49 protein-coding genes, 1 tRNA gene and 1 riboswitch are annotated in these 50,451 nt (G+C 58.0%); of the genes, 17 read left to right on the forward strand and 33 right to left on the reverse strand.

The annotated features are described in order from the left end of the window. Together ACVWZ1_RS09020 and ACVWZ1_RS09025 are read left to right on the forward strand one after the other, a co-directional pair. A partial coding sequence (locus ACVWZ1_RS09020) for a zinc ribbon domain-containing protein (RefSeq protein ID WP_457503185.1) occupies window positions 1–291 on the forward strand: 291 nt, incomplete at its 5' end. Between the two features lie 188 nt (window positions 292–479). Then, window positions 480–1,310, forward strand: coding sequence for a DUF1350 family protein (locus tag ACVWZ1_RS09025; RefSeq protein WP_457503186.1), 831 nt, complete (start codon window positions 480–482; stop codon window positions 1,308–1,310). A gap of 315 nt (window positions 1,311–1,625) precedes the next feature. On the opposite strand, the gene ACVWZ1_RS09030 is transcribed toward ACVWZ1_RS09025, so the two are convergent. Next, a complete protein-coding gene (locus tag ACVWZ1_RS09030) occupies window positions 1,626–1,874 on the reverse strand; it encodes a hypothetical protein (RefSeq protein ID WP_011433446.1) in 249 nt (82 codons plus the stop codon). An 82-nt stretch (window positions 1,875–1,956) separates the two neighbouring features. Between ACVWZ1_RS09030 and ACVWZ1_RS09035 the strand changes: the two genes are divergently transcribed. Then, a complete protein-coding gene (locus tag ACVWZ1_RS09035; RefSeq protein ID WP_457466987.1) occupies window positions 1,957–2,337 on the forward strand; it encodes an Npun_F0494 family protein in 381 nt (126 codons plus the stop codon). Between the two features lie 49 nt (window positions 2,338–2,386). Then, window positions 2,387–2,626, forward strand: coding sequence for a hypothetical protein (locus ACVWZ1_RS09040; RefSeq protein ID WP_457385564.1), 240 nt, complete (start codon window positions 2,387–2,389; stop codon window positions 2,624–2,626). A gap of 114 nt (window positions 2,627–2,740) precedes the next feature. Here the strand turns inward: ACVWZ1_RS09040 and ACVWZ1_RS09045 are convergent, their stop codons facing one another. The 4 genes from ACVWZ1_RS09045 to ACVWZ1_RS09060 form a co-directional block, all read right to left on the reverse strand. Further along, window positions 2,741–3,772: a hypothetical protein gene (locus ACVWZ1_RS09045; RefSeq protein ID WP_457466986.1), complete on the reverse strand. Its 1,032-nt coding sequence runs from the start codon at window positions 3,770–3,772 to the stop codon at window positions 2,741–2,743. Window positions 3,773–4,129: 357 nt separating this feature from the next. After that, window positions 4,130–5,242, reverse strand: a complete 1,113-nt coding sequence (ribD, locus tag ACVWZ1_RS09050) for a bifunctional diaminohydroxyphosphoribosylaminopyrimidine deaminase/5-amino-6-(5-phosphoribosylamino)uracil reductase RibD (RefSeq protein ID WP_457466985.1) — start codon at window positions 5,240–5,242, stop codon at window positions 4,130–4,132. 26 nt (window positions 5,243–5,268) lie between these two features. After that, window positions 5,269–5,463 carry a hypothetical protein gene (locus ACVWZ1_RS09055; protein ID WP_457466984.1) on the reverse strand — a complete coding sequence of 65 codons (195 nt, stop codon included), beginning with the start codon at window positions 5,461–5,463 and terminating at the stop codon, window positions 5,269–5,271. Between the two features lie 139 nt (window positions 5,464–5,602). Further along, a complete protein-coding gene (locus ACVWZ1_RS09060; RefSeq protein ID WP_457466983.1) occupies window positions 5,603–5,806 on the reverse strand; it encodes a hypothetical protein in 204 nt (67 codons plus the stop codon). 288 nt (window positions 5,807–6,094) lie between these two features. Between ACVWZ1_RS09060 and ppc the strand changes: the two genes are divergently transcribed. Next, a complete protein-coding gene (gene ppc, locus ACVWZ1_RS09065; protein WP_457503187.1) occupies window positions 6,095–9,031 on the forward strand; it encodes a phosphoenolpyruvate carboxylase in 2,937 nt (978 codons plus the stop codon). Between the two features lie 81 nt (window positions 9,032–9,112). Here ppc and ACVWZ1_RS09070 read toward each other — a convergent pair whose 3' ends face one another. After that, on the reverse strand, window positions 9,113–9,916 hold the full coding sequence (locus ACVWZ1_RS09070) for a Ycf66 family protein (protein ID WP_414408159.1): 804 nt from the start codon (window positions 9,914–9,916) through the stop codon (window positions 9,113–9,115). Between the two features lie 181 nt (window positions 9,917–10,097). Between ACVWZ1_RS09070 and ACVWZ1_RS09075 the strand changes: the two genes are divergently transcribed. Further along, a complete protein-coding gene (locus tag ACVWZ1_RS09075; protein ID WP_457503188.1) occupies window positions 10,098–10,499 on the forward strand; it encodes a hypothetical protein in 402 nt (133 codons plus the stop codon). A gap of 340 nt (window positions 10,500–10,839) precedes the next feature. On the opposite strand, the gene aroH is transcribed toward ACVWZ1_RS09075, so the two are convergent. The 7 genes from aroH to ACVWZ1_RS09110 all read right to left on the reverse strand — a co-directional run bounded on the left by aroH (window position 10,840) and on the right by ACVWZ1_RS09110 (window position 15,650). Then, complete coding sequence (gene aroH / locus ACVWZ1_RS09080) at window positions 10,840–11,214, reverse strand: chorismate mutase (protein ID WP_414408158.1); 375 nt, start codon at window positions 11,212–11,214, stop codon at window positions 10,840–10,842. Between the two features lie 103 nt (window positions 11,215–11,317). After that, on the reverse strand, window positions 11,318–12,004 hold the full coding sequence (locus ACVWZ1_RS09085) for a V4R domain-containing protein (RefSeq protein ID WP_414417973.1): 687 nt from the start codon (window positions 12,002–12,004) through the stop codon (window positions 11,318–11,320). Between the two features lie 54 nt (window positions 12,005–12,058). Next, window positions 12,059–13,384, reverse strand: coding sequence for an RNA-guided endonuclease InsQ/TnpB family protein (locus tag ACVWZ1_RS09090; RefSeq protein ID WP_457503189.1), 1,326 nt, complete (start codon window positions 13,382–13,384; stop codon window positions 12,059–12,061). Between the two features lie 195 nt (window positions 13,385–13,579). Beyond that, entirely contained in the window at window positions 13,580–14,038 is a 459-nt protein-coding gene (locus tag ACVWZ1_RS09095; RefSeq protein WP_414417972.1) for a globin family protein, read from the reverse strand. 36 nt (window positions 14,039–14,074) lie between these two features. Beyond that, window positions 14,075–14,326 carry a hypothetical protein gene (locus ACVWZ1_RS09100; RefSeq protein WP_457482443.1) on the reverse strand — a complete coding sequence of 84 codons (252 nt, stop codon included), beginning with the start codon at window positions 14,324–14,326 and terminating at the stop codon, window positions 14,075–14,077. Further along, entirely contained in the window at window positions 14,323–15,006 is a 684-nt protein-coding gene (locus ACVWZ1_RS09105; RefSeq protein ID WP_414356148.1) for a V4R domain-containing protein, read from the reverse strand. The genes ACVWZ1_RS09100 and ACVWZ1_RS09105 overlap by 4 nt, the downstream gene beginning before the upstream one ends. Window positions 15,007–15,329: 323 nt before the next feature. Then, window positions 15,330–15,650 (reverse strand): Hfq-related RNA-binding protein, encoded by a 321-nt coding sequence (locus ACVWZ1_RS09110; RefSeq protein WP_457503191.1) that lies wholly within the window; start codon window positions 15,648–15,650, stop codon window positions 15,330–15,332. 304 nt (window positions 15,651–15,954) lie between these two features. Between ACVWZ1_RS09110 and gvpA the strand changes: the two genes are divergently transcribed. From gvpA to msrP, 6 genes are all read left to right on the forward strand, one after another. Continuing rightward, complete coding sequence (gene gvpA / locus ACVWZ1_RS09115; RefSeq protein WP_011429717.1) at window positions 15,955–16,173, forward strand: gas vesicle structural protein GvpA; 219 nt, start codon at window positions 15,955–15,957, stop codon at window positions 16,171–16,173. A 275-nt stretch (window positions 16,174–16,448) separates the two neighbouring features. Continuing rightward, window positions 16,449–17,480, forward strand: coding sequence for a gas vesicle protein GvpC (gene gvpC / locus ACVWZ1_RS09120; protein ID WP_457503192.1), 1,032 nt, complete (start codon window positions 16,449–16,451; stop codon window positions 17,478–17,480). Window positions 17,481–17,559: 79 nt separating this feature from the next. Then, window positions 17,560–18,444, forward strand: a complete 885-nt coding sequence (gene gvpN, locus ACVWZ1_RS09125; protein ID WP_011433426.1) for a gas vesicle protein GvpN — start codon at window positions 17,560–17,562, stop codon at window positions 18,442–18,444. Window positions 18,445–18,485: 41 nt separating this feature from the next. After that, entirely contained in the window at window positions 18,486–18,821 is a 336-nt protein-coding gene (locus ACVWZ1_RS09130; protein ID WP_011433425.1) for a gas vesicle protein, read from the forward strand. Between the two features lie 72 nt (window positions 18,822–18,893). Continuing rightward, window positions 18,894–19,313, forward strand: a complete 420-nt coding sequence (locus ACVWZ1_RS09135) for an LptA/OstA family protein (protein WP_011433424.1) — start codon at window positions 18,894–18,896, stop codon at window positions 19,311–19,313. 304 nt (window positions 19,314–19,617) lie between these two features. Then, window positions 19,618–20,574, forward strand: coding sequence for a protein-methionine-sulfoxide reductase catalytic subunit MsrP (msrP, locus tag ACVWZ1_RS09140; protein WP_457503194.1), 957 nt, complete (start codon window positions 19,618–19,620; stop codon window positions 20,572–20,574). A gap of 17 nt (window positions 20,575–20,591) precedes the next feature. Here the strand turns inward: msrP and ACVWZ1_RS09145 are convergent. From ACVWZ1_RS09145 to ACVWZ1_RS09175, 7 genes are all read right to left on the reverse strand, one after another. After that, window positions 20,592–20,665: transfer RNA gene (locus ACVWZ1_RS09145), tRNA-Arg, on the reverse strand. 12 nt (window positions 20,666–20,677) lie between these two features. Next, on the reverse strand, window positions 20,678–21,319 hold the full coding sequence (locus ACVWZ1_RS09150; protein ID WP_457503195.1) for a ribonuclease HII: 642 nt from the start codon (window positions 21,317–21,319) through the stop codon (window positions 20,678–20,680). Window positions 21,320–21,354: 35 nt separating this feature from the next. Then, entirely contained in the window at window positions 21,355–23,535 is a 2,181-nt protein-coding gene (locus tag ACVWZ1_RS09155; RefSeq protein ID WP_457503196.1) for an Rne/Rng family ribonuclease, read from the reverse strand. A 738-nt stretch (window positions 23,536–24,273) separates the two neighbouring features. Further along, window positions 24,274–26,937 (reverse strand): TIGR03960 family B12-binding radical SAM protein, encoded by a 2,664-nt coding sequence (locus tag ACVWZ1_RS09160; RefSeq protein ID WP_457503206.1) that lies wholly within the window; start codon window positions 26,935–26,937, stop codon window positions 24,274–24,276. A gap of 150 nt (window positions 26,938–27,087) precedes the next feature. After that, on the reverse strand, window positions 27,088–28,239 hold the full coding sequence (locus ACVWZ1_RS09165) for an aminotransferase class V-fold PLP-dependent enzyme (RefSeq protein ID WP_457503207.1): 1,152 nt from the start codon (window positions 28,237–28,239) through the stop codon (window positions 27,088–27,090). Between the two features lie 261 nt (window positions 28,240–28,500). Continuing rightward, window positions 28,501–30,126 (reverse strand): peptide chain release factor 3, encoded by a 1,626-nt coding sequence (locus ACVWZ1_RS09170; protein WP_457503197.1) that lies wholly within the window; start codon window positions 30,124–30,126, stop codon window positions 28,501–28,503. A 294-nt stretch (window positions 30,127–30,420) separates the two neighbouring features. Continuing rightward, window positions 30,421–30,801 carry a hypothetical protein gene (locus ACVWZ1_RS09175; protein ID WP_457466970.1) on the reverse strand — a complete coding sequence of 127 codons (381 nt, stop codon included), beginning with the start codon at window positions 30,799–30,801 and terminating at the stop codon, window positions 30,421–30,423. Window positions 30,802–30,901: 100 nt separating this feature from the next. On the opposite strand from ACVWZ1_RS09175, the gene ACVWZ1_RS09180 reads away from it, so the two are divergent. Then, window positions 30,902–32,095 carry an RNA-guided endonuclease InsQ/TnpB family protein gene (locus tag ACVWZ1_RS09180; protein WP_457503199.1) on the forward strand — a complete coding sequence of 398 codons (1,194 nt, stop codon included), beginning with the start codon at window positions 30,902–30,904 and terminating at the stop codon, window positions 32,093–32,095. An 18-nt stretch (window positions 32,096–32,113) separates the two neighbouring features. Here ACVWZ1_RS09180 and ACVWZ1_RS09185 read toward each other — a convergent pair whose 3' ends face one another. The 8 genes from ACVWZ1_RS09185 to ACVWZ1_RS09220 all read right to left on the reverse strand — a co-directional run bounded on the left by ACVWZ1_RS09185 (window position 32,114) and on the right by ACVWZ1_RS09220 (window position 40,121). Next, the gene (locus ACVWZ1_RS09185) at window positions 32,114–33,298 is read right to left on the reverse strand and encodes a pyridoxal phosphate-dependent aminotransferase (protein WP_414399639.1); all 1,185 of its coding nucleotides are present in this window, start codon (window positions 33,296–33,298) and stop codon (window positions 32,114–32,116) included. Between the two features lie 57 nt (window positions 33,299–33,355). Then, complete coding sequence (locus tag ACVWZ1_RS09190; RefSeq protein ID WP_457444498.1) at window positions 33,356–33,958, reverse strand: hypothetical protein; 603 nt, start codon at window positions 33,956–33,958, stop codon at window positions 33,356–33,358. 61 nt (window positions 33,959–34,019) lie between these two features. Then, entirely contained in the window at window positions 34,020–34,931 is a 912-nt protein-coding gene (locus ACVWZ1_RS09195) for a cell division protein FtsX (RefSeq protein WP_457388007.1), read from the reverse strand. Between the two features lie 93 nt (window positions 34,932–35,024). Continuing rightward, window positions 35,025–35,699 (reverse strand): ABC transporter ATP-binding protein, encoded by a 675-nt coding sequence (locus tag ACVWZ1_RS09200; protein WP_457503200.1) that lies wholly within the window; start codon window positions 35,697–35,699, stop codon window positions 35,025–35,027. Continuing rightward, window positions 35,686–36,615 (reverse strand): ABC transporter ATP-binding protein, encoded by a 930-nt coding sequence (locus ACVWZ1_RS09205; protein WP_011433477.1) that lies wholly within the window; start codon window positions 36,613–36,615, stop codon window positions 35,686–35,688. Before ACVWZ1_RS09205 ends, ACVWZ1_RS09200 begins: the two co-directional genes overlap by 14 nt. Window positions 36,616–36,619: 4 nt before the next feature. Further along, the gene (locus ACVWZ1_RS09210; RefSeq protein ID WP_011429071.1) at window positions 36,620–37,513 is read right to left on the reverse strand and encodes an ABC transporter permease; all 894 of its coding nucleotides are present in this window, start codon (window positions 37,511–37,513) and stop codon (window positions 36,620–36,622) included. Continuing rightward, window positions 37,510–38,511 (reverse strand): ABC transporter permease, encoded by a 1,002-nt coding sequence (locus ACVWZ1_RS09215; protein ID WP_457491086.1) that lies wholly within the window; start codon window positions 38,509–38,511, stop codon window positions 37,510–37,512. The genes ACVWZ1_RS09210 and ACVWZ1_RS09215 overlap by 4 nt, the downstream gene beginning before the upstream one ends. Further along, complete coding sequence (locus tag ACVWZ1_RS09220) at window positions 38,496–40,121, reverse strand: ABC transporter substrate-binding protein (RefSeq protein WP_457491085.1); 1,626 nt, start codon at window positions 40,119–40,121, stop codon at window positions 38,496–38,498. The genes ACVWZ1_RS09215 and ACVWZ1_RS09220 overlap by 16 nt, the downstream gene beginning before the upstream one ends. Window positions 40,122–40,365: 244 nt before the next feature. After that, window positions 40,366–40,570, forward strand: a riboswitch (cobalamin riboswitch). A gap of 458 nt (window positions 40,571–41,028) precedes the next feature. On the opposite strand from ACVWZ1_RS09220, the gene metE reads away from it, so the two are divergent. Next, window positions 41,029–43,293, forward strand: a complete 2,265-nt coding sequence (gene metE / locus ACVWZ1_RS09225) for a 5-methyltetrahydropteroyltriglutamate--homocysteine S-methyltransferase (RefSeq protein WP_011433481.1) — start codon at window positions 41,029–41,031, stop codon at window positions 43,291–43,293. 176 nt (window positions 43,294–43,469) lie between these two features. On the opposite strand, the gene ACVWZ1_RS09230 is transcribed toward metE, so the two are convergent. Both ACVWZ1_RS09230 and ACVWZ1_RS09235 read right to left on the reverse strand, forming a co-directional pair. Further along, window positions 43,470–44,156, reverse strand: coding sequence for a cell division ATP-binding protein FtsE (locus ACVWZ1_RS09230; protein ID WP_011433482.1), 687 nt, complete (start codon window positions 44,154–44,156; stop codon window positions 43,470–43,472). A 193-nt stretch (window positions 44,157–44,349) separates the two neighbouring features. After that, a complete protein-coding gene (locus ACVWZ1_RS09235; RefSeq protein ID WP_457503202.1) occupies window positions 44,350–45,099 on the reverse strand; it encodes a WecB/TagA/CpsF family glycosyltransferase in 750 nt (249 codons plus the stop codon). A 204-nt stretch (window positions 45,100–45,303) separates the two neighbouring features. Between ACVWZ1_RS09235 and ACVWZ1_RS09240 the strand changes: the two genes are divergently transcribed. The 3 genes from ACVWZ1_RS09240 (at window position 45,304) to ACVWZ1_RS09250 (ending at window position 47,063) form a co-directional block, all read left to right on the forward strand. After that, on the forward strand, window positions 45,304–45,969 hold the full coding sequence (locus ACVWZ1_RS09240) for a DUF4439 domain-containing protein (RefSeq protein WP_414408141.1): 666 nt from the start codon (window positions 45,304–45,306) through the stop codon (window positions 45,967–45,969). 170 nt (window positions 45,970–46,139) lie between these two features. Then, the gene (locus tag ACVWZ1_RS09245) at window positions 46,140–46,526 is read left to right on the forward strand and encodes a copper-binding protein (RefSeq protein WP_457466964.1); all 387 of its coding nucleotides are present in this window, start codon (window positions 46,140–46,142) and stop codon (window positions 46,524–46,526) included. 9 nt (window positions 46,527–46,535) lie between these two features. Further along, on the forward strand, window positions 46,536–47,063 hold the full coding sequence (locus ACVWZ1_RS09250; RefSeq protein WP_457466963.1) for a hypothetical protein: 528 nt from the start codon (window positions 46,536–46,538) through the stop codon (window positions 47,061–47,063). A 2-nt stretch (window positions 47,064–47,065) separates the two neighbouring features. On the opposite strand, the gene ACVWZ1_RS09255 is transcribed toward ACVWZ1_RS09250, so the two are convergent. The 3 genes from ACVWZ1_RS09255 to ACVWZ1_RS09265 all read right to left on the reverse strand — a co-directional run bounded on the left by ACVWZ1_RS09255 (window position 47,066) and on the right by ACVWZ1_RS09265 (window position 50,058). After that, the gene (locus ACVWZ1_RS09255; RefSeq protein WP_457503204.1) at window positions 47,066–47,308 is read right to left on the reverse strand and encodes an RNA-binding S4 domain-containing protein; all 243 of its coding nucleotides are present in this window, start codon (window positions 47,306–47,308) and stop codon (window positions 47,066–47,068) included. Beyond that, window positions 47,308–48,705 carry an NAD-dependent succinate-semialdehyde dehydrogenase gene (locus ACVWZ1_RS09260; protein ID WP_457466961.1) on the reverse strand — a complete coding sequence of 466 codons (1,398 nt, stop codon included), beginning with the start codon at window positions 48,703–48,705 and terminating at the stop codon, window positions 47,308–47,310. Before ACVWZ1_RS09260 ends, ACVWZ1_RS09255 begins: the two co-directional genes overlap by 1 nt. A 126-nt stretch (window positions 48,706–48,831) precedes the next feature. After that, window positions 48,832–50,058 carry a serine hydrolase gene (locus tag ACVWZ1_RS09265; protein ID WP_457503205.1) on the reverse strand — a complete coding sequence of 409 codons (1,227 nt, stop codon included), beginning with the start codon at window positions 50,056–50,058 and terminating at the stop codon, window positions 48,832–48,834. Window positions 50,059–50,451 lie beyond the last annotated feature (393 nt).

Genomic DNA, 50,451 nt, shown 5'->3' on the forward strand with positions numbered 1-50,451 from the left:
CGGTTCAAGCAGTTCCTGAAATTTCAAGCCAAAAAGAAAAACGTGGTCGTCGTGGAAGTATCGGAAGCGTACACCAGCAAAACCTGTACCAAGTGTGGGCACATCCACACCAAGTTGGGTGGCGCAAAGGTGTTTAGATGCCCAAAGTGCAACCATAGGCTACCACGAGACTGGCAAGGCGCTCTGGGTGTAATGCTCAGGGCTTTGCGGGATACCGCCTTTCTGTTCAGTAATGGACAGAATGCTATCGCTGCACCGTTGAGCAGTAATGGTCAGCAGTGTTCAGCGTAAATGTATCAGTTTTGCCTGCTGCATCAGAAGTTAACTGGGGATCCCCATGTCTGGGCAAGATGTCCATTAGGATGAGTTCCAGGGGCTGGCCAGCGCGGGGAACCGGCGTAAAGTGGGCAAAGTGGGATCTGCCGAGCGCTGGGTTATGGGGAAAGCTTCAACAAACTCGCAGGCGAGGTTGCAACACCATGGCACCAACTTGGCAAACCGATGGGCATACTTGGTTCCTTCTGCCCCCTCAACCCCGCGCCGTCGTTCACTTTCTGGGTGGAGCTTTTGTGGGAGCTGCCCCGCAAGTGTTCTACAGCCGCCTGCTGGAAGAACTGGCCCGTATGGGCATGGCCGTTGTTGCCACCCCCTACACCACCGATATCGATCACGCCCAACTGGCACTCAACGCAGCCCAATCTTTGCACAGAAGCCTGCAAAGCAAGGGTTTGCTGGAGTTGCCCCTGTTTGGTTTGGGTCATAGCCTGGGCTGTAAGTTGCAGATCCTCTCTTGTCTAGCCGTTCCTTCTCTGGGATCCCAGCGGCGAGGCAATATTTTCCTGGCCTACAGCAATGCCGGGCTAGATCGGGCTTTGCCATTGCTGCGGCTGTTGGCTCAAGCTTGGCCTCAACAACAGCTTGCCGATCTGTGGTGGATGTGGATGGGATCCTCCTCGCCACCTGTGAATCTGTGGTTAGAGTTCGAGCCTTCCCCAGCAGAAACCAACCGCTTAATTGAGGAGCAGTATCCGGTTAGACACAACCTGCTTGTGGAATTTCGACAGGATGATATTGACGACATTCCTCTGCTCTACCAACAGCTTTGCCGCAAGTATCAAGCCTATACCGAGTGGCAGCATCTCGAGGGGGATCACCTCACTCCACTGGGTTTTAGCTATCCTTTCCAAGTCGGGGAGGAGTTCAGCCCCATCGATGCTTTTGGACAGTTGATCTACCAGAACCTACTGGCCCCCAACCACCAAATGATCCGAAGCATCCGAGCCTGGCTGGCAACCCAATTGGCCCATTGATATTCTTCCCACGGCTCAAGTCAACGGATTTTTTCACAGCTTGCAGGATTTCTCCCGCTCACTGTTGGCAAGCGGGCGGCAGGTCTTGCTACTCCATCCTTGCGGATGCAGGAGGATGCCATAACCCCAGATACTTTGGTCTTCCATTTCAAACTAGATTGAAACACTCCCTAAGCGTTCTCCGCTGCCGCCCTACCCCCAGCAAGAGAGGGGAGCTAGATGGAAATGTTTCATTCCGGCTTAAAACGACTATAAAAGCTGCGTCACAACCTCGCTAGCGGAGCTACTGCATTGATGTAGCTCATGACCGCCCATTTACTGATCAAGCCAGCTCAAATCGGAGAGCAGATCTTGAGAGTAGGAAGAGGGGGACTGCGCTTGCAGATGAAACAACATCTGAAGGGTATCGCTCATCAGAAAGTAACAGGTCAAGACGCCGCCGGCAGCCACAGCCACCAGTGTCCCTGCCAACATGCGCGAGAACTCCTGACTCTGAAAAGCCTGCTCCATCAAGCGCAGCGCCCAGAATCCCAGGAGGACAACAATGGCAAGGATGATCAACATATCGTAATTTATTGTAACAAGCCTGCTGCTCAACGGCCATTGACAGAATTGAATAAGAACATAAGGACTCCCCTTGTCCCTCATGCTCCATGACTCTGAGTCAGTGTACAGAAGGGCTTGGCGTGCCTGGATTTGCAGCCCTTTTCGGTTGCCCTTGCTGCAGGCCATGAGCGCGGAAGGGATCCCGCCGGCAAAGATTGCAGGTTGGGCGGGCGTTCAAGCGGGCTACACCCGGCGTCCTTTATCGGAAATGCGGGCGGATCAGGAGCTGATGTGGCTGATTCAGGTGGGGCTGTTGCGGCGGGAAGTGGATGGGCAGGGGATCACGGATCGGTATCGTCTGGCACCTCTGGGTCGGCAGTTGCTGCAAGATCTGGAGAGGGATGAAGCTTTTGCCGGGATCTCGGCAAGCTGGGCAGACCACCTGCAGAATAGGCTGACCCGCTGGCGGCTGCTTCCCTGAGGATCCCCTACACTGGATCCAACGTTCAACGCTGCTCTTGAGGTGGGACATGGTACGGCCAAGGTTTATGCGTGCGCCCGGATCCCTGGCACTCCAACGTCCACTCCAAACCTCTCTGCAGCGGCGCAGCCAAGCGATTAACCGGCGCAGCAAATCTATCTACCGCAAAACCCGCTCCCTCTACCGACGCAACTTGCCCCTTTACCTGCGTAATTTGCTTTTGCAATACCGCACCAGCCTTATCTACAACCTCAAAGCCAGGCCTGTCAGCAGAACCCGTCGAGGATAGCAAGCCCTCCTCTCGATCCCAGCACAGCGGTCTTCACCCCGTCGGAGTTGGTGATGGAGATTGTCCACCCCCAAGCCTGTGTAACCCCGTAGGAGGGGTACTTCTTGCAGGAGACTACCGGATCGTGAAGCGGCCAATTCCTACCTTCTCGCCGTTGACATGAATCTCGACGCGGTAGCGCCCGGTGTAGGGTTGGCTGAAGCTCAGAAAGCCTCGCACGGTATCGGCCAAGGGATCCCAGGGAACATCGAGCTTGCGGATTAGTTGCTCGCCCCCAGCTTCTCCGCCCTCGTAGTACCAGAGCATCTCCACCTTGGCGTTGGCAGGAAGGTTGCCCACCGGCAAGATGGCCCAGATCAAGGTGTCAGTGGTCTTGAACTCGGTTGTGGCCTCGCCAGGGCTGCCGTCCCCCCGACCTCGGTACAGGCCGATTGTCCTTAGCCCCGCCTCTTTGGGGGTTCCTTGGCTGTAGGCACGGGCATCCGCCTGCGCTTCCTGACCTAGGCGATCCAGCTCGGCCAGCAAATCTTCCTGCTGCCTCAGGGCATCGGTTGCTTCCTGCAGCCACCGGGCGATCTGCCGCTCTGCGGTTGGGGCTTCCGAAACCGGGGAAGAAGGCTGTGCAATCGCCCCGCTGAGGTTGCGAATGGGAAAACCCTGAGCTGTCCCCACCTCGCTGCCCAGTAAGTTCAGCCAGCGGCTTCGCACTTCGGACGTCATCTCTGGCTTTGCGGCATAGGCAATGCGCACACTGCCGCTTGGGCCTCGGGTGATCCGGCCAATCTCATGTTCCTCAACTCCACTCACCGTTCCACGACAGCCAGCACTGCGAAACTCGTAGAGCACATCTTCTTCGCTCTCCCGATGGAACTCCCAAGTCGTTTGGAGACAGTTGGCCAGGAGGTTGTCCCGCATGTGGTTGGCAAGAAAGCGCGGCGATCCCTCGACATGAACGTCCATGACGGAGAGCATCTCTCTCCAAGAGGCCAAGCTCTCTCCGGGCCGTGTGAGAAGGGTTAGAGTAACCCCTTCTAGGACTTGATGATCGGCGAAAACCCACTCCCCTGGATCCCCCTCGATGACGACGTTTCCCGATGGGCTGAGGAAAGCGGATGCAAACAGCAGGCTGGCAAAAAGATTCAACACAATGCCCTTCCTTATCCTGGGATTTGTACTTGAAAATGAGATAGGACGACTTTCAAGCCGCTCACTGGGCAAGCAAAGAAGGGCTGGACAAAGAGGCTAGAGTCTTCGTCGTTGCCGTTTGCAAGGCTCACCTCAGGAAAATCTCGATAGATCCCTACAGCTTGATTTTGCTGACCTTACCAAAACGTCAATTGACCCCCCCAAAACATTGACCAGCCTAGCACAATTGAGCTCAATTCTGAACCCCACTTTGCAGAAATGCCGTGTTTTTCTGATGAGTATATCCATTTACATTGAACAGATATCAGCCTGTTCGTTCAGAAACCTGAAGCTCCCTGTATGGCAATCGAAAGCTGGTCACTTTAGTAGGTTACTGTGGCCAACTGAAGAGGAGATCTTTCCGATGATCAACCAGTTATCCCCCAAGGTCTCCAGCCGGGGCTCCACCAGTTGCCAGCTCTGGTTTACATCAGGGATCCCCTCGCCTGCTACCGGGGTTGGCGCATCGGCTCCCCCCAGGATCTTGGGAGCGATAAAGGCGGCTACTTTCTGGATCGCCCCATCTTTGAGGGCTGCCCAGGCCAGCGTACCCCCGCATTCCCAGAGGGCGCTCAGACACCCCCGCTGAAAGAGCACTTGTGCCACCCGCGAGGGGGTTACCTGGGGCAGATGCAGCAGTTCTACCCCCTGCTCGGCCAGGGATCCCCAGAGGGGATGGATCTTTGGGGCTTCCGTGATCACCAATGTCGGCGCTTCTTCCACCTGCCACAGATGGGCAGAAGGGGGCAGGTTCAGAGAACGGCTGAGAACAACCCGCAACGGCTGGGATCCCTGCAACTCCGCCAGACGACAGGTGAGGCGCGGATTATCCTGCCAAACGGTTCGGGATCCCACAATCACCGCATCGTGCCAGGCCCGCTGTTGGTGAACCCATTGCCGCGCCAGAGGGTTGCTGATCCAGCGGCTGTGGCCGGTGGCGGCGGCGCTCTTGCCATCCAGGGTCATGGCGTATTTCAGCAGGCCGAAACACTGTTGCCGCACAATGGCGAAGGCAAACCCCTCGTTCAGCTCCTGGCACTCCCGCTCCAGCACTCCCACCGTCACGTCGATCCCCGCCTCCTGCAGGCGTCGGATCCCTTTGCCGGCCACCAAGGGATTGGGATCCTGCATCCCCACCACAACCCGCCGGATCCCGGCGGCCAGGATGGCCTCGGTACAAGGGGGAGTGCGCCCATAGTGGTTGCAGGGCTCCAGGTTGACGTAGAGCGTTGCGCCTCTGGCCAGGGATCCCGCCTGTTGCAGAGCCAACACCTCGGCATGAGGCTGCCCTGCCCCCGGATGAATGCCTTCTCCCACCACCCGATCCTCCTGCACGATCACGCAGCCCACCCGTGGATTGGGAGAGGGACGCTGAGGTGTGGAACGGGCCAGGGATAGACACCGTTCCATCCACTGCTGATCCGAAATCATAAAATGGGCATCCGCTCCAGAGCGGCTCAAGCCGGTGACAAGGCTGCCAACTTGCGGTTGAAAGCTGCAATTGCCTTGGATTCTAGCTCTGCCACCTGCAATGCGTAGTCGCGGGCGCGGGCCTTTTGTTCGTTGCTGACAATCTCTTCCGGACGCAGGCGATCCAACAAATCTGAGGGATCCAACACCCCATCCATCGGGAAGCGGCCCAGATGAATCATGATCGGCAGGCATATTCTTCGCCAAGAATCAGAGCGGAAGTGAGCGTGGGTGATTCCCTCTCTCCCAGCTTGAGGGTGGGGCGAGCCTTGAGGCCAACCACCACCTGGCGATGGGCCTCGATCACTGCTCTGGCCCGATCTAAATCTTGATTTTTTGGATCCACGGCCAGCCTGAGGCGATGGGCGATGAAATCCGCAGTGGCGATGTAGAGCAGAGAAGGATCAAAGCATAAACCCGCGTCTGGGCAGTTGACGCCACCGTTGCACAAAACGCCGGGAAGGTGATCCCCGCCTCCACCACCGTGGTCACCCCTGAGCGGATCCCCGCCTCATCCGCAGGCAAACAAAAATCCCCCACCGACGTGAAAACCCAGTTGCCCGATCTCGTCCAATCCCTGGTCGGGATCCAGCAGATGTGCGTTGATAAACAGGGTGGCAGCCACCAGAACTCCTTCCCGCAAAGCGTTAGACCGGCACTCTCGGAAAGTAAAACACTTTTTTCTTGCAATTTGTAGGTTCAACTACAAAATCCGCCATCGGGAAGACTGCGATCTGAGCGTGATACCGGCTACATCTGCCGTTTCGACAAACAGGCTCTAATATTGGGATGGTTGTTCTAGGAGCTGCCTTCATGACCTCTTCCCCCCACCTGACCGCTGCAGAGTGGGCAGCGGGTTCTGCCAACGGGCTGAAGGAGGCCTCCCTGCTTGGGGAACGGGATCCCTTGGCCCATTCCCTCCAAGTCCACGAAACCTTCAACCGCAGGAACAACCTGTTAAACCGTCGCCTGCAACTGGTGGAAGAACTCTGGGAATCGGTGATCCTGCAGGAGTGCGGTCAGTCTCTGGTGGATCTGTTGCAGCGACTGCGTTCCATGTGTTCCCCAGAAGGACAAGCCCTGGAGTACCCGATCCCAGAGGTACTACAAATTATCGAGTACCTCAGCCTCGACGCCACCATCCAAACGGCACGGGCCTTTGCCCTCTTCTTCCAGTTGATCAACATTGTTGAACAGCACTACGAACGGGCAGAAGACTCGGACATGCGCATGGTGGATAGCCAACAACGTACCGTGCGAGAAAACGAAAAATTTGAACGGCTGTTCCCTTACCTGCGGGCTCAAGGGGTGCCGCCGGGCCTACTGCGCAGATTGCTGGAGCAGTTGCACATTCGCATGGTTTTTACCGCCCACCCCACCGAGATCGTCCGCCACACCATTCGCGAGAAGCAACGGGCCTTCTCTCGCTTGCTCAGCCAACTGGATTGGGCAGAACAAACCCAGCCTTTGCAGGCCCAGATGATAAAAGAACAGATGGCGGAAGAAGTTTTGCTTTGGTGGCGCACCGACGAGTTGCATCAGTCCAAGCCGACTGTTTTGAACGAAGTCGATTACACTTTGCACTATTTTGAAGAGGTGTTGTTTCAGGCCATCCCCCTGCTGCACGAGTACCTCAGCCGCAGCCTGAAAAAAGCTTTTCCTAGCGTCGAGCCACCGCCGGCAGGATTTTGCAACTTCGGCTCGTGGGTAGGCGGGGATCGGGATGGCAACCCTTCCGTCACCGCCGATGTCACCTGGCAAACGGCTCGCTATCAGCGCAACCTCATCCTGGGCAAGTACATCGAATCGGTGAAGGCTCTCACCAAAACCCTGAGCATTTCCCTGCATTGGGGGGATGTGGACAGCCAACTGCTGGATGCCCTTGAGCAGGATCACCGCCTCATGCCCGAGGTTTACGAATCGTTTTCGCTGCAATATCGCCAGGAGCCTTACCGCCTCAAGCTCAGCTACATTCAGCGGCGGCTGGAGTTGACGCGGGAGCGCAACCGCAACTTGGCCGACTCCGCTTGTTTGCCCACCCCTCCCCCTGTGGACAACGCCTATGCCAACGCGGAAGAATTCCTGGCCGACTTGCAGCTTATCCAGAAAAGCTTGAAAAACAGCGGCCTTTCCTGCCGTCAGTTGGATCATCTCATTCAACAGGTACAGGTGTTTGGCTTTCACCTGGCCCATCTGGATATCCGCCAAGACAGCAGCTACCACGAAGCCGCTCTCACGGAGATTTTCGAGTACTTGCGCATTTTGCCGCGTCCCTACAACGAGATGACGGAAGAGGAAAAAACCGCCTTTCTCCTGCAGGAGCTACAAACACGTCGGCCTCTGATACCGCTGGAGATCGCCTTTTCCGATAAGACAGCAGAGCTGATCGCCACCTTTCGCACCCTGCGCCGCATGCAGCAGGAATTCGGCTTGGCCATTTGCCAAACCTATGTAATCAGCATGAGCCGCCAGTTGAGCGACCTGTTGGAGGTGCTGCTGATGGCCAAGGAGGTGGGTCTCTACGATCCCATCAGTGGTCGCGGATCCCTGGCGGTGGTGCCGCTGTTTGAGACCGTCGAAGACCTGAAGCGGGCCCCGGAAGTTTTGCGGCAGTTGCTGGAGATCCCTTTCTATCGCCAGTACTTGGCTCAGCAGGGGAATCTACAGGAGGTGATGCTGGGCTACTCCGATAGCAACAAAGATTCCGGCTTTTTGAGCAGCAACTGGGAGATTTACAAGGCTCAACAACGCCTGCAGACGGTGGCCGAATCCTACGGGGTGAAGCTGCAGATCTTCCATGGCCGGGGCGGTTCGGTGGGCCGTGGAGGGGGCCCGGCTTACGAGGCCATCTTGGCTCAGCCAGGGCGCAGTGTGGGGGGCCGCATCAAAATTACCGAACAGGGAGAGGTGTTGGCCTCCAAGTATTCCCTCCAGGATCTGGCCATTTTTAACCTGGAAACCGTCACCAGCGCCGTGATCCAGGCCAGCCTGCTGCGCACCTACCCCAACGATCTGCACGAGTGGTCGCGCCTGATGGAATCCTTGGCGGAGCGCTCCCGGCAGGTGTACCGTAACCTGGTCTACGAGCAGGAGGGCTTTGTGGAGTTTTTCCACGAGGTCACCCCCATTGAAGAGATCAGCCAACTGCAGATCAGCTCCCGTCCCGCCCGCCGCAGCGGTAGCCAAAAAGACATCGGATCCCTGCGGGCCATTCCCTGGGTATTCAGTTGGACGCAAAGCCGCTTTCTCCTGCCGGCCTGGTATGGGGTTGGCACCGCCCTACAGGAATACGTGGCCAAGGGCGAGCACAACCTCAACCACCTGCAGCACCTGTATCGCGAATGGCCTTTCTTCCGCATGGTGATCTCCAAAGTGGAGATGACCTTGGCCAAGGTGGATTTGCAAATAGCGCGTCACTACGTGCGGGAGATGAGCTCTCCAGAACGTCTAGAGCGGGCGATGGAGCTGTTTGAGTGTATTGCCCAAGAAATGCACCGCACCCGCACAATAGTGCTGCAGATTACGGGTCACAGCGAACTGTTGGAGAACGACCCTTATTTGAAGCGCTCGGTGCAGTTGCGCAACCGCTCTATTGTGCCCCTCGGCTTTATCCAAGTCTCCCTCCTCAAGCGCCTGCGAGAGCATCAGGGATCCCGTACCGGGAGAACGCGCTACAACCGAGCTGAACTTCTGCGTGGGGCTCTGCTCACCATCAACGGCATTGCCGCCGGGATGCGCAACACGGGCTGAGGGATCCAACCGGATTCACCACACCTCCCAAGCAAGGCTGGCGCTGTCCCTATTGAGTTTCAGAGCAGTGTCGAGAGCTTATCAGAACAGATCGTCATCGTACTCTTCTGGCTCCACTTCTACTGGCTCTACTTCGACAACGCGGCGGGAAGGACGGCGGGGAGGTTCATCCGCGTAGCTTTCCCCTTGGTCTTGGGGCAGCCGTGGGGGACGGCGGCGGGTAGCTGTACCTGTGCTGCGCTCTTCCTGCACATCCACATCCTCTGGATACTCTCCGGCAGGGCGACGGGGGCGACGGGCCTCTGGCGGCGGAGCCGGCTCATCGTAGTCGGTGTCCTGACGCGGGCGGGATCCTGGTTCCTCGTAATACTCATCCCCTTCGGGTCGGCGGCGTGGACGCACACGGGTATCGCCGGTCAGTTGGGGCCTGGGGCGACGGCTAGGATCTTCACCACTGCGCCCAGGAATGGAGCGACTGTAAGAGGATGTATCGCGGATACGGGATCCCTCGGCTCGAGTGGAAACCGTGCGTCCTTGGGCATAGCCATCCGGGGGATAGGTGCGGCTGAAGCCTTGCCGCCGAACGGTCGGACGAGCCCCGCCCACCTGCCGTGCTTTTTCGCTTAAGAGAATCCGCAAACGGAAGGTTTCGATGGCAAACCAGCCGGCCATCACCGCCAACAGCACCTGGGCAAAGAACAGCAACGGAATGAGCCGCTGACCTTCCAAGAGCAAGCAGACGGAATAGATCAGGCCCATCGTGGCAAAAATCACGTCATACTCAGCGGAGGCCTCTCGCTTGATGAACCGAACCGCGAAGATGGCTCCACTGGCAATCGCCACCAGCGCTGCCATCAAGAAGTAGGGGCTTTGGGTGAGAAACATGCCAGGGATCCCTAAACGATGAAGACGGGAGAGCGTTGAGCCTTATCCATTCCACAGCCGATCCTAGCATTGATCCTCCTGGTGGCACGGACAACAAAACCCAGGTTTGGGTGTAGGGACGGGATCCCTCTTCAATAAAAGGGATCGGTGCTAAAATCGGCAGCATCTTCCTGCATGTTCCATGCTGTATCTGGCACGGGTACACAAAAAAAGTCTCTTCGGCCAGGGGGAGCTGCAGCTCTTGGCCCGGCAGGCCGAGGACGGGGTTTGGATGCCGCTGCGCCAGCCAGAAGGGGTCACCTGCAAAGAGGCTGGCCCTTACAACATTGGGGTGTTGCTGCTGGTTGAGCTTTCAGAAGAGCGGCAGGTACAGCGGGTGGAAGAGGCAGCCATGAAGCTGGTGGAGATGTTGCACAACCTATCCCGAACCCACAGTCTGGTGGATCTGTCGGAGATTGAAAGCTGGCGGCAATCCTTGACTCGGCAAAGCCAGGAGCTGAGCCGTCGCGAAGCAGAGGTAGCCGCTCGCCAAGAGCAACTGCAACAGTGGGAAAACCGTCTGCGAGAAAAACTATCCTCCTGAGTTCTCAAACTATAGTCGTTTCGGGTTAGGGTGAGACGCCTGGGCTATCTCGCCCCTTACAGTCAACATTGGGTCATGGGTTTAGTGTCCTGGTTTGAATCGAAATGACCATACTCTTGGGCTAAGTGCATCTGTGAGTGAATCCAGATCAAGGCGGCTGGGATCGCCAAATCCGTAGTTATAAGACCTGAATCAACTTGGGTTGAGACATTCTCTTCCCCCAAAATAAGCAGGGAAAAACCAGAATCGATTGCGCTCCCTATTGCCCAAGGCGATAGGTTGTCCCGTTGCTATTCGATTGCTGTGGCTACGCTGCCGTATTGGTGCTGTACGACCTCAATCAAACTGCGCTGAGATCCGGCCTTAGCTCGCGGGCACCTCGCAGATAAACATGCTGCATATCAGCTTGGGCAAGGGGAGTATTCAACTGGATCAAAACACGAATACAACGGGGTAAGTCGCTGCTCACCTCCATCTGTTGTACATCCAACAGAGGCACCGACTCCCAGCCAGGGCGACGACGGGCAAATTGGGCAGGAAAAGCTGCATTTAAATCAGGAGTAACAGAAAAAATAACGCTGACCAACTCAGCCGGATCGAAGGCGTTGCGGTGCTCTAGCGTATCCAACAGCTCAGTCACCGCCGCGCCAATGGCCTCGGCACTGTTTGTAGGTACGGTGATGGCTCCCCGAATTGCTCTGACTCGCCACCCCAATGGCCACACCCTCGTGCGCTTGAGCTCGCCTCGCTTCCAGAAAATTATACAGACTCATCTCTACTGGGATCCCATCCCTCTGGAGGAAACCGGCTCCTGTCACCTATCTGGGTTGCAGGAGCTTTTCCAGGATCTGCTCATGGTTGAGGCCAGAGTCCACCCAGGCTTCTCCTTCTTTGAGGCGGGCGGCAGCGGTCACGACAAACAAATTGCTCTCTGCTCCCAAAGCCTCGCTGGCAGTTTGCACGCAGAGCAAATCCTGGCCGGTTAGCTGGCTAAACCAGGTGGCCAACAGCCCTGCCTCCAAAAAGCCCATCGGACGCTTGAAATGGGGAGGGGTGACAGCAGCGAAGGGAGAATTGCGAATCGACACCACCAGGACTCCCTGATCTTTGTAAGTCCAGTCGATCTCGATCAATCCCCAGCCATGAGCTTTCCAGGCTTGTCTCAGACTTTGCAGAAAGGTGCCCATCTCTAGCTCGGCCAAAGGCTTCTGGTAGTAGTCGGAGAGTTCTTGGGCAAAACGGCGGAAAAACTCCTTGCCCCACATCCGACCACAGTTGCGCAACACCAAACGAGCAGCCTGGCCAGTCTCGTATTCCAGGCCCGTGTAGATGCCCCGCAGCAATGCCTCTGGAAGGGCCAAGAGACGCTCACCGTGGCGACTTTCCAGCAAGCCGGATTCCAAATCGCTTCGCAGATAGGCGCTGGGTGCATAGTAGTTGGCCAAAACGGGCGTGTAGGGATCAAAGGTGACTGAGCCATTGGAGATAGAGCTAGTGCCGTTCATAAGGGATCCCCTGGTTATCAAATCCGATCAGGAAAGTCGTTATTGGGCTATGAACTACCCCACCGCATAGGCGGATGGGGTTTCTGATGCCCCATTCGCTTGACGGCAGGATTTTAGTCTCTTCCTCTGCCCCAGTTGCTTCATAGCCCCGCAGGACTTTGAAGTAGTGCTGAGACATCCAAGACTCACGAGGCTAGTTCCTAACCCCGGTTGCCGATTAGTGGCAACGTTGTACATCACCATCACCGAGCCCCGATCCCTCGGTACCTCAAACCCACAACCAGAGCAGACATGATAGCGGTTGCTCAAGTCCGCCCACTCCTTGTGGACTGCCCCGCACTTGGGACAGCGTTGCGAGGGCTTGATGGCTTGCGTAGGAAGCACGAGAACTAAACCACCCTTCTGCTCGATTTTGTAGGTAATCATTCGGTTGAGGGTACCAAACCCCACCGACAGAATGGACTTGTTTAGCCCTGCCTTGCGCTTCCCACCCTTGCGGGTCATCCCTTTGACATGCAACTTCTCCGTTACGCCGACGTCATAACGACGAGCTATCTCTGACGTAACTTTGTGTTGCCAGTCTCTTCTCTGACGAGCAGCCTTTGCTTGCAGTTGCGCTTCCCGCCGGTGAATTTTCTTCCATCTCCTGGAAGCCTTTACGCCCTTTTTAGGGGCACGCTTTCTGCGCTTCAGTCTGGCGACTCTGCGAATCTTCTCCTCACTCCGCTGGGTAAAGCGGGGATTAGTAATCTCCCGAAACTCCGCCCCGTCAAACAACGTCAGGGCGGTCTCTGTACCCAAGTCATAGGCAACGATGGACTCATATCGCAAATCCGACTGCGACCCAAACTTAGGCTCTGGTATGGCAACCTCAACCGTAAACGAAGCGAACCACTGCCGCCGGGACGGCTTGTAGACGATAGTCAGCGTTGTTGGCACGCCCCAATGCTTGGCTTGACCGCGCATTTTCAGGGTAATGCCCAAGTCATTGAGTGTGACCGTGCCATGCTTCCCCGTGCTGTTGACCTTCCACCCCGACCGAGCAGGATACGTCCAGCCCGAATACCGGCGAATGGACTTGAACCTCGGCTTCCTACTCAGTCCTCGAAAGAACCGTTGGTAAGCATCATCCACCCGCTTGACGGTAGCTTGCAGAGCTTGGGAGTTCAGTTGGGCAAACTCCCCCCACACCTGCTTGAATTCGGGGAGTAGGTTCTGCTGTTCCAGGTAGGTCACCGTTCGGCGGTGGAGCTTGTACTCGGTTTCCCGATGGGCAATGCAAGCATTGTAAAGATAACAATGCAGACGACGGGCCTCGAGCAAAGCTTTTTCCTGTGCTTTGCTGGGATACAGTCGAAAGGTCTGCCTTCTGGTTGCCATGTGCGTTATCCTACCCCCACCTGTCCTAGTTCTGAGTGCTCCACAAATCCAGTGGCGCTATCCATCCCCACCCTACAGAGGGTGGAGAATTCCGCGCGTTTTGTTAACTGCAACGACACCTAAGTTTCGGGCTAGCTGAGATAGAGCGCTTTGGCGATATAATAAACAAAAGCAAAAACTCAATCTGAAACAGCACTAAAACAGTAAGGCCACCTGTACCTGGGTGATCAAAGGGCGGATAAACTCCAACTCTCCAGGAGCCAAATGGTCTCTCAGCTCTTGCTGGAAAATCCGATAGGCAACCTCATAAACCCTCTGCAGTCCGTACAGGCGCACCTCTTCCTCCATCCACTCGAGCAGCCGCTCTTTCAGGAGGTTTTCGTCCTGCAGCAGCATGGCCATAGCGCTGTGACGCAGCAACAACAACAGGTGCCGCCGACACAGATCCAACACTTGGGGGGAAAGGTCGGGCATCTCTTTTTGCAGGGCATTCAGGGTTTGGCTCACCACCTGGCTCTCCCGTTCCCGCAAAACTCGGTACACATGTTGTCGTTTTGGCCAGCCGAGAACATAGGCCTTCAGATGCTCCAGCTCCTCTGGCTTGAGGTAGCGGGCTTCCGACTCGATCAGCATCTGCTCCAAGGGGCTTACCATCTCGCTTCTCCCGGAGGTCGGTGGGTGCTAGGAGATTCAAAACAGGCTGAACAGATCCGCCAAGGTGATCTGCTCTTCTTCCGGCTCGGGTTCCGGTGCTGCCGACAGGGATCCCAGAGAATGCGCGGCCAAACTCAGGGGATCCCCGGCCCAGGGGATGGAGCCAAAATGCTCCCGCACTTGCAGAAAAGGCATCGGCAGAGTGCGCCTCTGTAGGGGGCGGTTATCCCAATTTAGACGGGCAAAAAAGCTTTGCACCGAATCTTCTAAAGCAATCTTCCAGGTCATGCCTTGGCTACTCCCTGGCCTGAACGCAATTTTTGGGCAATTTCGCTGGCACTGGCCCCTTCGTTTAGCCAGAAGGCAGCCGCATCGATGCGATCTTTGCTGCCGAGCAAAAACTTGCAGTAGCTTTCTCCCATGGAGTAGCACTGGATCTCGATGCAGTTGAGTTGCCGTTCCACCATGGTGCTAAAAAAGCCGGCAAATAATCCGGCGTAAAGATGACAGACAGGTTTGCCCACATCCCCCAGGGTGCGGGCCACGGCGGAGTCAAAGAGGTTGATGAAAATAAACCCTTGCCGCCGACTCTCGGTTTCTACCTCCCAGCGCCCCCATCCTTGCGAGGTCAGAGGCCACCACCAGGTTTCCAAGAGAAACATGAGATTACTCTGCTTGGGCTGGCGCCGATATTCCTCCTCAAACCAGCGGGAAAAATGGAGGGCATCGTTGCGTCCCCACTCTCGGCCAATGGTGTACATCAGAGAAGCCGAGGCATCTCCCACTTCTTCCTCCAGGCCCTGCTGTAAACCCAGGATAAAGTCTTCGCTCACCAAGACATTGCGGGCGCCCGTCCAGTCCACAAGGGATCCCTGGGAGAGGTCAAAGCGAAAAAAGTCTTCGCGGCTGTAGTGGTTATGCCGTTGGGCGGCAGGCTGAAGAGGTATCTCAATGGGGGCAGTCGTCATGGTTGGGTGAGGAGAGATCAGATTTTTTAACACTCCTTATCATACCCTTCTTAATTGGCATTTTTACCAAAAAACTGGGTCTAAAGCCTCGTCCTCAAGGCCTACGGCCCGCTGACGCAGTTGCAACAGCGTTGCGGAGCAATGGGGGACGGCTTTGGGATAGACTCAGGGCGACGGCAGGGTAGTCAACCGCTCCAAAAACCCAGCAGGAGTGGGTCAACTGGAGAAAACTGCCCTCAGAGGGAGACAGAAAAGCCCTGAGTTGTTGTAAAGATTTATTCAAAAATTGGGAAGAAGAGCTGTACAGGGATCCGGAGCAGTACTTAAGACTGAGGCCTGACCTTGATGAAAGCAATGGCAGACCGCCACAGCAGCGACTCCTGCCCCTCGGCATCGGCTAAACAGAGGCAATCGGGATCCTGCCAGCGCAACTGGCCGACGAAGACATCTCCGGTATTGAGTTTGACCTCGAGGGTTTCCCGATCCTTGATGACCTTCTGCAGGCGACGCACGCTCGGGATCCCGGTGTTGAAATCGGTCACGACAGCCCTATCAGCCAGCGAGAAACGGTATGTCAGCAAGCCCACTGCCCCCAGTATAGGGGATCCCTGCCGCTTCCCACTGCCCCTCCACCACACTTCCACAACTTGGGCTCAAAACTCGCCCTCATCTTTGCCCATTTTTTCTGCTGGCGAGTACTATGTAGGGGGGATGGCGCTTAGAAAAGCGGTAAACCTTTCGAGTTCGCCGTCTTTTTTAAGCGAATCTACGGGTGTTCTCCCCGAAAAAAGCCAGCACAATAGGGCTAGGGTGATAGAGGGTGCGGCTGTCGCCCTAGGGAAGGTGAATCCTCAGCTGGGATCCCTTCTACATGCCATTTTGCCGCCGAGTTGTCTGTCCTTTTCAACCCTCATCAGTATCAGCAGTATCAGTGCAGGAGAGATCGTTATGGCAGTAGAGAAAGTGAACTCCTCGTCCAGCTTGGCCGAAGTGATCGATCGCATCTTGGACAAAGGTATCGTGGTCGATGCCTGGGTGCGGGTTTCTTTGGTTGGGATCGAGCTGTTGGCCATTGAAGCCCGCGTCGTTGTGGCTTCCGTGGAAACCTACCTGAAATACGCTGAGGCTGTGGGTCTGACGGCTACTGCTGCTGCCCCTGCCGTCTAAATCTGGCCCAATCACTCAATCCCCTTGCCTTCAATACCGTGATGGTTTGACGGGTCATGGGTCTTGGGCGGGGGTCTGGAGCTGGCCGCTGTGAAGGCTCTCGGAAAGCGAGGCAGGGATCCACCGCCGGTCTCTGCCTTGCTTCTGCGGGTTTTGTTCGAGGATTGAGTCTTGCAGCCGCACTGAGCTACAGGTTGGCAGTGCCATCGAGTTGGGAACAGGCAGAGAAGCTGTATCCACCCAAGCATTGAAAACGACGTGAGGGATTGGAGATCATGAGTTTGCAGGAACAATGGGCCATAGCTCGCAGCCGGCGGGTGACTCAAAACCGAAGTTTGTTAAGCCGATCCCGGCAGCAGCGCCTAGAGCAGCACCAAGCCCTGATGGTTGAGCTGGGGCAGCGCCGCCAGCAACGACAAGAAGCAATACGGCACCAGACGGAGCAAACCCGCAGCCAATTGCAGAAACTGAGGCAGGAGCGGGCTGTGAGGCGATCCCTGGACGAATGCTCCCGTTCGGAAGCGGCGGCTCAGCGGGCCAAGTCGGTGGCAGAGAGTCTGGCTCGCCTGGAGCAGGAACGAGCTGCTCAATTGGAAGTCAGCCGGCAGCAATTGCAGGCTTTCCGGGCTAACTTGACTGCGGCTGTGGAGCATTTGCTGAGCACCTATACGCAGGCTCGGCAGGCGATGGCCGACAAAACTCAGCAAGCGCGGCAGTCTTTTTGTGCCGATTTGCGGCAGTGGGTACAGGCTCTCCGGCAAATGGCTCGACAGGAGCTGGCTCAGATGGCTCAGGAACAGCAAGCCCAGGCCCAGGCCCTGCGGGGATCCCTGGCCACTTTCCGGGCGGAGTTGCATAAGCAGGTGTGGGGCAATGGGATCCCTGTCCTCGCCCTAGAACCTGAGGTCTCCATTTCCGGTGAAGGTTCTGGCAGTTCCGTTGAGATTGCCGGTGAGGCGCCAATATCTGCCTCTGACTCAACGCCCATAGCCGAAGACCAAGCCCCGGTGGAGCCGCCTGCTCCCGTCTCTGTTGCCCAGCCCCAGCCCTCGGAGGGTTTAATAACGCCTGAACCCCCTGAAGTTCCGCCTACTGTTGAGAAACAGGTGGATCCCATCCTTGACTATGTCAACAAGTATGTGAGTGATCTACAAGCGCAGGATCCCAACTTGACCCTGCTGCAGGTAATTGGGGATCGGGAACGGGTGCGGGATTTGTTGGCCCGCGGCGCGGTGGATCTGGGGTTGGATCCCTCGGAAATCTTGGCTACGCTGCGGCGCATGGTGTCGGGGACGGTCGCAGTTTAGTTGTGCCGAGCGCAGGAAGAACATCCGGGCTATAGTCAAGGCAAAGGAGTCTAGGGCAGCAAAGAGGTTGAGTATCTCCATGGCCACGGTTCTGCAGGCGCGTCCCCGCCAGTTCGTGAACACCCCCTACATTGAGCGGATTACCCGCCGCGCTTTGCGCTATTTGCAATCGGGCTTTGCGGTGCACTTGCGGGGGCCTTCGGGTACAGGCAAAACCACTTTGGCGATGCATCTGGCCAGCCTGCTGGGCCGCCCCATCATGCTGATCTATGGGGATGACCGCTTCGATTCTTCCGACCTCATCGGGGGGCGCACCGGTTTTACCCATCGGCGGGTGGTGGACAACTTCATTCACTCGGTGGTGAAGACGGAGGAGGATGTGCAGCAGCGCTGGGTGGATGCCCGCCTCACCTTGGCTTGCCGAGAGGGGTTTACCCTCATCTACGACGAGTTCAATCGCTCCCGCCCTGAGGCCAACAATGCTCTCCTGAGTGCCTTGGAGGAGAGGCTGCTGGTGTTGCCGCCGGACAGCAACCGCTCGGAATATCTGCGGGTGCATCCCCAGTTCCGGGCCATTTTTACCTCTAACCCGGAGGAATATACCGGGGTTCACAGGGCCCAAGATGCGCTGCTGGATCGGATGATCACCATCGATATGGGGGAGCCGGACATCGAGACCGAAAAGGAGATTCTCACCTCGCGAATAGGCTTATCCGGCCCCGACGCCCTCAAGATCGTCCACATTGTGCGGGCTTTTCGCCGCAAGCTGGATCTGACGCGCCACCCCAGCCTGCGCAGTTGTTTGATGATCGGGCGCATTGTCAAGGAACATGAGCTGGCAGTTAGCAAAGAGAATGCCGATTTTCGCGCTTTGTGTGCGGATGTGCTGTTGCCCCGGGCTGGCAAGCGCTATGAAGAGGGATCCCAGCTGCTGAATTATCTGCTAGACCAACTGCCTGGCTGAGTCTTTTGCTTGTTGGTACACTTTGGAGGTCGATTAACCCTGTGCCGATTAGCTCTCAACCCTTGACCACGGCTACTCATGGCTCCTCGCTGGCCGATGTGCTGGAGCGGGTGCTGGACAAGGGCATTGTGATCGCCGGAGACATCACCGTTTCGGTGGGCAATGTGGAGTTGCTGAATGTGCGCATTCGCCTGCTGATTTCTTCGGTGGATAAGGCCAAGGAGATCGGCATCAATTGGTGGGAGTCGGATCCCTATCTCAACAGCCAGGCGCGGGAGCTGCTGGAAGCCAACCGACAGCTCATGCAGCGCGTTGCCGAATTGGAAAGACAGCTTGCCCAAGCTCTGCCCCAGGGGGGAAAGGGAACGGACCCATAGGCTGCCCCGCCATTATGACCAGGATTGAGAAGCTAGACTGGCTGCTGTGGTGGTTTGACGGGGTGATGGGGCATGGCTTTGGAGATGGCGTTTGACCGGAAGGGTTGGCAGCGGCTAGGGACGCTGGGCTGGGCTGTGGGTGTGGTGCTGGCCCTTGGGATCCCGGCCTGGGGTCAGAATCCCCGTGCCATCAGCATCAGCGCTGATGTTCAGGAGGCCAACGCCAACACAGGGGTTTTTACGGCCATTGGCAATGTCACCCTCAGTTTTCCTGCCGAGCGGCTTACGGCCCGCGCCCAAAGAGCTGTGTATTACAGCCAGGAGCAACGCATTGAGCTGGAGGGCCAGGTCATCATCAACCAAGGGGAGAATCAGTTGCAAGCGGAGAAAGTCATTTACCACATCGACAAGGGCACCATCCAGGCAGTGCCATCGGCAGGGCGGCAAGTGGAGTCCATCTACGTTTTGCCGGAGCCCAGCTCAAGTCCTTAGCTGATCCCCACACTTTTTTCCAGCAGCACGGACTCAGCCAACACGGCTATACCGTGATTTCGTCACCGATCATCCCAGCCTGCAGGGTTTCCCTCACCCCCAACCCCTCTCTCAAAAGGAGAGGGGAGCCAGGGACAGACATAACAAATCGTTTCATTGCTGTTTGAAATGACTACATTTGAAATGACTACACATGGGGCAGCGCTGGAAACGAGCTCGGGGAATGTCGGCTTAGATCCGTTTAGGATGTAGTAGTTCGGGCGGCAGACTTTTTCCCTGACTCTCTTCAAAGGATGGCTGATTGATGTTCGGGATCCGAGTTCCTCACCCCTGGCAACGAGAGGCACAGGTCACTCCAGAAGAGATGTTTTTCAGCCGGCGGCAATTTCTAGCGCAACTGGGATCCGTTGGGGTGGGAGCCAGTTTTTCTATTTTTGGGTTTGGCAGCAGGGGAGCTGCTCCCTCGGTAGAACGAGAGCTGACGGGGATCCCACTCAACCCCCACTTTTCGGATGTGAGCAGGCCCGTCACCGAGGAGATTGTAGCTGCTCGTTACAACAACTTTTACGAGTTTGGCTCCGGAAAGCGCGTCTGGCGGGCTGCACAGGCTTTGCCCACGGATCCCTGGACTGTCGAGATTACCGGGCTGGTGCGGCATCCTCAGCGGTTGGGCTTGGAAGATCTGTTTCACTTTCCCCTCGAAGAGCGCATCTACCGCTTTCGTTGTGTGGAAGCCTGGGCGATGGTGGTGCCGTGGTTGGGCTTTCCGATGCGGCTGCTGCTGGAACGGGTGGATCCTTTGCCGACGGCTCGATTTGTCCGCTTCACTTCCTTTTACGATCCGGAAATTATGCCTGGCCCAATCTGGCCCCCCAACTTGCCTTGGCCCTACACGGAAGGGTTGCGGATCGAGGAAATGGCTAACGAGTTGGCCTTTTTTGCCCTCGGCATCTATGGCAAGCCGTTGCCCAAACAGCACGGAGCACCAATTCGCATGGTAGTTCCCTGGAAGTATGGCTTTAAGGGGGGAAAATCCATCGTCAAAATCGAGTTTTTGGCCCGTCAACCCTCCACGTTTTGGAATACCCTCGCCCCTGAGGAGTATGGATTTGAGGCCAATGTGGATCCTAGGGTGCCCCACCCCCGCTGGTCACAGGAGCAGGAAGTCTTGATCGGTTTCGGATCCCGTTCCCAGTGGCAGGTCGTCCCCACCTTGCCCTACAACGGGTACGGAGAGTATGTTGCCCACTTATATGGCTGAACTTATATGCCTGAAGACGCCCACGAAAGGATTCGAACCTCCGACACCTGGGACCGGAACCCAGTGCTCTAGTCCACTGAGCTACGTGGGCAATGCAACTGCATCAACCATCATATCTGCTGACTTTCAGTTCTGCCAAGGGGGCAAAGCTGCGGCGGTGCTGCGGGGTGGGCCCCAAGTTCTGCAACGCCAGTCGGTGCTCCCGCGTGCCATAGCCAGCGTTGGTGCGCCAGCCGTAGCCGGGGTACTGCCGATCCCAGCTCTGCATCAAGGCATCTCGCCAGACTTTGGCCACAACTGAAGCGGCGGCAATGGAGAGGCTGATGTGATCCCCCTTGACCAGGGCCGTTTGCCGGGATCCCAGCTCGGCCAGCGGCAATCCATCCAGCAAAATGTGTTCGATTGGATCCAACTTGGCCAAAGCCCGCTGCATGGCCAGCACCGTGGCCTGGCGAATGTTGAGCCGGTCGATCTCAGCAGCAGAGGCACTGCCAACGCCCACAGCCAAAGCCACCTGCCGAATCCGTTCCGCCCATTGAGCGCGTTGCTGCGGACGCAGTTGTTTGGAATCCCTCACTCCCTCCAGTTCTTTGGGATCCATCTGGGCCGGCAAAATTACCGCCGCCGCCACTACCGGCCCGGCCAGGGCTCCCCGCCCCACCTCATCCACCCCCGCCACCCGCAGGATCCCCTGCTGCCAAAGGGATCCCTCCCAAACCAAACTGGGCTTTGTTCGCATTGCCATATCCCCATGCCTGCCCCTGGGCTTGAGAGCAGCGCCTAACTGCTGCGGGAGCGCCGTCGCCTGGAGGCTGCTGGAGATTGCTGGGCAGGGCTGATCCCCAGTTCCGCGGCTGGCTCGGCCAAGCTGCTCTGCACGGCTGACGGGAACGATTCAGCAGAGGAGATTTCGGGTTCCGAGGGTTCGGGTGGAGAAACGGTATCCAGCGGCTCCTTCTCCTGCAAGGCATCCGGTTCGGGCGCCAACTCCTCCGCCTGAGAAGTTGCCTCAGTCTCCATCCTGGGCGGACTTTCCGCCTCTAGAGTTCCCGGCAGAACCACCCTAACCGCCGTGTCTCGGCCCCAAGGCGGCGGCTGGTCAAGGAGCAACAGCGGCGACAGCCCCAACTCCGAGTAGACCCGTTGTTGTAACGGGGTCATCTCCACGGTGACGGTTTGCCGTACCGGAGCCGGACGGCCTTCTGAGGACTCCGTCCCGCTGGCGCGAACGGTGCGGGCTGGGGAAGTGTGATCTTTGCGTGAGGCGGATTCTGCCTCTTCCCCAGGGCCAGAACGGCGGGGTTCTTGACGCTTTAGGTCTGCTCCGCCCCCTGGCAGTTGCATCGGCTCTGGGGCTTCCTCTTCTACAGGAGTATCCAGGCTCCGGGCAACGAGGCGCTGGCCAGTGCGGGGATCCCCCCAGTCTTCTCGGGGACGCTTGCGTCCTGTTTCAACCCGTGGCTCCTCTTCCAGATCGACCGGGGTGGCAAAGGGCGAAAAGGGATCCGGGCTGGGGCGTCGTTGTCCGGGGGCAGATCGCGACCGCCGCAGCAGCGCACGGCTATCGCCTCGAGACAGCCCATCGCTTCCCACTCGCAGGCGCGCCCGTTGGGAGTTGCCATCGCGGGGCAGGATCGGGCCGGCGTCTTCCTCATCCCCTTCTTCCACCTCGGTGGGCAGCGTTACCGTCAGGCCGCTTTCTATCGTCAAGAGATGTCCCGGCTCGGCCCCCGGCAAGCGGGCCAGGATCCCCAGCCCCTCACAGGTGGGGCAAGAATAGCCGAAGATCTCGTAAAGGCTTTGCCCCTGCCGTTTGCGGGTGAGCTCCACCAGCCCCAATTCCGACAGTTGGACCACCTGTGGGCGGGCTTTGTCGCTGGAGAGAGCCTTATTAAAATGCTCCAGAACCAGCAACTGGTCGCGGCGGGAATCCATATCGATAAAATCCACCACGATCACACCGGCAATATTGCGCAGCCTCAATTGGCGGGCAATCTCGGTAGCCGCCTCACAGTTTGTCCACAGCACTGTCTCCCGAGAAGTGGCCGATTGAGTGAAGGAGCCCGAGTTGACATCGATCACCGTCAGGGCCTCGGTGGGCTCGATGATGATGTAGCCGCCAGAGGGCAGATCCACCCGTGGCCGCAGCGCCTGCCGAATAACCGCGTTGACCCGAAAATACTCCAGAATGGGGGTGGGCTCGCGGTGGGCATCGACAACGACACCAGGGGGCATTTGGCCCTTGTTCCAGCCCTGCAGATAGCTACGGACTCGCTTCGCTCCTGCCGCAGAGTCGGTCACAATACGGTTCACATCGTCGGAGTAAACATCCCGCAGCACCCGCTGAATAAAGTCGTCATCCCGGTTGAGTAGCCCCGGCCCCCGTGCTGCCTGATACTGCTGTTGAATATCTTCCCAGAGTTTCTTCAATTGCTCCAGGTCGTCGATCATCGCTTCTTCGGACACACCTTCCGCTTCGGTGCGCACCAACAGGCCCATCTGCGGGGGTTTAATCAAAATGGCCAGCGACTTCAAACGGTTGCGTTCTTCTCGATCCTCGATGCGGCGGGACAGATGAACGCCTTTTCCGTAGGGTCGCAACACCAAATACCGCCCTGGAAAGGCCAAATCTCCGGTAAGCCTTGGCCCTTTGTTGCCGGTGGGCTCTTTCATCACCTGTACCAGCACCTTTTGCTGCGGCAAGACCAGCTCAGAAATCGAGGCATGACTTCGCTTGAGGCGCAGCGGGCCCAGGTCGCTGACGTGGATAAACCCATTGCGCTCTGCAGGGCCGATGTTGACGAAAGCGGCATCGATGCTGGGCAGAACGTTCTCGATGATTCCGACGTAAACGTCTCCCACTTGGTGAGCGCCGCTGGCGACGATCAGCTCCTGCACTTGATCTTCGGCGAAGACGGCTGCCACGCGATGTTGCTCGGCAATGACAATCTGCCTGGGCATCAACCTTCCTCCCCGCCCCAAGGGCACGCGGTTACGGATTGAACCCTCGTTCTGGCGAGGTGTTGTTCTTTTGCCGGGATCCGCTTAAGTTTCTTTGACCAGGATTGACTCATCATGGGGGTGTCCATTACCCTCAGCTCTGCTTTGACGCTTGGCTTTGTTTGCTCTCCAATGGGTGAGGCGAGTTATGTAAACTGCCCAATGCTGGCCTTGGTGGGTACAGCAGGGGGCTTCTGCTGTGGGGATAAAAGCTCATCGGATGAGATGAATGGATGGGGTGAGGTTTGCATGGAGATTATTGAATAGACTCAGAAAGCAAGACGGCTCAGCTCCGGGAGATTGGAGGCTGGCCCATCGCAGAACCCCAGTTGTGCGGCCCAGCCTGTTCGCGAAAGCGTCGCGTAGCGATAGTCCACAACAAGACAGGGTTTGCGCGCGGAAAGAAGCACCTTCTCAGGGTAAGATTGAGATCTGGGCTAGGTCGAAGGGGCACACCTTTTTGTTGCGCCTATCGACTCGACCCCATCACGCCTGTTACCTGCCCTGGGTACTGAGTTAAGAGTGTCTCCATTCCAAAATCCGGCCCAGCTTTTGCCTGCTGCTCACCCCGCCTTTGGTCAAGTTGATGCCTGGCGAGCCCCACAGCGACAGGAGCCAGCAATAGCAGCATTATAGCGCTTGTGGGATCCCTCAGCCCAGACAGACCCTTAGCCCTTGGGTTGCTCCCAGAGGAAGTGCTCAATCTGGATCGGCTAGGGGGTTCTCCCACAACAGGCGCAGCCGCTTTGCCGTCTGTAGTGTCCAGTGGGGCAACCCCAATGACTCGGCCATTTGAACCAGATGGGTGGGCCGCAGGTAGGCACCGTCGTTGCGGCAACTGCCCCGGTAAAGGAGGCAAGCGCTGCCCTCGGGGGTCAGGCCCTGAAACTCTAGGTAGTAAAGCAGGGCGCGGGCATTGAAGGGAGAGGACTTGCCAGACTTGGAGGTTTTTTCAATCCAGATTTCCTGCGCGTCTAGGATCTGGGTGACCCAGGCAGGCCAAGAGGACTCCGTCCCGCTGACGCAAATGGCTTTGGGCAACTCGCAGCTCACCGTAAGCTGATATTCGGCGGCGTAAACGGCTTCGGTGGCCGAGGGATCCCGAAGGCTAATTTCTTGGACGGCTTGGATGGGGATCTCCGGGGGCAGCTGTTCGCTCAGAAGGGCGCGCAGTTTCTCAGGCGTCAGAGGACCTTCAGGCCGATCCAGCAGCTCCAGATCCAGGATTTCGCCATAGCCTTCCTGGCCAATGGGCAGAGCGTTGGCGTTGGCCAGGCGGGGCATGGGGTGGTAGCCGCCGCTGAAGGCCAGAGGTAACCCCGCTCGCCGACAGGCCCGTTCCCACAGGCGCATGAGATCCAGGTGGCCCAGCCAGCGCAGATCCCCGGTTTTGCCGTAGGTGATGCGGAAACGCTGGGCAGGTGGCTCCGGCTCCAGGGGATCCGGGGTGGGGGTGGGTTTGCTCTGCAGGGGCGGGACGGGCGGAGGGGGAATGACGATGTTGTGGCCGAAGCCGGGGCCGCAGATGCCGCAGGCGGAGCAGCCCTCGAAGGAGCAGTCTTCCACGGTGAGGGCTTCCAGGGCGCGGCGGTAGTCTTTTTGCAGCCATTTCTTGTCAATGCCGGTATCGATGTGATCCCAGGGCAAGGGATCCTCCAGGCCCAATTCCCGGATGGGGAGATGGGCGCAGAGGGCGACCGGATCGGCGGCAGGATCCACCTCTTCGCCGCAGTAGGCCCTCACCCAGGCAGCATAGGCGGTGTCGATGCTTTCCCACCAGGCATCCATGCCGGCACCGGCCCGCCAAGCCCGCTCGATCATCTGTCCCAGGGAGCGATCCCCTTTGCCAATAAAGTCTTCCAGGATGCTGAAGCGGATGTCGGTGAAGTGGGCTTTGACGCCCCGCAGCCGCCGCAGCTCTTTCTGCAGCAGGGTTTGCTTGCGCTGCACGTCGGCGTAGTCCACCCGGTGCCACTGGAAGGGGGTGTGGGGCTTGGGGGTGAAGTTGGAGAGGGTGAGGGTAAACTCCACCCGCTTGCGACCCAGGGCTGCACATTCTCGCTGCAGCATCTCGACGGTGCGGGCGATCCCCAGGACATCGGCGTCGGTCTCGCCGGGCAGGCCAATCATGAAATAGAGCTTGATTTTGTCCCAGCCCTCTTGGACGGCGGTGCGAATGCCGCGAATCAAGTCGGCATCGGTGAGGCCCTTGTTGATGATGTCCCGCAGCCGTTGCGTGCCAGCTTCGGGGGCAAAGGTGAGGCCGGAGCGGCGGGATCCCTTCATGATGGCGGCAATTTGCTCATCAAAGCGATCCACCCGCTGGCTGGGCAGGGAAAGGGCAATGTGTTCTCTGAGGAGACGGTTGTGCAGCTCCGCTCCCACCGCCGGCAGGGAAAGGTAGTCGGAGCAACTGAGAGAAGAGAGGGAAAATTCGTTGTAACCTGTTCTCCGCAAGCCCTGCACCACAGCCTCCACCACTGCTTCCGGATCCACATCCCGCGCTGGGCGGGTAAGCATTCCCGGCTGGCAAAATCGGCAGCCCCGTGTGCAGCCCCGCCGCACTTCCATCACCAGGCGGTCGTGGACGGTTTCCACCAAAGGCACCAGGCCGACGGAGTATTGGGGTTGAGGCAGGGCCACCCGACGGCGGACGCGCTCCGGCACCCCAGGCACAATGGGTCGAGGCGGGATCCCTTCGTAAAACTGGGGCACGTACACCCCCGGCACCTGGGCCAGCTCCAGCAAGACCTCTCGGCGGGGCTTGGACAGGGATCCGGCCAGCACTTGGCCAATTTCCGGCAGCACCTCTTCCCCATCTCCGAAGACGAAGAAATCGAAAAAGTCGGCAAAAGGCTCTGGGTTGGAGGTGGCGGTTGGCCCGCCGGCAAAGATCAGAGGGCACTCTTCCGGGGTGAAGGGTTGCCGTTCCGACCACCTGAGCGGGATCCCGGCTAGGTCCAGCATCTCCAGGATGTTGGTGCCCCCCAGCTCGTAAGCCAGGCTGAAGCCGATGATGTGAAAGGCGCGCAGAGGGCGGCGGGACTCCACGGCAAACAGCGGGATCCCCAACTGCCGCAGGCGGGCCGCCAGATCCGGGCCTGGCAAGTAGGTGCGGTCACACAGTTGATCCGGCTGAGCGTTGAGGATGTTGTAGAGGATGAGGTGGCCCAGGTTGGAAGCTCCCACCTCGTACAGCTCTGGATAGCTCAGCACCCAACGCACCCGCGCCGAATCCCAAGGACGGTGGACGGCACCGAACTCTTTGCCCAAGTAGCGGGCCGGCCGCTGAATCTCAGGGGTAAGCAGGCGATCCAGATCGATGGGACTCAGATGCGGTTCAGTTGCAGCCAGAGAGAGCATGGGGATCCGCCGAGACGTTAATACAGCCACTGATCTGACTCTAGCCGAACTCTTCGAGCAGACCCAACCCAAGGGAAAGCGCTTTGCCTCTCTAAGTTTGCAGGTTACCGGTAGGCGAAACAACCATACTTGCAATGTCGTGAAGTCTGTTCAACCGGGAAAACTCTGCGGCGGACGCTGCAAGGCCAGCGCCAACTGTTCGTACTCTGCCAAATGGTTGTAGACCTGAGCCGAGATGCGTACCCAAAGCTGCCCGGCGAAGGGGATGATCGGAACCTCAATGCGGTACGTGTGCCACAGGTAATCGTGCAGGTGACGGGCGCGCTCCCCAAGAGGCAGCTCAGGGATCCCCTGTTGCCAGAAGGGCGGCAAGGGTAGGGTGGCCATAAAGCCCAACATTTCTTCAGGGGCGGGCGGGATCCCTTCAAGAGTCTCCAAAAGCAACTGCCGCGCCTGGAGCAGCAGAGTGTGGTTGTGCTGACGGATATTGTCTAGCCCCACCTCCTGGATAAACGCCAGGGCTGCTGAAACGGCCAACCAAGCGCTGGGATCCCGTGTGCCCACCCAGTCGAACTCCGCTGTGAACCCTTGCCCAAAGCCGTGGGAGATCACCGTAGGATGGGTTTGGGCCTGTCGGTGGGGGGCCACCCACAAAAAAGCACAGCCTTTCGGGGCAAACAGCCACTTGTGGGCATTGCCGGTGTACCAATCGGCTCCTAGCTTTTCCAACTCCAAGGGGAGAACTCCGGGGGCATGGGCGCCATCCACCAAAACCGGGATCCCGCGCTCCCGACAGAGGCCGATCAGCTCAGGCAGGGGGTAGATCAGAGCCGTAGGCGAGGTGAGGTGATCCAACACCGCCAGGCGAGTTTGGGGGGTGAGGATGGCCTCGAAGGCCGCGATAACCTGCTCTGGCCCCGCAATGGGGAAAGGGATCTGCGCCTCAACTGGGATGGCTCCCCACTGGGCACAGATGTACTGCAATGCCTGACGAACGGCCCCGTAACCGTGATTGGTGCAGGCGATCTGATCCTCTGGCCGGAACCGCAGCGAGCGCAAAACGGCATTGACCCCGCTGGTGGCATTTTCCACAAACACCAAATTTTCGGGTTCGGCCCCGACGAAATGGGCCAGTTCTGCTGCCGCCGCCCGCAAGGCTCGAGGAAGTTCCTCTCCCATAAACTGCACCGGCTGAGCCTCAAGGCGTTCCCGCCATACACTCTGGGCCTGCAACACCTTTTTCGGGGTCGCGCCGTAGGAGCCGTGATTCAAAAAAACGACCTGCGGATCCAGTTCCCACAAGGAGCGTTCGCAAAGCGGCGCACAAGCACTGAGGGCAGAGCTAAAGCGAGGAGAAGTGGATCCCATATTGGGGAAAGAAGGCATGGTTCACTCACTCAAGCCCTAGAAGATACACGAAAAAGATGTGAGAATTCCTGCGATCTGCATGAAGGGTTTGCTCAGAAATCCAAGAATGTCAACACAGCTACTGTGGAGACCGATGGCATCTCAGTTGAATATCGAAACCTGAGGCCCCCCGGAGAAAGATTCTCTTGGGTTGATCTATTGGCCGTTACCGGATTCCGGGCTGAGATCCGAGAGAGGGGCAATTTTGCTGAGCTTGATTTTAGGGTTGCTGGCAGCAAATTGCTGTAAAGTCCACTCATTCTTAAACAAAAGAACGGGCCTGTCTTGAATGTCTTTAACAACTAGGGTGTTAAACAAGCTGGGAATATTCTCCAGCGCCTTCCAGCCATTCTCGACCCAGCGAGCCAGGGTGTAGGGCAACATCTCCAGTCGGGTTTCGACGTTGTATTCACTTTCAAGGCGATACTGCAAAACCTCAAACTGCAACTGGCCCACCGCTGCCACAATCGGATCCCGTTTGGAATCGTCGATAGAGTACATGATTTGTACAGCCCCTTCTTCCCGCAGTTCCGCTACCCCTTTCTGGAACTGCTTAAACTTGGAAGGATTGGGATTCTTCAAGTAGGCAAACAGCTCAGGAGAAAAGCTAGGGATCCCGGCGTAGCGCAGCTTCGGGCCGGTGTAGATGGTATCCCCAATGGTGAAGATGCCGGGATTATTCAGGCCGATCACATCCCCAGGGTAAGCTTCATCGATGGAGATGCGCTCTTGAGCAAACAACTTCTGGGGATAAGATAGGCGAATGGGACGATTGAGGCGGGCATGGTTGACCACCATATCCTTCTCAAACTTGCCGGAACAGATGCGCACAAAAGCAACGCGATCCCGATGGCGGGGATCCATGTTGGCCTGCAGTTTAAAGACGAAGCCCGTAAACTCAGGATGTTCGGGCGGGATTAGCCCAGCAGTGCTCTCGTGAGGCATTGGCGGTAAGGAATACTCCAAAAATGCATTGAGGAAAAGCTCCACCCCAAAATTGGTCATGGCACTGCCGAAAAAGACCGGGGTTTGTTTGCCAGAATGCACCTGTTTTAGATCCAAGGTGGGCATGAGACCATCCAGCAGTTCCAGCTCTTCCTTGAATTGGTAATACAAGTCCTTGTCGATCAACTCCTCAATTTGCGGATCCCCAAGTTTAATGACGGTATCTTGAACTCTTAGCCGCCCCCCAGATACCCGCTCAAAGAAATGAAACTCCTGAGTTCGGCGGTCAAATAGCGCAGTAAACCGCTCGCCTGAGCCAATTGGCCAGTTGACAGGATAGGGCTTGAGGCCCAGTTCTGTCTCAATTTCATCCATCAGCTCCAAGGGATCCCGACTTGGGCGATCCATCTTGTTGATAAAGGTAAAAATCGGCAGCCCCCGCATCTGACACACTTCAAACAGCTTGCGGGTCTGGGTTTCCAACCCTTTGCCGGCATCTTCCAGCATCACGGCATTGTCAGCCGCTGCCAGGGTGCGATAGGTGTCTTCGCTGAAGTCCTGGTGGCCGGGAGTATCCAGCAGATTGAGACGAATGTTGCGGTAATCAAATTGCAGGACGGTAGAGGTGATGGAAATACCCCGCTGCTTTTCCAGTTCCATCCAGTCGGAAGTGGCCCGCTTTTGCGCCCGACGGGCCTTCACAGCTCCCGCTTCTTGAATAGCCCCCCCGTACAACAGCAGCTTTTCGGTGAGGGTGGTCTTCCCCGCATCGGGATGGGAAATAATGGCAAAGGTGCGCCGTTGCTCTACAGCTTTGGCCAAATCAAGTTCTTTCATCAACTGTTGCCGCTCCACTACAACCTGGTCGCCTTAAAGAAGATTCCGCCGCGATGTTGTCCCCTAAAGGATGGGAGAAATACGGAGAAGGAAAAAATAGAAAATCAGTGGGAAATACGCTTGAGAATAATGAGGTTGGGTTGCCGCCAGGTAGCGAGGGGGAGAGAGCACAGGCCGAAAAGCGCGAAAAGCCAACAGAACCATTTTGACCCTAGCACAGGAACAGGGATCCCTGTTGTCTGGCATACTGGCGGAGATCTTGAGGGGGAATTTCCCAGGCCAACCGGCCAGAACTCAAAGCAGATGCTGCTCGTTGTTGTTGCGCAACGCTGACGTGAAGAGCAGTTGCTCAATCGTGGCAATGGTGAAGTTTTGGCTGATCACCAGCCGCTCGACGCGAATGCGGTGGGCTTGCAGGAGGCAATCTTGCTGCAAGGGCTTGGGCAATTGTTCCCAATGATCCAGCAGGACTTCCAGCAAAATCTCGCCCGGTAGCCCGGTGGCGCTTTCCAGGGATCCCAGCTTTTCCACCCTCTCGGCAGACCATTTGAGGGTAAGCTTTTGCAGGCCCAGTTGTGCATCCAGAGCCTCGCGGGGATCCGACTGGGCACCCTGCCCATTGGGGGTGCCATTGCGGCGAACCCCATTGTCGGTGCAAGCAGTAGCAGGGGGCAAAAGCTCGGCTGGCTTTTCAGCTAGAAATCGCAGGAGCCCCGCACTGTACCCGTAGGGTCGGTGTCGGGAGGAATGCGCTTTGATGAAGTACAATGAACTTATGAGCCAAGTCCTGAACATATCCTGTAAGCTCAAGGTGTCCCCGTCGCAAGCCGCCAAATTGGACGCGACGATGGATGCCTTTGTACAGGCATTGAACTGGGTCAACCAAAACACACCAGAAAAAGTAGTCAACGCAGTCAAACTCCAATCCCTTTGCTACTACGAGATTCGAGCCCGGTTTGGCTTGTCCAGTAACTTGGCTCAACAGGTGTGCAGACGGGTAGCGGGTTCCCGCAAAGTGGCTAAGCAGAAAAAGCGTCCCGTCAAGGAGTTTAAGAGCGGCTTTGTTACCTACGACGCTCGCATCTTTTCGTTCCGTCAAAAAGACTGGACGGTGTCGCTGACCACGGTGGAAGGGAGAGAACGCTTTGAACTGGCCATTGGCAACTACCAGCGTGGGATGCTGGCTGGTTCCAACCCAAAAGCTGCCACGCTGGTCAAGCGCAAAGATGGCTCCTACTACATCCAGATTTGCGTAGAGGAAAAAACACCCAAACAACAAGATACCGACAAGGTGATCGGGGTGGATTTGGGCAGGACGGATATTGCTCATACATCGGAAGGAGATCACTGGAATGGACAGCAGTTGAACAGAGTCCGAGACCACTACTCCAAGCTGAGGGCGGCACTCCAACGTAAAGCCAGTAAGGGCACACGCAGTTCGCGGCGCAGATGCCGTCAACTGCTGCAACGGCTGTCTGGCAAGGAGAGGCGCTTTCAGGCGTGGGTCAATCATCGCATCTCCAAAGCTATTGTCTCTAGGGCAAAAGCCACAAACAGCGCTATTGCCCTGGAAGACCTGACAGGGATCCGGGAAAGGGTCAATCAACAGCCACGCAGCAAAACCGAAAGGCGCAGGGCCAACAGTTGGGCGTTCTACCAACTACGTCAGTTTCTGGAATACAAGGCGAGGGTTGCAGGGGTTTCTCTGGTTCTTGTGCCGCCTGCTTACACGTCGCAGACCTGCCACAAGTGTTTGCATATCCATCCCGACCCTGCGCAATCCTACCGCAGTGGCAAGTCGTTCAAGTGTGGGCATTGTGGATGGGAAGGGGATGCGGATTTGAATGGTGCGAATGTGATTGCGCTTTTGGGGGCTGTCGTAAACCAGCCTAGAGGTCCGGGCTTGTTTTGTTCTCTGGTAGAGCAGAACAGGCTCAGGGCTACTGAAAGCCCGCTCCGTACCGCTTAGCGGTCGGAGCCGGGTAGTTTACAGGGAAGACACAAACCGGTGCAGCCGCTGCAGCCCTTTTTCGAGGGTGGTGCGATCGGCAGCATAGGAAAGGCGAATGTAGGAATCTGCCCCAAAGGCTACCCCCGGCACAGCAGCCACGTGGTGTTCCTTGAGCAGCTGCCGGCAAAACTCCACCGAACTTAACCCGGTTTGGCCGATGTTGACAAACACATAAAATGCACCTTCTGGCTCCGGGCAAGTCACCCCCGGCAAGGTGCGGATCCCGTCCAGCATCAGATCTCGCCGCTGCCAGAATTCTTGGCGCATTTTTTCCACAGCCGCTGCCGATAGGGGGCTGGTCAGGGCTTCCAGAGCGCCGTACTGGGCGAAGGTACACACATTGGAGGTGCTGTGGCTTTGCAGGTTGATGGCCGCCTCAATGATGGGCTTGGGCCCGGCCAAGTAGCCCACCCGCCAGCCGGTCATGGCGTAGGCTTTGGCAAAGCCACTGCTGAGAATCAGGCGCGGCATCAAGTCAGGGCAAAGGGATCCCAGGCTGATGTGGCGGGCTTGTCCATAAACCAGCTTTTCGTAGATCTCGTCGCAGATCACATACAGATGGGGGGCGGAGAGGATCACCTCTGCCAGAGCTGCCAGCTCGTGCTGGTGGTAAACGGCTCCGGTGGGGTTGGCCGGCGAGTTGAGAATCAGCAGCTTGCTGCGGGGGGTGAGGGCCTGGCGCAGTTGGGCGGCGGTGAGCTTGAACCCCTGGGCCTCTTCCGTCTGCACCTGCACAACCTTTGCCCCTGCCAAAATGGCAATTTCGGGGTAGCTGACCCAGTAGGGAACAGGCAGGATCACTTCATCGCCGGGATCCAGCAGCACCATGGCCAGGTTAAACAGGGTTTGCTTGCCGCCGTTGCTGATCAGGATTTGGTCGTGGCTGAACTCCAGGCCGTTTTCCTGCCGCAGCTTATCGGCCACTGCTTGGCGAAGGGCGGGGATCCCAGCGGTGGGGCCGTAGCGGGTTTTGCCCTCTTCCAGAGCACGGATGGCCGCGGCCCGAATGTGGTCAGGTGTATCGAAATCCGGCTCGCCTGCGCTCAAGCTACACACATCCAGCCCCTCTGCCTGCATGGCTTTAGCCAGAGCCGAAATGGATAGCGTGGGGGAAGGGGATAGATGGGCGACCCGTTGGGACAAGCCGGCAGCAGACACCATCGGTTGGGAAGCTCTTTGTTTTATTTTAAGGTTCTCAAGCAGGGCCAATCTAGATAGCTAGGCTACTGCGGTCAACAGGCGGGTACCATCCACCAACAGCAGTTTGTTGCCCTCTCGCTCTGCCAACAGATCCCAAAACTCGCCCGCCACAGCTCCGGGCAAGAACCCTTCCAAGCGCAATTGCAGAGGAGCAAATTGCTTGGTTCCCTGGGGCTTGCGCCGCACGGTCACCTCAACAAAGCCATCGTGGGGCTCGACAATGCCGCGGATGTTAAAGCCTTCCTCTGTGTCCTCAGGGGCAGGCAAAAACGGTTCTTCTTCCCACTCTGGGTCTTGCTCCTCTTCCGGCAGGGCCAGGATGCGGATGATGCTCAAGCCCAAAGCCCCCCCTGAACGCGGCTGCGGCTGCACGTAGTACCAGTAGGTATGGCCGCTCTTGATGCAGTGCTCGAAGGGGCCGAGAAGCTCGGCGCGTCCGGGGGTAGCCGGATATTCTGCTCCGTCAGAGGCAACCAAGGTTGCCTGCGCATAAGTCTTGGGGATCGATCTCAGGGATCCCTTAATCAGGCCCAAAGCGCGGAACTGGTAGGGGTGGGCGGGAGGAGGCAATGGGTTCATGGCGGCCAGATCTTGGAAAGCCAGGGAAGTAGAGTCCATCATCTTATCCTATGGCGATCCTCAGATTGGAATATCCAGGGCTTTCCTCAGCATCGCCTCCAGCTCAGCGCCCTGCCGACTTGCGCACCGCGATCAAGCTGCTGGTGGTGCCCAGAAAAACCCCCATCCCCAACAACATCGACGGCAAGAGCCAAAACTCCAGTTGGCTGCGATCTGCCTGCATCACCTTGAGGAAGGGCAAGGCAATCAACTGCTCCAGCAGCTCCTGCAGCAACTGCTGGGATCCCAAGATCAATCCCCAAGCTCCCACTGCGCTGATCACCCCAAACAGGCACCCTTGCAAAATAAAGGGCAAGTAAATCCAGGCTGCCGTCGCCCCCACCAATTGCATCACCTCGATCTCCCGCCGCCGCGCCATGACGATGAGGCGAATGGTGGTGGTGATGACCGCCACCGCTGTCAGGGCCAACACGCCGGTAATGGTCAGGGATCCCAGCCGTAGCATGTCCTGGAGCTGGGCCAGTTGCTCCACAATGCGGTCGCCGTAGTAGACCTCATCCACCCCTTCCAGTTGGCGAATCTGCTCCGCCACTTCCCCCAAGGCTTCGGTGGAATCCGCCTTAACCCGCAGAGCATCCACCAAGGGGTTCTCCCCCAACTGGGTTTCCATGGCCGCCTCGTCTTGGATCCCCATCTCGATCAAGAGGGTGCGCCAAGCTTGGTCTTTGGTGATGACCTTCACCTCGGCCACATGAGGCAGTTGGGCAACCTGGGGTTGCAGCTCCACCCCCTGTCGTTCCGGCTCCAGGTAGACGGAGATCTCCAGTTGTCCCCCCAGAGACTGCACCGTTGCATCCACACCCCAGGACAGCTCAACGCCGATCCCCACCAAGAACAGCAACACCAGCAGGGTGCTCACCGCGGCCCAGTTCAGCCAGCCCCCCCGCCGCAACCCCAAAAAAGTCTCCTGTAGGAGATAGCGGATTTTATTGAGAAATCGGGAGAGAGATTGCATGCTGTTCTCCATCCAACAATCAATGGGCTCAGACCCTTGCCCCCTGGAGCTCAACAGAGCCTGTGGAGAGCAAAATAGGGATCCCGGCAGCCCTCAGCGCAGATCATACAGGCGCCCTCCCTCCATGCGCACCACCTGGTGGCCGGCCCGCTCCACCAGATAGGGGTCATGGCTGGTCATGATGACGTAGCGGCTGCAGAGCCGTTCCAGGAGAAAGCGATCATGACTGATGACCAAAAGCCCCATCTGATGTGCCCGCCCATAGGCCAAGACAGCTTGCCAGATCAGGGCTTGGGTATTGGCGTCGAGCATGGCTGTCATCTCATCTGCAATCAAATAGCGAGTTTGTGGGTTGAGAACCCGGGCGATGACAACCCGCTGCAATTCTCCCCCGCTTAGCTCATGGGGATAGCGGTTGAGCCAACTGGGGGAAATGCCTAAGGTGTGGAGAACCTCTGGCTGGGGAGGAGGCCCTTCCCGCAAGACCTGAGCTATGCGCCAGTGGGGGTTAACGGCCTGCTCTGGATGTTGAAAGACAAGCTGCACTGGGCAGTACCCTCGCCGAGGCAAAGGCTGCCCTGTCACACTCACCCGACCTTGGCTGGGGGTAAGGTAGCCCGCCAGCAACTTGGCCAGAGTAGTTTTGCCAAAACCAGAGGGAGCCATCAGCCCTACGACTTCCCCAAGTTCTACTTGAAGGGTCTGATCTTGCACCACCCAAGGCAGATGCCGTCCATAGCGAAACCAGAGATGCTCACCCTTGAGCATGGATACACCTCACCCACCCTCCTCCAACCGCCCGCAGAGGCGGATGCTCAGCTCGACAGATTTCACTTGCCCAGGGGCAGCGATCCCCAAACAAACAACCCGCAGGCAGTGCCTCAGGGTCAGGCTGGTTGCCCGGCAGGGGAGCAAACTCATTTTGGGGCAGGGATCGCCACAGAGCTTGAGTGTAGGGGTGGCGCAAGTTTCCCCTTTCGAAATCCTGAGCCGAGGCCAACTCGACTGTAGTGCCCGCATAGAAGACTGCCACTCGATCTGCCACCGACAACGCCGCCTGAATATCGTGTGTAATCAACATAACGCCTCGGCCCTCCTGGGCCAGCTCCCGCAGATGGGCAAGGGTCTCAGCCACCACCTCCGCGTCCAAGCCTGGCGTGGGCTCGTCGGCTATCACCAGCTTGGCTCTGCTAACTGCCGCCGTCGATACCAGCACCCGCCGTGCCATGCCTCCGGAGAGCTGGAAAGGGTAGAGGCCCTCTGTTCCCGGCGGCAAGCTATAGCGGGCAAAGATGCGGCTCACTGCTCTACGGGCCTCGCCTTGGGAGGCACCGCTGAGCCGAGCTACCCGCTGTACCTGGGATCCTACTTGCATGAGGGGATCCAGGTAGTCCACAGACTGGGGGATGAGAGCAATGGCCTTGCCGCGCAGTTGCCTACACCGCTCAGGGGTCAAGGGCTGCCCCTGAAATAGGAGAGTACCGCGCAGGGTAGCGTTCTCTGGCAAAAGACCCAAGAGGGCATGGGCCAGCAAACTTTTGCCCGATCCGCTGGCCCCCACCACTGCCACCACCTCCCCTGCCTTAACCTCCAGATCCAGATCTGTAATCACCTGAAGGTAGCGGCGGCGCAGCCCCCGCTCGTATCGGCTGAACCTAATGTTTAGGCCGGAGACCACCAACATTTCCCTACTCCTGAGCCGTACGCGGATTGAGAAGGGCCTGCAGGTTTTCTCCCAGCCAGTCAAAAGCCTTGACCGACAGCAGCAGCAGCAGTCCAGGCATAACCCCCAGCCACCAGTAGCCGGTGGAGAGGTGGCGCATGGATTCGGCCAGAATAATGCCGATGGCCGGTAGGTGCGGCGAAATACCTACCCCAATGAATGAGAGGGCTGCTTCGTGCAAAATGGCGTGGGGAAACAGCAGAATAAGTCCCACTAGGAGCTGGGGCAAAATGTGAGGCATCATATGGTAGCGGGCAACCCAGAGGGAAGAGCGGCCCAGTCGGTAAGAACTCTGGACATAGTCAGAACTGCTGACCTGTAACACCTCGGCCCGCACCAGGCGCGCTAGGCTGGGCCAGTGGGTGAGGGCAACGGCAACAATGACTCCCCGAACTCCGCCGCCGACAGCAAAAGCTATAAGGATCTGCACCACCAGGTGAGGCAGGCTGAAACATAGGTCAATCATCCAGCAGATCGAGGCATCCACCCAGCCTCCCACCGTGCCACCCACCAAACCCAAAACAGCGGCGATCACCACGCTGACGGCGGCAGCCAGCATGCCTACCCACAGACTAAGGGACATCCCGTGCAAGGATCGGGCCAGCATATCCCGCCCCAGCCAGTCGGTGCCGAAGGGATGGGCCAGGGAAGGAGGCTGATTCCGCTGAGTTAGGTTCGGGCTCAGTCCGGTATCGCCGATAAGCCCAGCGCTGCAGAGGATAGACACCAAAAAAAAAGCACACAGTCCAATTGCCCACAGAGTCTGCCGCCTGCGCTCTCCTTTGACAGAGGACTCTGAGAATTTCATCCCCCCATCGGCATCAGCAGCAGCAACACGAGGCGATGCAAAAGGGATCATCCTATCCTCCCGCCAAGGCGAATGCGTGGATCGACAATCTGGTAGGACAGGTCAGCTAGGGTATTGCCGGCATAGACAAACAAGGCGCTGAAAAACACAATGCCCACCAACAGAGGCACATCACTGCGCAAAGCTGCCTGTACCGTTGCTTGTCCCAGTCCTGGATAAGCAAACACCTGTTCCACTAACACTGAGCCACCAAACAGTTCCCCAAAGGAGGCAAATTGCAGCGTCAGCGCAGGCAGCAAGATATTCCGCAAGCCGTGGTACCACAGGATCCCAGCCAGGCTTTCCCCCTGGGCACGAGCAAACAGCACATAGTTGCTGTGCAACACGTCAATGAGCTTCTGACGAGTGTGCAAGGTGATGTTGGCAACGCCGATGAAAGTTAGGGTGAAAGCAGGCAAGAGCAAGTGGTGTAAGCGCTGCCAAAAAGTCACCTCCTCCGCCAACGCGCCAGGTGGCGCGGCGCAACAGATAGGTGTTAGACCCAGCTCTACCGAAAACGCGATCAAGAGTAGCAGCGCCACCCAGAAAGGGGGAGAAGAAGCGAGGGTGTAGGCGTAAAGACGAATACCGCGGTCAACCCAAGCGCCCTGAAACGCTGCGGCCAAAACCCCCAACCCCACTCCCAGGAAACCGGAAAGCAGCCAGGCAATTGCCAGTAAGGGCAGCGATAGCTCAAACCGCTGTTGAATGACCTGCACCACTGGCTGATCGAACACCATTGAGGTGCCCCAGTTGCCTTGAACCATCTGCCCAAGCCAGTTCCCAAAGCGAAGCAGCATGGGCTGATCCAGCCCCCAACGCTGGGCAATCAGGTCTCGTTGGGCTGGGCTGATCTGCAGCATGTCGGCCCCTACATAGGCTTGTACGGGATCAACAGGGGAGAAGCTGAGCAGGGCAAACGTCAGGACTGCCACAGCCGCCAGCAGCAACCCCAGCCGAGTCAGCTTATAAGCCAGAAACAGCAGAACTGACCTCAGTTGCACGTCCATTTCCAACGGGTGATGTTGGCTGTGATTGGCCAACCATGGCCATGAGGCTGTACCTGCGGCTGGCCTATATCCAAGCACTCGTGGACAAAGTAGGTATGATCCAGGTTCACCAACCAAGCCCAGGCTGCATCTCCTTTGGCAGTAAAGCCTTGCTTTCCATCCCACTGGGCTGCCCGCCAGAAGGGGATAGCTTCAGCTTCAGAGGGGGCCTCCATAGCCAGATCCAGCATTCGATCCACAAACGGGTTGGCATAGTAGCCGGCATTGAAAAATCCCCCCTGGGCCGCTTTGCTGTGGTAGAGGTTGTACACCTCAGTTGGGTCATGGCTGCCCCAGCCAAACAGCACCACGTTGCTGTGCATGAGCGGAGTGATGTCATCCCAACTTTTGCCCTCGACATTGACTCGGATGCCCACAGGCCGCAGCATTTCTGCAACAGCTAGGGCCAGGGCTTGGCGAATACTGTCGTTGGCCGGGTAGAGCACGGTGAACTCAGCCCGCAGCCCGTTTTTTTCCACTACCCCATCCCCATCTTTATCGCTCCAGCCTCCCTCAGCTAGAATCTGACGGGCCAGGTCTGGATTGTTGTCCTCAATCTTGGCGGTCGGCTCTTCCCAGGGCAAACCGCTGACTGGGCCATAGGCAGGGGATCCGTAGCCTTCTAGGACTCCATCCACCAGCGCCTGTCGGTCAATGGCGAAGTTGACCGCCTTGCGAATCGCCAAGTTAGAAGTCACATCGTTGCCGATGGGGTATCCCTTTGGGGTTGTCGCACCGGTTTTAGGGGGAAAGGGGAACATCAGCCCTCGGTTATCCACACTGGGAATGGCGTGAAGCTTCATGCCCTCAACAGTTTGCTTAGCCAAAGACTGAGGCACGCTAACCACGTGTACCTGTCCGGCTCGGGCTGCTGCAAAGGCTGCATCCTCCTCCAGGAAAAGGAAAACCAGCCGCCGAATGCCAGGAGTCTGGCCGTAATATAAGGGATTTGCCTCCACAATCAGTTGTTGCCCCTCATCCCACTGCACCAGTCGGTAGGGGCCAGAGCCAATGGGTTTGCGAGCATAATCAGGCCCGTGGGCATGTTGAGGCACGATACCCAAGGTGATGAGGCGGTTGACAAAAGTACTTTGGGGTTTTTGCAGCCGCAGCTCCACCGTATGAGTGTCGATAGCTACTGCTTCCTTTAGGGCGGTTAGGTCGACCAGACCACCACTCCGAGCTGCTTGGTTAAAGGTGTAAGCCACGTCCGCTGCTGTGACAGGTTTTCCATCGGAGAAGACTGCATCCTTTCGTAGGGTTACCGTCCAGGTTAGGCCATCTTGGCTGACAGTGTAGCCAGTCGCCAGGTCGTTTACAATCTCAAGGTTCTCGTCCCGCCGCAGCAGAGTGCTTTGGAACAAAGGCGAACCGTAACGTCCCCAGCCCAGGGTGGGATCAAATCCTTCTTCCCTTTCCCCTCCAATGGCCAGCACGATTTGATCGCTGGATCCTGCTAGCTTTGGATCGAAAGCTGTCCGCTCAGCAGCATTCTGAGCGCATCCAGCCCACATCTGGCTCAGCAAGAAGAGGCCCACAGACCACACAGTTACTTTTAAGCTTGATGCCATAGAAACCCCGATCTGTCGCTTTTTCAGCAAAAAGGAGCAAACCCCCTTGCCTCCTGGACAAGACTTAATGGCAGCTAAGCTATCACTGCCTTATCTTGAGAGCAATGCAGGGGGGGAGGATGCTTAGAGGGTTCCGATGACTTCCTGCAAGACCGCTGGGTGAAAGGTGAGGTCTGGTAGCTCCAAAGGCTGCTGGCTTGGTGATGATTGAAGCACTCTACTCCCGTCTCTGAACTCCGTGATACGATGTAGCTCAGCTATCGGTTCTGACGGGGATCAGCCGCCAGAGGAAACGGGGAAAGAGCAGTGAGAATCTGCCGCTGTCCCGCAGCTGTGATCCGGTTTAGGAGAAGTCCTGCAGCAAATCTCTAGAGTCATTCGCTGCCGATCCAGATCTTGTCCCCCAAAACCGTGTCAGTCAGAATGCCCGCCGATGGTTTTTCTAAACTTCACAACATCTGCGAGGTACAGATGGTAACTGTCTTGGCTTTAGCTCGTTTCTGCTTTCGTTATCCTGAGCATTTTCCCGGCGTTGCTCCCACAAGCTTTCGGTACTCCTCAGCAGTAGAAATAAGTCCAAGAACCCAAGCAAGACTCTGAGCCAGTTGGCCGGGAGAGAGTAAATTTTGGGTGCTGTTGCACCAAGATCTATCAAGATCTACAGCCCGCCTACGCGAAGGAAAGAGTGAGATGTCAGGCTTCCTGACTTCAATCGGTAGGCTGGCAAGTAGCCACTGCGATCGCTGGCTGCGTTGAGTATCTTTATTTGCGCAAAAGGCAGTGTTTTGTTGGGGTTCCAGAGGCAAGAGAGGAACAGCCGGTTTCTTCCTTGGCGGGCGGGATCCCAGTTGAGGGCGAATTGAACGCAGGAAAATTAGAAAACTCAGTATTTGGGATGGCACACAACATGACTGCACAAACCATGACATTGGGGTATGCCCGCATGGGCAAGCGCCGCGAGCTCAAAAAAGCTTTGGAAGGCTTTTGGAGTGGTGCCCTAGGGTCAGAGGCTCTGCTGGCTACCTTTTGGGATTTGGAGACTCAAGCCTGGCAGACTCAGCTACAAGCTGGGATTGATCACATTGCGGTAGGGGATCAGACTCTCTACGACCATGTACTGGACTGGGCCACCTGGCTGGGGCTGATCCCCTCTCGGTTCCGAGGTCTGTCGGGTTTAGACCGCTACTTTGCCATGGCGCGGGGGCGGGAGGGCCTGCCGGCTTTGGAAATGACCAAGTGGTTTGACACCAACTACCACTACTTGGTACCCGAAATTGAGCCGGAAGCCGATCCCAGTCCTAACTTTGGGGATTTTTTGGAAAGAGTTCGGCGGGCCCAAGGGATCCTAGGGGAGCGCACCAGCCCCGTTGTCCTCAGTCCAGTGACTTTGCTCTGCCTTAGCCAGCGATCTGGGGATCTGCGGGCGGACTTGGAAAAGCTCCTTCCTCTGTACCGGGATCTCCTCCAGGAGTTAAAACAGCTGGGGATCCCAGAAGTCCAGATTCACGATCCCATTTTGGTTACCAGCCAGGGAAGTGGCCTGCGGGAAGCTGTGGAAATGAGCTACCGCCAGTTGGCAACCGCCGGGATCCCTGTCCACTTGGTCACCTACTTCGATGACCTGGGGGAGACTTACCCCTGGGTGGTGCAACTGCCGGTGGCCGGCATTAGCCTTGACTTTACCCGTGGCCACACCCTGGATCTGGTAAGAACCTATGGCTTTCCGGCTGACCAGATCCTAGGTGCTGGCGTAGTGGACGCTCGGAATGTCTGGAAGGTTCAGCCTGAGACCGTCTTGGCCAGCCTGCGGGAGCTGCAGGGGGTAGCTCCCAACCTACGGGTGCAGCCTTCCGCTTCGTTGCAATTTGTGCCCCACGACGCTGCTCTGGAAGCCCAGTTGCCGGAACCCCTCAGAAATGTCCTCAGCTTTGCCGAACAGAAGCTGGCCGAAGTAGCTCTCCTGGCGCGAGCCCTCAACGGCGAAGACACTGCTGCCCAGCAGGCGGAAATCCAGCAGCAATGGCAGAGCTTTGCGCAGTTTAGCCCCCCCAACCCCCAAGTGCGCCAGGCTTTGGCCAACCTCAAGCTCCAGGACTTCGAGCGATTCCTGCCCTACGAGCAGCGCCTAAGTCGGCAGGTTCAGCTACCACCTTTGCCCACCACCACCATTGGCTCCTTCCCCCAAACTCCAGAGGTGCGGCAGTGGCGAGCTAAGTACAAAAGAGGGGAGGTTTCGCAGGCGGAGTACGAAGCAGCCATTGACGCTGAGATTGCCAAGTGCATCCGCATTCAAGAAGAGATTGGCCTGGATGTGTTGGTGCATGGGGAATTTGAGCGCACCGACATGGTGGAGTACTTTGCCCAGAAGCTGGAAGGCTTTGCCTTCACTGAACACGGCTGGGTGCAGAGTTACGGCAGCCGCTGCGTGCGCCCTCCCATTCTCTACGGCGACGTGGTTCGCCCCCAACCCATGACAGTGCGGGAATTCCAAGTAGCCCAGTCCCACACCCAAAAGCCGGTGAAAGGCATGCTCACGGGGCCAGTGACTATGCTCAACTGGTCCTTTCCCCGTGTTGATATTCCCCGGCGGGAGCAGGCTTTGCAGATTGCCCTGGCCTTGAGAGCCGAAGTGGCAGATCTGGAAGCGGCTGGAGCGGTGATGGTGCAAGTGGATGAGCCGGCACTGCGGGAGGGGCTACCTCTGAAAAAAGAACGCTGGCCAGAATACCTCAGCTGGGCAGTGGATGCCTTTCGCCTAGCTACCGGCGGGGCCAAGCCGGAAACCCAGATTCACACCCACATGTGCTACTCAGAGTTTGGGGACATTATCGAGCACATTGAGCGGCTGGATGCCGACGTGCTTTCCATTGAAAACAGCCGCAGCAACAACAAAACCCTGCTGCAAATTGCCCAGGCTGGGTATCGTCACCAGGTGGGCAACGGCGTTTACGATGTCCACAGCCCTGCGGTGCCGAGCGTTGAGCAAATCCTGCAGCAGCTGCGCACAGGACTGGCCCACTTGCCTGTGGAGCAAACTTGGGTTAATCCCGATTGTGGCCTCAAGACCCGCCGCTGGGAGGAGGTGATCCCCGCACTGAAAAATATGGTGGCTGCCGCTCATCAGCTAGGGGAGGAGCTTCTGGAAACCCAACCTGAGGGTCTGCGCGAGTAAGGCCCACGACCCGCTGATGTAACTGGTCGGGCTGGCTTGACAAGTCGCCGCGGGCGGTGCCGCTGTTGTGCTGATGCGGCTGGCTTAGGGCCTACGGTCTGCTGATGCAACCGGCAAAGCTGCTCTCCGGGATCTCAAAAAGCTTGTGAAGAGCAAAATAGGGATCCCGGCAGCCCTCAGCGCAGATCATACAGGCGCCCTCCCTCCATGCGCACCACCCGGTGGCCGGCCCGCTCCACCAGATAGGGGTCATGGCTGGTCATGATGACGGTCACCCCAAAGGAATTGAGCCGCTCCAAAATCTGGAGAACCAAGAGGGAGTTTTCCGGATCTAGGTTTCCTGTTGGCTCGTCCGCCAGCAGCAGCACCGGCATGTTGACAATGGCCCGGGCCAGGCTAAGGCGCTGCTGTTCCCCCCCCGAAAGCTCATGGGGAAAGTGATCTCGCTTTTCGGTCAGCCCCACCATCTTTAGGGTCGGCCCGATGCGACGGCGGATTTCTGCGGGGGACAGCCCTTGGGCGCGCAGCACGAAGGCCACATTTTCTGCCAGGGTGCGGTTGGCCAGAAGGCGATAATCTTGGAAAACCACCCCCAAGCGCCGCCGCAACATGGCCAGCGGACGCGGTGGGATGCGGTAGGGTCGCCGCCGCCCTTCAGAAGAAAATAGACAGACTTGATCGACGATGACCGTGCCCTCGGTGGCCTGTTCCGCCCCGTAGAGCAGTCGCAAAAGAGTGGACTTGCCTGCTCCGGAGACCCCCGTTACGAACACGAACTCGCCGCGGCGCACCTCCAAGTTCACATCCTGAAAAATCAAGTTGCCGTTGGGAAAGACTTTGCTCACGCCCCGCAAGGACACCATGCTGGCCGGGGTTTCCAGGGATCCGGATTGAGTGCTGCCGTAAAAGCCCAGGGTGGCCTCTGGATTGGCCGGGGCAGGGAGATGAGGAGTCGGAGCCGTACCCGCCCAACGGTACAAGCGAGGAGGATAGCCGATGTGCTGACCGATCACCATAGTAAGCGCCTAGACAGAGGAGGGAGAGAGCGCCGGCAGACTAGGGGCGCAAACGAGAAGAGGGATCCCACAGCACCCGCCAGACAAACTTGGGCAAAGCCAACATGCGTCGCCAGCGCCAGGGTTCCTGATAGAGACGATACAACCATTCCAGGTGATGGTCACGCCACCAACGGGGCGCTCGCCGTTTTTGGCCGGCCCAAATGTCCAAGCTGCCCCCCACCCCCATCCAGATAGCCTGGGGCAAAAGGGGACGCCACTTCTGGATCCACAGCTCCTGGCGCGGGGATCCCAGCCCCACCCACACCAGTTGCGGTCGAAATTCCTGGAGAGCTTGCAGAAGCTCTTTTTCTTCGTTGCCAGAAAAGTAGCCGTGGTAGCCCCAGAGGGCCAAAGCAGGACACTGGGCTTGCCAATATCGAATTGCTGCCCGGTTGACTTCCGGCCTTCCCCCCACCAGGGCCAAGCGCCACCCCCGTTCTGCCGCCAACGTGATCAGGGTTTCTGCCAGCTCGATCCCCGGCACCCGCTGGACGCGGATCCCTTGCCGTCGCAAAGCCCACACCACCCCGATGCCGTCGGGGATCACCAGCTCTGCTGCCTGCAGCACCTGGGCAAAGGCGGGATCCCGCTGCGCCTGCATGATCATTTCCGGGTTGCAGGTGACCACTTGAGCGCCCTGCCCCTCCCGGATACGCGCCTCAATCCACGTGGTGTAGCTCTGTAGGCTGGCCTCCGGCAGAGCAAGGTGCAGGTTCACGCCCAGAATCGCATGGATGGATAACGACACTACCGACCGAACGCTTGTCCCCAGTGAAACCCAACTTTCAAAATAGCCCAGCCCAAAAGCTGAGCACACAATCCAAATCTTTTCCCCCAGGCATCCGCCGTGGCATCAGCGGCGTATTCCCATCAGACCAGGCCAGAGGGAATTGCCCGACCCAGAGCAAGTCCCTGAAGGTTGGTTGCCATCTTTCGAGACAGGAGACTTGAGATGAAGACTGCAAAGACTCCCTTCGCTCTGCCTCAATTGGCCGCCGAATGGGATCCCAGCCCTGCAACTTCCCGCCGCAGCTTGTTGTTGGCTGGTTTGCTGGCGGGCGTAGGTGGAGCAATTGGGTTGCGCAGCCTGCCCGGTGCCGCTCAGTCCAACACTGCTGATATTGCCATTCTCAACGCCGCCATCGACTTGGAACAGCAGGCGATCTGGGCCTACAAAACCGCTGCCGGCAAGTTGAGCAACACCGAGGTGGGCAAGATCGTGTTGGAAGTGGCCACCAAGAACCTGAAGGATCACGAGCAGCATCGGGATCTGCTGGCGGGTGCCGTGCGGCAACTGGGAGGGATCCCCTCTCGGGCGCGGGATAGCTACGACCTTTCCACCTACATCGACAACAAAGAAGGCAACCTCGATTCCGATGCCAACATCGCCAAGCTGGCCCTGGCTCTGGAGTTCGATGCGGCCCTAGCCTACAACGATGCCTTTGTCCAGCTTTCCAACAAAGACCTGGTGGCTGCTGCCAGCACCATTGGCCCCAACGAAGTTGCCCATGCCACCGCAATCCGGGCCGTGTTCCACAGCCTTGACCCCAGCATTCTGGTGGTGCCTGCCCCCTTTGTCAGCGCCGAGACTCGGGAGCGCTGGATCCTGAAGGTGTAGAGCTGTTGGTAACCCCTGCCGGCGATGAGGCGATGATCTGCAAAGCCTTCCAACGTCCTCTGTAGGACTTGGGGCTTGGAGATCCAAGTGCTCTGCACTGCTGTCGCAATCGCCTTCTTCTGAGCGCCTCAGCCTTTGTTCTCTTCCTAAACCTGTGTGGAGAAAGTCCTATGCCGATGACGCGGCGGCTGCTGTTGCTGAGTGGACTGGGATCCCTGCTCAATGTGGGGGCTATCTTGGCTGTGGATCGGTGGCGACAAGCCAGCTCTGTTGCGGGGCGAGATCCTGTCGAGGCAACGGCGGCAGCAGAGGTGATCATTCGCGGGTTTCAATACCTGCCCCCGGAGATCATCCTCAAGCGGGGCGGCAAGGTGACCTTCACCAACCTGGATTCCACCCCCCACACGGCTACTCCTGTGGAGGGAGCGCAGTTTCAAGGGACGGGACGGCTAAGTCGCAACGAGAGCAAAGCGGTGGTGTTCGAAGTAGCTGGGATCCAGGAATATTTCTGCGATATCCACCCCAGCATGGTGGGCCGCATTGTCGTCGTCGATTAGGTGAAGGCCATGCAAATGGAACCCCTGGGATCCCCTCTTCCCTTCTGGAACATTTGTCGGCGGGTGTACCTGGTTTGGGCCGTCCTTTTGGGGATTGGGTTTGCTGCCACCCAGTTTCACCAAGAGGCCAACATCAACTGGCTGTGGCTGGTGATTTCCCTGGTTGGCTTGGGCTACATGGTGCGGCAGACTAGCTTGCCGGAGTTTCGAACAGCCGGACTGGCCCATCTCTACTTTGTGGGCTTGGTGTGGACGCTGGTGATTGCCCAGGGCATGATCCTCTCGGTGCTGCCCTTTGTCGGACGTACCCCTTTGGCAGCCTTGGGCCAGTATTTGGGGGTGTTCTGGCTGTGGCAAATGGGGCTGGGCCACTGGCTCAACGGCCTGGTGGATCCGCCGCGTCTCCCCTACTGGATCACCGGTGGGATCCAGATCCTGGCCGGAGTTGCCTGCCTGCTGTGGGGGCTGGAGTGGCAGTTTGCGGTGGCAGGGGGAATCGGGGCTTTGGCCATGCTTTTCTTGATCCCATTGCATTGATTTCACTTCGGGGCCTCACTCAGGTGCACCCGCCAAACTCCACCTCCCACGGCCACCTCATCTCCTGAGCGCAGCTTGCGTCCCCGCCGGGTTTCCACCTCGCCATTCACCCGCACTTGCCCCGCTTGGATGAGCTGCTTGGCCTGCCCACCGGTGGGAGCAGCCCCCGCCAGCTTGAGGAACTGATCCAGCTTGATCACGGGATCCGCCGCCGGCTGGGGATCCCTTTGAGCAGTCTCCGCCATCACTTCACCCAAATGGTTTTGACGTTTACAAATTCCAGGATCCCTTCCCGGCTCAGTTCCCGTCCATACCCTGAGCGTTTGATGCCGCCGAAGGGAAGGCGCGGGTCGGACTTGACCATGCCATTGATGAACACGGATCCCGCCTCCAGCTCCTCCAGCAGGCGCTCTTGTTCCTCTGGATCGGTTGTCCAGGCGCTGGCGCCCAGGCCAAAGGGCGTGCCGTTGGCCAGCTCGATGGCTGCCGACACATCCGGTACGGTGAACAACAGCGCCACCGGCCCGAACACCTCCTGGTGGGCCACCGGATGATCGGGGGGGATGTCGCTCAGGATCGTGGGCGGGTAAAAATTTCCTCCCAAGGGGGATCCGCCGATATGGACTTTGGCTCCTGCTTGCACCAAAGCCTGCACCTGTCCGTCCACCTCTTGCAGGATGCTGGGGGTAGCCAGAGGCCCCACGTCCGTTTGCGGATCCAAGGGATCCCCTACCTTGAGCCGGCGAAATCGCTCCGTCATGGCAGCCGTGAAAGGTTCAGCGATAGCCCTGTGCAAGATAAATCGTTTGGCGGCAATGCAGGACTGGCCGTTGTTGATCAGACGGGCCGTGACCGCTGTGGCAACTGCTGCCTCCAGATCGGCGCTGGGCAGCACGATGAAGGGATCGCTCCCTCCCAGTTCCAACACCGTTTTTTTCAGATATTGACCGGCCAAACGGGCCAGGCTGGAGCCGGCGGCTTCGCTCCCGGTGAGGGCGGCCCCCCGCACCCGTTCATCCGCCACCACCTCTGCCACCTGGGCTGCTGTGATCAGCAGGGTTTGAAAGACCCCTGGCGGAAATCCCGCCTCCTGAAAGATCCGCTCCAGGGTCAAAGCCGATTGGGGCACGTTGGAAGCATGTTTGAGCAGAAGGGTATTGCCCGCCATCAGGGCCGGGGTTGCACAGCGAAACACCTGCCAAAAGGGAAAGTTCCAGGGCATCACTGCCAAAATCACTCCCAGCGGCTGGTAGCGGATCCCGCTGCGGCTGGCAAAGTGCTCCGCACCGGTGGCATTCGCGTAAGCGTTGCGTAGCAATATGGAGCGCTCGGCCAAGAACCCTTCTGCCTCCTCGGCATAGTAGCGACAAACCCAAGCGGATTTTTCCACTTCGGCAACGGCAGAGGCCAAGGTTTTGCCCATCTCCAGGCTGATTAGGCGGCCAAACTCCGCTTTGCGCTCCTCCAGGATCCCTGCCACCCGCTTCAGCCAGGCGGATCGCTGAGCAAACGGGATCCGACGATAGCTCTGAAACCGCTCGTGGGCTTGGGCAATACAGCTCTGGATCTGCCCAGCGTCGAAAACGGGGTAGCGAGCCAATTCCTCTCCGGTGGCGGGGTTGATGCTGACCAGGTGCCCCATCTTTTTCCCTCAACGCCTGTTTCTCCACTCTGGCATTTGTGCTCTGCCTGGAATAGTGCTCCGCACTGCTACTGCGTTCGCGTAAGCGTTGCGTAGCAGTATGGAAAGATTTGCGGAGTGGGGGACTCAGGGTTGCGGGCTGCCGGTGGTGTCTGTTCGGGATGGCGGGGCGGATCCAGGAGCAGACCAGAACTCGTAGGCTGCTTGCGACAGGCTGGCGATCAGCTCTTCAGCTCTGGGGTCGTTGGGGGTTTCTCGCTTCACCCACACCGCCGCCACATAGCGCCGCCCGTTGGGTAAATCCAGGATCCCGGCATCCCCCACCACGGAGCTCAAGGTTCCCGTTTTGTGGGCAATGCGCACCTCTTGACCCAAGTTGGGCCGGAAATAGGAGGGCCGTTGGGTGCGCCAGAGAATGTCCAGAAAACGGTCGCGGCTGCGGCGGCTGAGCATGCGCCCCTGTTCCAACTGGCTGAGCAGCCAAACCATGTCGCGCGGGCTGCTGGTGTTGGTGCCTTCCAGATCCGGTAGCCACCATGAAATTTGCGTGTGTTGTAGCCCCCACTGCCGAAATTTTTGGTTGAGAGCCTCCTGCCCACCCAGGCGATCGATGATCAGGTTGGTGGCGAAGTTGTCGCTGAGGGTGCTCATCAGAGTGGCCGCTTCCAAAGCAGAAACCTGGGATCCGAGGGGTCGGGTTTGCAACACACCAGCTCCCCCTCCCTTGAGATCTTCCCGCAGGGTGAGCCTCTCATCCAGCCGCACCTGCCCGGTTTCCACAGCCTGGAAAAAAGCCAAGAGAATGGGGATCTTAATCACACTGGCGGCAGGAAAAGCCTGATCCGGCCTAACCCCAGCAAAGGCGCCGGTTTCCACCTCCCAGAACAGAGCCCCTGCCGTCAAGCCCGGTTGGTCGGCCAAAGCGGCCAAGCGCTCCTGCAAAGCCGGGATCGCTTCTCCCCGCAGAATGTTACTCGGGAATGCCGGCGGGGGAGGATCCCCAAGCTGCGTCGTGGCCTGTTCTATCCGGCCAGCGGTGGTCGATTGCAGCAGTTGCGAGAGGCCCGCCATCGTCAGGCCCAGGATAAGACTTAAGCTTAGTCCCCTGAGCAATACTTGGCCAAGAGAGGGAGAACGTCTCAAGCGGCGGGGCTGGGCAGCCCGTTGGCGCAGACGAGCAATGGCTTTTTGGCGGGCAAGACGCAGCGGTTGAGGAGGGGAAACCGACAGGGATCCCCTGGGGGCAGGAAGCAGGCGACCAGATCCCGTTCGCAGCTTTGACTCCGCCGGAGGTGGGACGGTATCCTTGGCAGGTTGTGAGGGGCGGCGGGGATCCCGCGACTTCTCTCGCAAAGGCCTACGGCCCGCTAGCGCGAATGGATCGGTGCCTCTCCTCTCCCTTGCTCTGGTCATAAGAACGATTGCCTTTTCCCGACAGCGGTGCGGAGTACTAACGCCATGCTCCTAACAGACAATGCTGACCGTTTCACCGACTCAACTTCGGTGAGCTTGGCTTAATTAAACCCACAAATTGACCAACCTGACCTACGATTGCAAAACGCCCATCAAACTGTCATCACTACACTATGCCTCCACGTCCGCGTTAGCAGTGTGGGGCAGTGACGAGATGTACCATCCCCCGGCCCGGCGGCTCAGCTAGAAATCGCAGGAGCCCCGCACTGTACCCGTAGGGTCAGTGTCGGGAGGAATGCGGAAGTTATGATAGAACCATGACCCAAGTCCTGA

It is taken from the genome of Thermostichus sp. MS-CIW-25, from assembly GCF_054060015.1.

What these genes read in the sequence shown, in the direction of transcription:
- ACVWZ1_RS09170 (WP_457503197.1), bottom strand. Translation starts at nt 30,126, where the DNA reads ATGAAAGAACTTGATTTGGCCAAAGCTGTAGAGCAACGGCGCACCTTT.
- ACVWZ1_RS09105 (WP_414356148.1), bottom strand. Translation starts at nt 15,006, where the DNA reads ATGACGACTGCCCCCATTGAGATACCTCTTCAGCCTGCCGCCCAACGG.
- ppc (WP_457503187.1), top strand. Translation starts at nt 6,095, where the DNA reads ATGACCTCTTCCCCCCACCTGACCGCTGCAGAGTGGGCAGCGGGTTCT.
- ACVWZ1_RS09040 (WP_457385564.1), top strand. Translation starts at nt 2,387, where the DNA reads ATGGTACGGCCAAGGTTTATGCGTGCGCCCGGATCCCTGGCACTCCAA.
- ACVWZ1_RS09200 (WP_457503200.1), bottom strand. Translation starts at nt 35,699, where the DNA reads ATGCTCAAGGGTGAGCATCTCTGGTTTCGCTATGGACGGCATCTGCCT.
- ACVWZ1_RS09075 (WP_457503188.1), top strand. Translation starts at nt 10,098, where the DNA reads ATGCTGTATCTGGCACGGGTACACAAAAAAAGTCTCTTCGGCCAGGGG.
- ACVWZ1_RS09160 (WP_457503206.1), bottom strand. Translation starts at nt 26,937, where the DNA reads ATGCTCTCTCTGGCTGCAACTGAACCGCATCTGAGTCCCATCGATCTG.
- ACVWZ1_RS09215 (WP_457491086.1), bottom strand. Translation starts at nt 38,511, where the DNA reads ATGGACGTGCAACTGAGGTCAGTTCTGCTGTTTCTGGCTTATAAGCTG.
- gvpN (WP_011433426.1), top strand. Translation starts at nt 17,560, where the DNA reads ATGGCCACGGTTCTGCAGGCGCGTCCCCGCCAGTTCGTGAACACCCCC.
- gvpC (WP_457503192.1), top strand. Translation starts at nt 16,449, where the DNA reads ATGAGTTTGCAGGAACAATGGGCCATAGCTCGCAGCCGGCGGGTGACT.
- ACVWZ1_RS09190 (WP_457444498.1), bottom strand. Translation starts at nt 33,958, where the DNA reads ATGATGGACTCTACTTCCCTGGCTTTCCAAGATCTGGCCGCCATGAAC.
- ACVWZ1_RS09195 (WP_457388007.1), bottom strand. Translation starts at nt 34,931, where the DNA reads ATGCAATCTCTCTCCCGATTTCTCAATAAAATCCGCTATCTCCTACAG.
- ACVWZ1_RS09055 (WP_457466984.1), bottom strand. Translation starts at nt 5,463, where the DNA reads ATGATTCATCTGGGCCGCTTCCCGATGGATGGGGTGTTGGATCCCTCA.
- ACVWZ1_RS09260 (WP_457466961.1), bottom strand. Translation starts at nt 48,705, where the DNA reads ATGGGGCACCTGGTCAGCATCAACCCCGCCACCGGAGAGGAATTGGCT.
- ACVWZ1_RS09085 (WP_414417973.1), bottom strand. Translation starts at nt 12,004, where the DNA reads ATGAACGGCACTAGCTCTATCTCCAATGGCTCAGTCACCTTTGATCCC.
- ACVWZ1_RS09205 (WP_011433477.1), bottom strand. Translation starts at nt 36,615, where the DNA reads ATGTTGGTGGTCTCCGGCCTAAACATTAGGTTCAGCCGATACGAGCGG.
- ACVWZ1_RS09255 (WP_457503204.1), bottom strand. Translation starts at nt 47,308, where the DNA reads ATGGCGGAGACTGCTCAAAGGGATCCCCAGCCGGCGGCGGATCCCGTG.
- ACVWZ1_RS09030 (WP_011433446.1), bottom strand. Translation starts at nt 1,874, where the DNA reads ATGTTGATCATCCTTGCCATTGTTGTCCTCCTGGGATTCTGGGCGCTG.
- msrP (WP_457503194.1), top strand. Translation starts at nt 19,618, where the DNA reads ATGTTCGGGATCCGAGTTCCTCACCCCTGGCAACGAGAGGCACAGGTC.
- ACVWZ1_RS09180 (WP_457503199.1), top strand. Translation starts at nt 30,902, where the DNA reads ATGAGCCAAGTCCTGAACATATCCTGTAAGCTCAAGGTGTCCCCGTCG.
- gvpA (WP_011429717.1), top strand. Translation starts at nt 15,955, where the DNA reads ATGGCAGTAGAGAAAGTGAACTCCTCGTCCAGCTTGGCCGAAGTGATC.
- ACVWZ1_RS09240 (WP_414408141.1), top strand. Translation starts at nt 45,304, where the DNA reads ATGAAGACTGCAAAGACTCCCTTCGCTCTGCCTCAATTGGCCGCCGAA.
- ACVWZ1_RS09185 (WP_414399639.1), bottom strand. Translation starts at nt 33,298, where the DNA reads ATGGTGTCTGCTGCCGGCTTGTCCCAACGGGTCGCCCATCTATCCCCT.
- ACVWZ1_RS09070 (WP_414408159.1), bottom strand. Translation starts at nt 9,916, where the DNA reads ATGTTTCTCACCCAAAGCCCCTACTTCTTGATGGCAGCGCTGGTGGCG.
- ACVWZ1_RS09250 (WP_457466963.1), top strand. Translation starts at nt 46,536, where the DNA reads ATGCAAATGGAACCCCTGGGATCCCCTCTTCCCTTCTGGAACATTTGT.
- metE (WP_011433481.1), top strand. Translation starts at nt 41,029, where the DNA reads ATGACTGCACAAACCATGACATTGGGGTATGCCCGCATGGGCAAGCGC.
- ACVWZ1_RS09090 (WP_457503189.1), bottom strand. Translation starts at nt 13,384, where the DNA reads ATGGCAACCAGAAGGCAGACCTTTCGACTGTATCCCAGCAAAGCACAG.
- ACVWZ1_RS09230 (WP_011433482.1), bottom strand. Translation starts at nt 44,156, where the DNA reads ATGGTGTCCTTGCGGGGCGTGAGCAAAGTCTTTCCCAACGGCAACTTG.
- ACVWZ1_RS09150 (WP_457503195.1), bottom strand. Translation starts at nt 21,319, where the DNA reads ATGGCAATGCGAACAAAGCCCAGTTTGGTTTGGGAGGGATCCCTTTGG.
- ACVWZ1_RS09245 (WP_457466964.1), top strand. Translation starts at nt 46,140, where the DNA reads ATGCCGATGACGCGGCGGCTGCTGTTGCTGAGTGGACTGGGATCCCTG.
- ACVWZ1_RS09095 (WP_414417972.1), bottom strand. Translation starts at nt 14,038, where the DNA reads ATGGTAAGCCCCTTGGAGCAGATGCTGATCGAGTCGGAAGCCCGCTAC.
- ACVWZ1_RS09210 (WP_011429071.1), bottom strand. Translation starts at nt 37,513, where the DNA reads ATGATCCCTTTTGCATCGCCTCGTGTTGCTGCTGCTGATGCCGATGGG.
- ACVWZ1_RS09155 (WP_457503196.1), bottom strand. Translation starts at nt 23,535, where the DNA reads ATGCCCAGGCAGATTGTCATTGCCGAGCAACATCGCGTGGCAGCCGTC.
- ACVWZ1_RS09220 (WP_457491085.1), bottom strand. Translation starts at nt 40,121, where the DNA reads ATGGCATCAAGCTTAAAAGTAACTGTGTGGTCTGTGGGCCTCTTCTTG.
- ACVWZ1_RS09135 (WP_011433424.1), top strand. Translation starts at nt 18,894, where the DNA reads ATGGCTTTGGAGATGGCGTTTGACCGGAAGGGTTGGCAGCGGCTAGGG.
- ACVWZ1_RS09025 (WP_457503186.1), top strand. Translation starts at nt 480, where the DNA reads ATGGCACCAACTTGGCAAACCGATGGGCATACTTGGTTCCTTCTGCCC.
- ribD (WP_457466985.1), bottom strand. Translation starts at nt 5,242, where the DNA reads ATGATTTCGGATCAGCAGTGGATGGAACGGTGTCTATCCCTGGCCCGT.
- ACVWZ1_RS09035 (WP_457466987.1), top strand. Translation starts at nt 1,957, where the DNA reads ATGCTCCATGACTCTGAGTCAGTGTACAGAAGGGCTTGGCGTGCCTGG.
- ACVWZ1_RS09100 (WP_457482443.1), bottom strand. Translation starts at nt 14,326, where the DNA reads ATGACCTGGAAGATTGCTTTAGAAGATTCGGTGCAAAGCTTTTTTGCC.